This is a genomic window from Pseudomonas putida, assembly GCF_028682455.1.
In the GTDB taxonomy this organism is placed as follows: Bacteria; Pseudomonadota; Gammaproteobacteria; order Pseudomonadales; family Pseudomonadaceae; genus Aquipseudomonas; species Aquipseudomonas putida_AA.
This window is the reverse complement of sequence record NZ_JANHLD010000002.1, coordinates 113605-171275: the sequence shown is the minus strand read 5'-3', so window position 1 is coordinate 171275 and position 57671 is coordinate 113605. Positions and strand designations below refer to the sequence as shown.

Annotated in this window: 49 protein-coding genes (2 of these 49 only partly in view); 21 read left to right on the top strand and 28 right to left on the bottom strand. The window is 63.3% G+C overall.

Going from position 1 to position 57671, the window contains the following annotated elements:
- A protein-coding gene (locus NPS58_RS11560; protein WP_274115486.1) for a hypothetical protein crosses the window boundary here: on the top strand, positions 1-1815 show its 3' portion. 129 nt of this gene lie to the left of the window's left edge; only the last 1815 of its 1944 coding nucleotides appear in the window; the start codon falls outside the window, past its left edge; the stop codon is at positions 1813-1815.
- 64 nt (positions 1816-1879) lie between these two features.
- On the opposite strand, the gene NPS58_RS11555 is transcribed toward NPS58_RS11560, so the two are convergent.
- The 3 genes from NPS58_RS11555 to NPS58_RS11545 all read right to left on the bottom strand — a co-directional run bounded on the left by NPS58_RS11555 (position 1880) and on the right by NPS58_RS11545 (position 6979).
- Positions 1880-2698 (bottom strand): alpha/beta hydrolase family protein, encoded by an 819-nt coding sequence (locus NPS58_RS11555; RefSeq protein WP_274115485.1) that lies wholly within the window; start codon positions 2696-2698, stop codon positions 1880-1882.
- 112 nt (positions 2699-2810) lie between these two features.
- Positions 2811-5885, bottom strand: a complete 3075-nt coding sequence (locus tag NPS58_RS11550; protein ID WP_274115484.1) for a MexW/MexI family multidrug efflux RND transporter permease subunit — start codon at positions 5883-5885, stop codon at positions 2811-2813.
- Positions 5882-6979, bottom strand: coding sequence for an efflux RND transporter periplasmic adaptor subunit (locus NPS58_RS11545; RefSeq protein ID WP_425313066.1), 1098 nt, complete (start codon positions 6977-6979; stop codon positions 5882-5884). Before NPS58_RS11545 ends, NPS58_RS11550 begins: the two co-directional genes overlap by 4 nt.
- A gap of 124 nt (positions 6980-7103) precedes the next feature.
- Between NPS58_RS11545 and soxR the strand changes: the two genes are divergently transcribed.
- Positions 7104-7574, top strand: coding sequence for a redox-sensitive transcriptional activator SoxR (gene soxR / locus NPS58_RS11540; protein ID WP_274115483.1), 471 nt, complete (start codon positions 7104-7106; stop codon positions 7572-7574).
- On the opposite strand, the gene NPS58_RS11535 is transcribed toward soxR, so the two are convergent.
- Positions 7567-8148, bottom strand: coding sequence for a LysE family translocator (locus NPS58_RS11535; protein ID WP_274115482.1), 582 nt, complete (start codon positions 8146-8148; stop codon positions 7567-7569). The genes soxR and NPS58_RS11535 overlap by 8 nt on opposite strands.
- Positions 8149-8318: 170 nt before the next feature.
- Here NPS58_RS11535 and NPS58_RS11530 point away from each other — a divergent pair, with 170 nt between their 5' ends.
- A complete protein-coding gene (locus NPS58_RS11530) occupies positions 8319-8747 on the top strand; it encodes an Lrp/AsnC family transcriptional regulator (protein WP_274115481.1) in 429 nt (142 codons plus the stop codon).
- 73 nt (positions 8748-8820) lie between these two features.
- Entirely contained in the window at positions 8821-9312 is a 492-nt protein-coding gene (locus NPS58_RS11525) for a GNAT family N-acetyltransferase (RefSeq protein WP_274115480.1), read from the top strand.
- A 47-nt stretch (positions 9313-9359) separates the two neighbouring features.
- On the opposite strand, the gene NPS58_RS11520 is transcribed toward NPS58_RS11525, so the two are convergent.
- The 8 genes from NPS58_RS11520 to NPS58_RS11485 all read right to left on the bottom strand — a co-directional run bounded on the left by NPS58_RS11520 (position 9360) and on the right by NPS58_RS11485 (position 18823).
- Positions 9360-10175, bottom strand: a complete 816-nt coding sequence (locus NPS58_RS11520; RefSeq protein WP_274115479.1) for a helix-turn-helix transcriptional regulator — start codon at positions 10173-10175, stop codon at positions 9360-9362.
- 53 nt (positions 10176-10228) lie between these two features.
- Positions 10229-11647, bottom strand: coding sequence for an aminotransferase (locus NPS58_RS11515; protein ID WP_274115478.1), 1419 nt, complete (start codon positions 11645-11647; stop codon positions 10229-10231).
- A 36-nt stretch (positions 11648-11683) separates the two neighbouring features.
- On the bottom strand, positions 11684-12787 hold the full coding sequence (locus tag NPS58_RS11510) for a polyamine ABC transporter substrate-binding protein (RefSeq protein WP_274115477.1): 1104 nt from the start codon (positions 12785-12787) through the stop codon (positions 11684-11686).
- A 240-nt stretch (positions 12788-13027) separates the two neighbouring features.
- Positions 13028-13732: an NAD(P)H-dependent oxidoreductase gene (locus NPS58_RS11505; protein WP_274115476.1), complete on the bottom strand. Its 705-nt coding sequence runs from the start codon at positions 13730-13732 to the stop codon at positions 13028-13030.
- A 9-nt stretch (positions 13733-13741) separates the two neighbouring features.
- Positions 13742-15376 (bottom strand): ABC transporter ATP-binding protein, encoded by a 1635-nt coding sequence (locus tag NPS58_RS11500; protein ID WP_274115475.1) that lies wholly within the window; start codon positions 15374-15376, stop codon positions 13742-13744.
- Between the two features lie 2 nt (positions 15377-15378).
- The gene (locus NPS58_RS11495; protein ID WP_274115474.1) at positions 15379-16206 is read right to left on the bottom strand and encodes an ABC transporter permease; all 828 of its coding nucleotides are present in this window, start codon (positions 16204-16206) and stop codon (positions 15379-15381) included.
- A gap of 3 nt (positions 16207-16209) precedes the next feature.
- Positions 16210-17169, bottom strand: coding sequence for an ABC transporter permease (locus NPS58_RS11490; protein ID WP_274116526.1), 960 nt, complete (start codon positions 17167-17169; stop codon positions 16210-16212).
- A gap of 52 nt (positions 17170-17221) precedes the next feature.
- Positions 17222-18823, bottom strand: coding sequence for an ABC transporter substrate-binding protein (locus NPS58_RS11485; protein ID WP_274115473.1), 1602 nt, complete (start codon positions 18821-18823; stop codon positions 17222-17224).
- Positions 18824-19010: 187 nt separating this feature from the next.
- Between NPS58_RS11485 and NPS58_RS11480 the strand changes: the two genes are divergently transcribed.
- The gene (locus NPS58_RS11480; protein WP_274115472.1) at positions 19011-19451 is read left to right on the top strand and encodes an RrF2 family transcriptional regulator; all 441 of its coding nucleotides are present in this window, start codon (positions 19011-19013) and stop codon (positions 19449-19451) included.
- A gap of 124 nt (positions 19452-19575) precedes the next feature.
- Here NPS58_RS11480 and NPS58_RS11475 read toward each other — a convergent pair whose 3' ends face one another.
- The 11 genes from NPS58_RS11475 to NPS58_RS11425 form a co-directional block, all read right to left on the bottom strand.
- Positions 19576-20991 (bottom strand): aldehyde dehydrogenase family protein, encoded by a 1416-nt coding sequence (locus tag NPS58_RS11475; RefSeq protein WP_274115471.1) that lies wholly within the window; start codon positions 20989-20991, stop codon positions 19576-19578.
- A complete protein-coding gene (locus NPS58_RS11470) occupies positions 20984-22174 on the bottom strand; it encodes a pyridoxal phosphate-dependent aminotransferase (RefSeq protein WP_274115470.1) in 1191 nt (396 codons plus the stop codon). Before NPS58_RS11470 ends, NPS58_RS11475 begins: the two co-directional genes overlap by 8 nt.
- A gap of 28 nt (positions 22175-22202) precedes the next feature.
- A complete protein-coding gene (locus NPS58_RS11465; protein WP_274116525.1) occupies positions 22203-23810 on the bottom strand; it encodes a 5-guanidino-2-oxopentanoate decarboxylase in 1608 nt (535 codons plus the stop codon).
- A gap of 10 nt (positions 23811-23820) precedes the next feature.
- Entirely contained in the window at positions 23821-25920 is a 2100-nt protein-coding gene (locus NPS58_RS11460) for an acetate--CoA ligase family protein (protein WP_274115469.1), read from the bottom strand.
- Between the two features lie 18 nt (positions 25921-25938).
- Positions 25939-27099, bottom strand: coding sequence for an acyl-CoA dehydrogenase family protein (locus NPS58_RS11455; protein WP_274115468.1), 1161 nt, complete (start codon positions 27097-27099; stop codon positions 25939-25941).
- A gap of 36 nt (positions 27100-27135) precedes the next feature.
- Positions 27136-27927, bottom strand: a complete 792-nt coding sequence (locus NPS58_RS11450; protein ID WP_274115467.1) for an enoyl-CoA hydratase/isomerase family protein — start codon at positions 27925-27927, stop codon at positions 27136-27138.
- Positions 27928-28228: 301 nt separating this feature from the next.
- Positions 28229-29641, bottom strand: a complete 1413-nt coding sequence (locus NPS58_RS11445) for an amino acid permease (protein WP_274115466.1) — start codon at positions 29639-29641, stop codon at positions 28229-28231.
- Between the two features lie 125 nt (positions 29642-29766).
- Positions 29767-32019 (bottom strand): ATP-binding protein, encoded by a 2253-nt coding sequence (locus tag NPS58_RS11440; RefSeq protein ID WP_274115465.1) that lies wholly within the window; start codon positions 32017-32019, stop codon positions 29767-29769.
- Entirely contained in the window at positions 32016-32780 is a 765-nt protein-coding gene (locus NPS58_RS11435; RefSeq protein ID WP_274115464.1) for a substrate-binding periplasmic protein, read from the bottom strand. The genes NPS58_RS11440 and NPS58_RS11435 overlap by 4 nt, the downstream gene beginning before the upstream one ends.
- The gene (locus tag NPS58_RS11430) at positions 32777-33493 is read right to left on the bottom strand and encodes a response regulator (protein ID WP_274115463.1); all 717 of its coding nucleotides are present in this window, start codon (positions 33491-33493) and stop codon (positions 32777-32779) included. Before NPS58_RS11430 ends, NPS58_RS11435 begins: the two co-directional genes overlap by 4 nt.
- 76 nt (positions 33494-33569) lie before the next feature.
- Positions 33570-34217, bottom strand: a complete 648-nt coding sequence (locus tag NPS58_RS11425; RefSeq protein WP_274115462.1) for a TetR family transcriptional regulator C-terminal domain-containing protein — start codon at positions 34215-34217, stop codon at positions 33570-33572.
- 216 nt (positions 34218-34433) lie between these two features.
- On the opposite strand from NPS58_RS11425, the gene NPS58_RS11420 reads away from it, so the two are divergent.
- The 9 genes from NPS58_RS11420 (at position 34434) to NPS58_RS11380 (ending at position 46704) form a co-directional block, all read left to right on the top strand.
- Entirely contained in the window at positions 34434-34730 is a 297-nt protein-coding gene (locus NPS58_RS11420) for a DUF4189 domain-containing protein (protein ID WP_274115461.1), read from the top strand.
- Between the two features lie 128 nt (positions 34731-34858).
- Complete coding sequence (mexE, locus tag NPS58_RS11415) at positions 34859-36100, top strand: multidrug efflux RND transporter periplasmic adaptor subunit MexE (RefSeq protein WP_274115460.1); 1242 nt, start codon at positions 34859-34861, stop codon at positions 36098-36100.
- A 12-nt stretch (positions 36101-36112) separates the two neighbouring features.
- Positions 36113-39292: an efflux RND transporter permease subunit gene (locus NPS58_RS11410; RefSeq protein WP_274115459.1), complete on the top strand. Its 3180-nt coding sequence runs from the start codon at positions 36113-36115 to the stop codon at positions 39290-39292.
- Positions 39289-40713 (top strand): efflux transporter outer membrane subunit, encoded by a 1425-nt coding sequence (locus NPS58_RS11405; RefSeq protein ID WP_274115458.1) that lies wholly within the window; start codon positions 39289-39291, stop codon positions 40711-40713. Before NPS58_RS11410 ends, NPS58_RS11405 begins: the two co-directional genes overlap by 4 nt.
- 233 nt (positions 40714-40946) lie before the next feature.
- Positions 40947-42002 (top strand): tetratricopeptide repeat protein, encoded by a 1056-nt coding sequence (locus NPS58_RS11400; protein ID WP_274115457.1) that lies wholly within the window; start codon positions 40947-40949, stop codon positions 42000-42002.
- Between the two features lie 121 nt (positions 42003-42123).
- Positions 42124-43761, top strand: coding sequence for an ATP-binding protein (locus tag NPS58_RS11395; protein WP_274115456.1), 1638 nt, complete (start codon positions 42124-42126; stop codon positions 43759-43761).
- Positions 43758-44540, top strand: coding sequence for an endonuclease/exonuclease/phosphatase family protein (locus NPS58_RS11390; RefSeq protein WP_274115455.1), 783 nt, complete (start codon positions 43758-43760; stop codon positions 44538-44540). Before NPS58_RS11395 ends, NPS58_RS11390 begins: the two co-directional genes overlap by 4 nt.
- Entirely contained in the window at positions 44537-45748 is a 1212-nt protein-coding gene (gene clsB / locus NPS58_RS11385; protein WP_274115454.1) for a cardiolipin synthase ClsB, read from the top strand. Before NPS58_RS11390 ends, clsB begins: the two co-directional genes overlap by 4 nt.
- Entirely contained in the window at positions 45745-46704 is a 960-nt protein-coding gene (locus NPS58_RS11380; protein WP_274115453.1) for a lysylphosphatidylglycerol synthase domain-containing protein, read from the top strand. The genes clsB and NPS58_RS11380 overlap by 4 nt, the downstream gene beginning before the upstream one ends.
- 22 nt (positions 46705-46726) lie before the next feature.
- Here the strand turns inward: NPS58_RS11380 and NPS58_RS11375 are convergent, their stop codons facing one another.
- A complete protein-coding gene (locus NPS58_RS11375; protein WP_274115452.1) occupies positions 46727-47185 on the bottom strand; it encodes a nucleoside deaminase in 459 nt (152 codons plus the stop codon).
- 150 nt (positions 47186-47335) lie between these two features.
- Here NPS58_RS11375 and NPS58_RS11370 point away from each other — a divergent pair, with 150 nt between their 5' ends.
- Both NPS58_RS11370 and NPS58_RS11365 read left to right on the top strand, forming a co-directional pair.
- Entirely contained in the window at positions 47336-48040 is a 705-nt protein-coding gene (locus NPS58_RS11370; protein ID WP_274115451.1) for a type 1 glutamine amidotransferase domain-containing protein, read from the top strand.
- A gap of 112 nt (positions 48041-48152) precedes the next feature.
- Complete coding sequence (locus NPS58_RS11365; protein ID WP_274115450.1) at positions 48153-48953, top strand: CSS-motif domain-containing protein; 801 nt, start codon at positions 48153-48155, stop codon at positions 48951-48953.
- Positions 48954-49012: 59 nt separating this feature from the next.
- On the opposite strand, the gene hppD is transcribed toward NPS58_RS11365, so the two are convergent.
- Positions 49013-50089, bottom strand: coding sequence for a 4-hydroxyphenylpyruvate dioxygenase (hppD, locus tag NPS58_RS11360; RefSeq protein WP_274115449.1), 1077 nt, complete (start codon positions 50087-50089; stop codon positions 49013-49015).
- A gap of 310 nt (positions 50090-50399) precedes the next feature.
- Here hppD and NPS58_RS11355 point away from each other — a divergent pair, with 310 nt between their 5' ends.
- The gene (locus tag NPS58_RS11355) at positions 50400-51959 is read left to right on the top strand and encodes an EAL domain-containing protein (protein ID WP_274115448.1); all 1560 of its coding nucleotides are present in this window, start codon (positions 50400-50402) and stop codon (positions 51957-51959) included.
- A gap of 63 nt (positions 51960-52022) precedes the next feature.
- The gene (gene rarD, locus NPS58_RS11350; RefSeq protein WP_274115447.1) at positions 52023-52910 is read left to right on the top strand and encodes an EamA family transporter RarD; all 888 of its coding nucleotides are present in this window, start codon (positions 52023-52025) and stop codon (positions 52908-52910) included.
- Here the strand turns inward: rarD and NPS58_RS11345 are convergent.
- Positions 52873-54444, bottom strand: a complete 1572-nt coding sequence (locus NPS58_RS11345) for a TerC family protein (RefSeq protein ID WP_274115446.1) — start codon at positions 54442-54444, stop codon at positions 52873-52875. The two genes, rarD and NPS58_RS11345, sit on opposite strands and share 38 nt — an antisense overlap.
- 279 nt (positions 54445-54723) lie before the next feature.
- Here NPS58_RS11345 and NPS58_RS11340 point away from each other — a divergent pair, with 279 nt between their 5' ends.
- Positions 54724-55311, top strand: coding sequence for a LysE family translocator (locus NPS58_RS11340; RefSeq protein WP_274115445.1), 588 nt, complete (start codon positions 54724-54726; stop codon positions 55309-55311).
- Here the strand turns inward: NPS58_RS11340 and NPS58_RS11335 are convergent.
- Entirely contained in the window at positions 55308-56093 is a 786-nt protein-coding gene (locus tag NPS58_RS11335) for an AraC family transcriptional regulator (protein WP_274115444.1), read from the bottom strand. The two genes, NPS58_RS11340 and NPS58_RS11335, sit on opposite strands and share 4 nt — an antisense overlap.
- The gene (locus tag NPS58_RS11330) at positions 56093-56638 is read right to left on the bottom strand and encodes a helix-turn-helix domain-containing protein (protein ID WP_274115443.1); all 546 of its coding nucleotides are present in this window, start codon (positions 56636-56638) and stop codon (positions 56093-56095) included. The genes NPS58_RS11335 and NPS58_RS11330 overlap by 1 nt, the downstream gene beginning before the upstream one ends.
- 158 nt (positions 56639-56796) lie before the next feature.
- On the opposite strand from NPS58_RS11330, the gene NPS58_RS11325 reads away from it, so the two are divergent.
- Together NPS58_RS11325 and NPS58_RS11320 are read left to right on the top strand one after the other, a co-directional pair.
- Positions 56797-57579: an aldolase gene (locus tag NPS58_RS11325; RefSeq protein WP_274115442.1), complete on the top strand. Its 783-nt coding sequence runs from the start codon at positions 56797-56799 to the stop codon at positions 57577-57579.
- Between the two features lie 43 nt (positions 57580-57622).
- Positions 57623-57671: the beginning of a dihydrodipicolinate synthase family protein gene (locus NPS58_RS11320; protein WP_274115441.1), read on the top strand. The gene runs 836 nt beyond the window's last position; the window shows 49 of its 885 coding nt (coding positions 1-49); the start codon lies at positions 57623-57625; the stop codon falls past the right edge of the window.

The following is a 57671-nucleotide window of genomic DNA, read 5'->3' as shown; positions in this document are numbered from 1 at the left end:
AATCTGTATTCCGACCAGGTCCGGTTCAATGCCAGTGGCGGTCACGGCTTTGCAGCAGAGCAAGGCAATCACCTCATCGACAGAATCAACCTGAAGAAAGCCAGAATCATCGGCGACGACAACGCCTTGAACGGCGCCGACCGAATCATCGATGGCGTAAAAATCCAATCCAAATACTGTGCGACCGGTGGGCGGTGTATCTCCAGCTGCTATGACAAGGCTGGAAACTTTCGCTACCTCCACAATGGCAAGGCCATGCAGATCGAAGTGCCGTCTGACAAATACGAAGATGCACTCAAATCTGTCAGGGCGCGTATCGAAGCTGGAAAGATCCCTGGATACACCGATCCGAATGACGCAGACAAGGTTGTTCGCAAGGGGCATCTCACCTACAAACAGGCCGTTAACATCGCCAAATTTGGAACCGTCGAAAGCATCACCTTCGATGCGGTGAATGGCATCAAAGTCGGAGTTGCGGCAGGCTCACTGTCCGCTGCAGTAGCGTTCGCCCAAGGCATCTGGTCAGGACAGCCTCCTGCTGTCGCCCTGAAAAACGCCGCGTGGGCTGGCCTGAAAGTGGGTGGCAGCGCACTTGCTATCAGCGTGATTTCCAGCCAGCTGGGGCGAACTGCCTTCGAGCAGGCGTTTCGCGAAATGAGCAAGGCATTCGTTGAAAAACTGAGCCCAAGATTGGTGTCCGCCCTGGTCAAGTCCATGACGGGGAAAATGCTTACCGGCGCTGCCGCGACCAACACGCTGGCCAAGCTGCTGCGCGGCAATATGGTCAGTCTGGTGGTATCAACTGTTGTGCTATCGACAGGCGATATCATACGAGCCTGTCGAGGACGTATTTCCAAACTGCAGTTCGCCAAGAATGTAACCAGCACTGCCAGTAGCGTCGGAGGTGGATACGCCGGCTTCACTAGCGGCGCACTGGCCGGAACTGCCTGCTTTCCGGGCCCAGGCACGCTTATTGGCGGTATCGTCGGGGCCATCGGTGGCAGTTTGGCCGCAGGCTACTTGACCAGTTCGGTGATGGACAACCTGATCACCGACGACGCAGTAGCCCTTCAAGCCTTGTTTGAAATGCAGTTAGTGAAGGTTGCCAAAGACTACTTGCTGTTGAGTGATGAAATCGAAGACATCGTCAGCCTGCTGGATGAAGATGGGCTGCCCGACTTCTTCATGCAGGCACACGCCATGGGCGATGCAGGCCGAGCCGAGTTCATGAGCCAGCGGCTTGAGGGTTATGCCCAGGTAGCCTTGAAGTTGCGTGCGACAATTGGAGCACCGTCGGACGATGAGCTGATACAGCAACAAGCCCGGATCATCGGTGAACTGAGTGCCGCAGAATACAATGGCGAACTGCCAATGAGTTCGGACACAGCCGAACTGACCGCCACCTTCGCAGAGGTATTTACAGATTTTTTGAAGGTAGAAGGCGTCAAGTCCGAATCGATCATTTGGGGCGAAGAACTCGTCACCACCAGAGGCTTGAAAAAGCTTGGCAACGCGCTTAATTCGTTTGGCCGAATTGAAGATGGGGCACCGATAGATGCCGTCATCGCCGTTATCGATACAACCAAACTGGGCACTGCAACCGATGGAATCATCCTGACCAACGAGTCCATGTGGATCAAGCCGTTGTTCAGCGACGCCTACAAAGTCGACTATCACGCACTACCGTCGACTACACGAGTTGGCGATGAACACCTGGAAATCAATGACTGCGTGCCCATTTGCTTGTCATCCAAGGAGCTTCGGACTGATATGCGCAGGATTTTGCGCCTGATCAAAGGGCATTTCCGACTTTAGTATTCCTCCAATCCAGTTGGTGAAAAAGCTTTCCACACAGCCCCGGCAAGAGAACCACCATCATTCAACCATTAGGCAAGTACGCATCCAAAAACCCCACCACCCTCTCTCTATACTCATCAGGGTTTGCTGCAAACACGTGAGTATGAGCACCTTTGGGTGCTTGCCAAAAGAAGGCGCTGGTTTTCTTATCCAGCGCTTCCCATAGCAGTTTCCCATCCTTTACGGGAGTGAACTCATCCTCATCGCTATAGATCAGCAGGGTTGCAGGGCTGCCTACCAGGTTTTGTGCAGCGTTCGTTGGGCGTAACCCAAGCTCACCAGCGGGATAGACAAGCCTGGATAGCTGTATGCCGAGTTTAGGGATCGGGTAGCGCGACCAGAAGTGTAGAAGTGTCGGGAATGCAGACTCGAGTACGGCTGCCTTGAAGGGGTGCGTCGGCTGTGCCATGGCGCACACTGACATGGCAGCGCCCATGGATGAGCCAAACACCGCAATTGGCAAGCCAGGATACTGACGCTCCAGTGTTTGCCCTGCTGCCAGCACATCCAGCGGGAAGTCCATGGTGGTAGACGTGCTTTCGCCGAAGCCATTCAAGTCGAGCACCATAATATGGTAGCCGGCCTCACGTAACAGTTCAGCGTGCCCATATTTCATCCAGAACCCCTTGGCGATAGTGCCCATGGGGTGGACCATCAATACGGCGCCTTTGGCGGTGGGGGTGTGTGCAGCCGCCAATAAAGCCGAGAGGCGTGCACCGGACTGACTTGCAATGTTGAAGCGCGCCCATTGTGTTTGATCAACCGACTCTGGCCATCGCCACGGTTTTGAGAACCGACCAAAGAACGGTTTTTTAAACAACTTATAAAATGTATTTTTCACGCGCAAATCCTTTTTAAGTGCAAACACCAAGGTTATTGACAGGTCCTTCTGTGTGGCACATTAGGACTCCGGCGCATTGGCCGAACAATCGCCATAACTGACTTTCGAGAAGCTATAGCTGCCACTGCGCTTGGCTCAGTTGTTGTTTGCGCGAGCTATTCACACGATGATCGCGTGCCAGCCAGCAATAGACTGTAGGGAGCACGAACAAGGTGAACACTGTACCCACCAACATGCCGCAGACAATAACCACACCCAGGCCAAAGCGGCTGTTGGCACCGGCACCACTGGCAAACAACAATGGTGCGACGCCGAAGGTCATCGCCGCCGTGGTCATCAGCACCGGACGCAGCCGAATTTGCGCCGCACGGATGATCGCCGCGGTCCGATCGAGGTTCTCCCGCACCTGGATTTCGTTGGCGAATTCCACCATCAAGATGCCGTGCTTGCTGATCAGGCCGATCAAGGTGACCAGTCCGATCTGCGTATAGATGTTGAGCGTGGCCCAGCCCAGTACCAATGGCAGCAGCGCGCCACAGATGGACAACGGCACGGTGACCAGGATGATCAACGGATCGACCAGGCTTTCGTACTGGGCGGCGAGTACCAGGTAGATCACCACCATCGCGGCGAGAAACGCCAACACCAGCGCATTACCCTCCTGTACATATTGGCGCGACTCCGATAGCCAGTCGTGGCTGAACCCAGGTGGCAGCTGCTCGGCAAGCGCTTGCAGAAACGCCACGGCCTGCCCCTGTGAAACTCCGGGCGCGGGAATGGCCTGCAGGGTGCTGGCGTTCTGTTGGTCGAACTGCAACAGCCGGTTTGGTGCTACAGCCATGTTCAGACTGACCACGGTAGACAACGGGATGAGTTCGCCGGTATCGGTGCGTACATATTGCCGGGCCAGTGCCTCAGGCGTCAGGCGCTGATCGCGGGTACTTTGCGGAATCACATCATAGGAGCGCCCATACAAGGCGAAGCGGTTGATGTACTGCTCCCCCACCAGTACCGCCAGGGCATCGCCGATGTCTTGCATGCCAATGCCCAGGCTCGCGGCCTTGGCGCGGTCGACACTGACGTTGAGTACCGGGTTGTTGTAGTCCAGGTCACTGTCGACGACGGCGAACAGGCCACTGCTGCGGGCCTGCTGCTTTAGGGTTTCCATGGCCTGGTAGAGCACCGGGTAGTCCTGCGCGCTGCGCAGAACCATCTGCACCGGCAAACCACCACTGGAACCCGGTAGCGACGCCACCTGGAAGGCAAAGATGCTACTGCCCTCGACATCGCCCACGGCTTGCTGCAACTCGGCCTGGACCTGATCGGCCGAGCGCTCGCGCGCCTCCCACAAGCTGAGGTTGATACCGCCAAAACTCGCCGCCGGCCCATCGGTGCCATTGATGATCCAGGTATCGGTGGTTTCCGGCAGACGCTTCATGACCTGGTCGAGCTTGCTGGCAAAACGCTCCACGTAGTCGAGGTTGGCGTACTGGGGTGACTTGATCGCCGTGAGTACCGCTGCCTGATCCTCCGGCGGCGCCAGCTCGCGTTTGGGCAGCAGGTACAGCCACGGCAGGCTCAGACAGACCAGTAGCACTACCGCAGCACTGATCCAGCGCCGTGACAATGAACGGGCCAGCCCCCTCCCGTAAGCGGCCGACAAGGCTGCGAACACCCTCGCTGCCCACCGGCCCAGGCGCCCTTCCTGTTGCCCGCTCTGTAGCAGCAGCGAGCTCATCACCGGCGACAGGGTCAGCGCGATAACGCCTGACACGATCACCGCCCCTGCCAGGGTAAGGGCAAACTCGCGGAACAATGTGCCCGTCAGGCCGCCGATCAAGCCGATGGGAGCATACACGGCCGCGAGCGTCAGCGTCATGGCGATCACCGGCCCGGCGATCTCGCGGGCCCCCACCAACGCTGCAGCCACGGGTGACAGTCCCGCTTCGATGTGGCGGTGTACGTTCTCCACCACCACAATGGCATCGTCCACCACCAGGCCGATGGCCAGCACCATCGCCAACAGCGTCAGCAAGTTGATACTGAAGCCAAAGAGCAGCATCAGTCCGGTTGCACCCAGCAACGACAGCGGGATCGCCAGCACCGGGATCGCCACGCTACGCACAGACCCCAGGCACAGCCAGATCACCAGAACGACGATCAGCACCGCCTCCAGCAGCGTCGTCATCACCTCTTCGATCGAGGCCTCGATAAAACGCGCGGTCTCATAGGCCAAGGCCACCTTCACCCCGGGTGGCAGGGTTTGCTGGATCTGCGGCAGCAGTTGCCGGATGCCGTCGACAATTACCAACGGGTTGCCAGCAGGCGTGGGATACAACCCAAGGTGCACCGCCGGCTCACCGTTCATCGAAGCACTGGTGCGGGTTGCCGAGGCACCTAGCTCGACGGTCCCGATATCGCGCAGACGCACCAGCGCAGTGCCATCGTTGCGAACAACCATCTCACGGAAGGTCTCGACGCTCGCCAGGTCGGTGTCGATGCTGATGTCGGCCAGCACGTACTGCCCGTGCACCTGGCCGGGGGTAGCCTGATAGTTGTTGCGGCGCACAGCTTGCGCGACATCGGCTGCGGTAACGCCCCGCCCGGCCATTCGGTCGCTGTCCAGCCACAGGCGCATCGCCAGGTTCTGGCCGCCAAAGCGCTGTACCTTGGCGACGCCTTCGATGCCGGCGAACTGCGGCTCCACCACGCGCGACAGGTAGTCGCTCAACTCGGGAATAGACAATGTCTCACTGGCAAACCCGACATAGGCGACAGCGGTGGAGTCGCCTGCAGACAGCTCGACCACCGGGTCGTAGGCATCGTCGGGCAACCGATAGCGCACCTGGTTGACCTTGGCCATAGCCTCGGTCAAAGCCTGGGTCGAATCGCGGTTCAGGGCCATGCGCAGGGTCACAAGGCTGCGCCCTTGTACCGACGATGACGACAGGTAGTCGATACCTTCGACCGAAGAAACCGCCTGGGTGATCGGTTGGGTCACAAAGCCCTGCATCAGTTCGGCAGAGGCGCCGGGGTACTCGGTACTGATGGTGATGGTCGAGCTTTCCAGCAGCGGATACTGACGCACCGGCAGTTTGCCCAGGGCGAACAGGCCCATGAGCACGATAAGGCTGCTGACCACCAAGGCGAGCACCGGTCGGCGAACGAAGATGTCAGTGAACTTCACGAGGCGCGACTCCCGGCCGTAGCCTGCAGGCTGTCCTCGTCTGCCACTTCGACTGGCATTCCATCACTGAGTTTGAGTTGGCCCGAAACCACCACCTGGTCGCCTGCCTTCAACCCCGAGGTGATCTCCACCTGCCCCTTCCAGCGCTCCCCCGTGGTGACCTGGATGCGACTGACCGTCAGGCTGTTGTTCTTGTCCGCGATCGCCAGGAATACGGTTTGCCCATAGGCGGTGTAGGTCACCGCGGTTTCCGGCACCGCCATGACCATCGTCGGCACCGCTGCGGCCAGTCTCACGCTGGCGTACATGCCGGCCTGCAGCTCGCCACCCGGGTTGGCAAGCGATGCTTGGACCTCGACCGAACGCGACTTGCCGATCATGGGGTCGATGGCATTGACCTGGGCAACCAGGGCTCGATGGGGCAAGGCGTCGACACTCAACTCAACGGCCTGGCCGATGCGAAGATCAGCGGCAGCCTTTTCATGCAGCGTGAAATTCACATGCAGGTGACTGGCGTCTACCAGGCTGACGACCGCCTCGCCTGCCTGCACATACTGGCCTTGATGCACACGGCGAATGCCGGCTTTTCCTGTAAAGGGCGCACGGATGGCCTTTTGCGCAATCAGCGCGTCGATCTTCTGCAGCTCACCCTTGGCGATCTCGAGCGCCGCGGTGGCGTTGTCGAGCACTTCCTGGGAGACGGCATTTTTCGCCCGCAGCTTTTGCGAGCGTTGAAACAACGTCCGGGCATTCACCAGCACAGCCTGCAAGCGCAAGCGCTCCGCTTGCTCGGGCGCATCATTGAGCTGTACCAGCAACTGCCCTGCCTTGACCGCCTGGCCAGACTTGAAGGCGATTTGAGTGATGCGCCCCGGCGTTTCTGCCGCCACGTGCACTTGGTGGGTCGCCTCCAGCTCTCCTGCTGCGAAAGCCTCGCGTGGCGCCTCCGTGCGCATGACTGTGGCCAGCGCCACTTTAGTCAAGGGCCATGCCGTCATTGCCCGGGCTGAAGAGTCCCTTGCGGGCTGCGCGATGACGATGGCCAATACCCCCAGCACCACGACACCCGCGCTCAACAACATCCGTTTGCCCATGCTCTGGCTCCATTCGATTGTGGTGTGCCCACCGCACGGTGGGTTGCGCTCCGGCGGTGGAAATCTGTTGCAGGAAAGTTCGGGCGAGACTATAAAACCCCAACTTAACTTGAGGTCAACAGGCGTGGCAGTTGAACAGAATCTTGATGGCCTGCGGTCGCTCTCGGTTGGCGAAGTTGCCAGGCGCAGCGGTGTTGCGGTCTCTACCCTGCACTTCTACGAATCGAAAGGATTGATCGCCAGCACGCGCAGTGCCGGGAACCAACGACGATATCCCGCCCTGGTACTGCGCAGCATCGCCATCATCAAAGTGGCGCAGCGCACCGGCATCCCGCTCGAGGAGATCAAGCGCGCGCTGGGCCGCTACCCCCCGAACAGCAAACTGAGTGCTGCACAATGGCGCGAAATGTCATCGGCCTGGCGAGAAAGTCTCAATGCCAGGATCAGAACACTGGAGGCCTTGCGCGACAGCCTCGACAACTGCATCGGTTGCGGTTGCCTGTCGCTGGAGGATTGCCCGCTGCGCAACCCCGGCGACGCCTTGGGCAAGGACGGACCGGGGCCGAGAATCCTCGAAGATGCCGGTATTACCTGATGGGTCCTGCAGCGGCTTGATACAGAAGCAGTGCTGCAAAGGCCATGAGCAAGAACGCCGACGCATAGTCAATGCCTCTCAGCCATGTCGGCGGCAGCCGCTTTACCAGGAGTGAACAGACGCCAGCGAGCACCGCCCACCAAAGTGCAGAGCCAAGGAACACCCCGGCGACCAGCCACAGACCAGAGCTGCTGACCGCCTGGCCGACACCCAGTCCGGCAAAAAGCGTTACAAAGCCCAGAATGGTCATCGGGTTGGATAACGTCAGCACACAGGTCGTCGAGTACATACCCCAAACGCTCCGCGCACTGGATGAAGCAGCGGTGATACCGGCTTTTTTCCGTATCGTCTTCCAAGCCAGATAGGCACAGAAAACTGCCCCTGGCATGCTGAGGTAACCGCTGTCGTCAATGACACTGAGTACTCCAGCAAGTCCAAACAGCGCCGCTACAGCAAAAAGGGCGTCAGCGGTCGCCGCGCCCATGCCGGTGAAAAACCCTGCTCGGAATCCACCTTTCAAGGTGTTCTGGATACTGAGCAGTCCTATCGGACCGACCGGAGCGGCAATGGCCAAGCCGAGTAACATTCCTTTGAGTAGCATGGCGGGGTTCTCGATGGGTGGGATAAGCTAGTTTCAATGGCTTGCCACCTTGCGAACCATGTCGATTCGACGTTTTTACAGGCATCTTTCTTAACGATTCACTCTTTTTGAAGACCCCCATGAGCGAACGATCCTTGGACCGCATGGACAAGCGTCTATTGACCGAACTGCAGACCGACGCCCGGCTGAGTTTTGCCGAGTTGGGGCGACGTGCAGGCTTGTCGACACCCGCCACTGCCGAACGGGTACGCAAACTGGAAGAGCGCGGCGTGTTGCGCGGCTATCGAGCGGAAATCGACAGCCACGCAATTGGCTATCCCGTCACCGCCTTCATCCGCCTGCATGTTCCGGCGCAAAGCTATGCCAAGGTGCTTGCAGTGCTGGAGAACCTGCCAGAGGTACGCGAAGCTCACCATGTAACCGGTGATGCGTCATTCGTACTCAAGGTGGTTGCGCAATCATTGATGGCGCTCGAAACCTTGATTGCATCGTTTGATGCGTTTGGCAGTACGGAAACTTCAGTGGTGCTTTCGACGCGGCTGGCCGTTCGTGGGTTGCCTATTGAGGTGTGAGGGAGCGAGCGTAGCGCCGTGCGTGATGGACTGCCATGGGCCCGCTCCCGCAGGTCCCATGCAAAGGATAAACATGACACTGGAATTCAAGCGTCTCACCGAAATCGGGCTGGCAGACATCGTATCGCTCAACAACAACCCCAGTGTGTTGCGACAAATGCCGCTGGGCGGCGCACATTTCGATGACGTTACAGCCCTGGAATGGGTCAATCAAAAAGATGCCCAGTGGGAGCAGTACGGGTATGGTCCATGGGCATTTCTGATCGACCAGCAATTCGCTGGCTGGGGCGGCCTGCAGTACGAGGACGGCGATGCAGACCTGGCGTTAGTGCTTCATCCCACCTTCTGGGGGAGTGGGAGGGCCATTTATGAAGAGATCGTTGAACGTGCCTTCACCGAGATGGGGTTCTCTTCCATCACGATCCTGCTCCCGCCCACCAGGACAAGGATCAAAGGAATCTTCAGGCTGGGGTTTCAGGCAGACGGCGAAGTCGATATTGAGGGTGTCCGTTTTTTGCGCTTTCGCCTTTACGCTCCCGGCATTGCAGTTGACTCAAACTGCTGAGGCCAGCCTTTGGCAACTGACCGCTCTGGGTCGACCGCGATTGCCCTTCAAATCCGCCGCAACCAGCCAATGAACTGGGCAAACAACTCCGATTGCGAATTGATCTCCAGCTTCAGGTACAGGTTCTTGCGGTGCATCCGCACCGTCTCCGGCGAGATCCCCAGTTCATGGGCAGTGGACTTCACCGAATGGCCCTGCAACACCATCTGCGCCACTTCCCGCTCGCGCTCGGTCAGTACCCCGCAGCCAAAGCTGTCGAACGCCGCCTGTACATTCCCCTTGCCTTCCGGCTCCTGCGCCAGGCCGTGCCGGGCATAGCGCTTGAGCAGCTCGCGAACCATCGGCTCCACTGCCTGCAACAGGTGCAGTTGCTGCACCCCCAGGCGCGCGCCGCTGCACCCCTGGAACAGGCTCAGGGAAATTTTGCTGTCATTGCCCAGGTCGACGATGAAGTAGCTGTCCTCGCTGCACCCGGTCCCCAGGTAATAAGTCTTGTAGTAGTCGCTGTCGAAAAAATCGTCCGGGGCGATGTCTTCCAGGTGGTAGAAACCCTGCGCCAACCCCTTCTGCACAGCCAGGCAGAACGGATCGAGCAAGTAGCCCGCGGCGAAATAGCGCTCCAGCACCGCCTCGTGGTAGCGGTCCGGTATGCCCTGCTGATACAGCAGCTGCGGCGGGCAGCCCTTGCGTTCGAGGCTGATCAGCATCGACTCGGCGCCCACCAGTTGGCTGAGCGCCGCCGCCAGCCAGGCCAGCGCGTCCGGGCCCTCGCTATGCTCGACAGCCTGTTGCAGCGCGCCGTGCCATTGCTGCAAGGCATGAAACGGCAGGTTTATTGTGGTGTTTTCAAGTGCTCGGCTCATGCCCCGCAGTCTACCGGCCGGGGCACGGGCGCGCACCTTTGCGTGCAGGTCGCTCATTGGCCGTGATACAACCCCTGCTCGCTCAGCTCCCGCGCCGCATCGAGGATGCAGCTGCGCAGGGTGTCGACGATCTGGTCCACCTGGGCATGGGTGATGATCAGCGGCGGCGACATCACGTTCAGGTGCATGATCGGGCGCACCAGCAGCCCTTTGTCCTGGGCCCGCCGGTGGATGCGCTCACCGATGTTCACCTCGTCCGGGAATAGCGCCTTGGTCCGCTTGTTGGCCACGAACTCGACGCAGGCCATAAGCCTCATGCAGCGCACCTGGCCCACCAGCGGCAACTCCGCCAGGGTTTGCAGGCGCTGCTCCAGGTAGCTGCCGACATCATTCACATGGGCCAGCAGGTTTTCCCGCTCGATGATCTCGATGTTCTTCAGCGCCGCCACGCAGCACACCGGATGCCCGCTGTAGGTGAAGCCGTGGGTGAAGCAACGGCTCTTGCCCGGTTCGGCGATCACCTTCCAGATACGTTCGGAGAAGATGCAGGCGCCCAGCGGCAGGTAGGCAGAAGTGAGGCCCTTGGCGGTGGTAATGATGTCCGGGGTGACGCCGAACAGCGCCTCGGAGGCGAAGAAGGTACCCAGCCGACCGAACGAGGTCACCACCTCGTCGGCGACGAAGAGGATGTCGTAGGTCTGGCACACCTGCCACATGCGCTGGAAATAACCTTCTGGCGGAATGATCACCCCGCCCGAGCCCATGATCGGCTCGGCGAAGAAGGCCGCGACGTTGTCCGCGCCCAGGGAGAGAATCTTGTCCTCGAATTCGGCCACCAGGAAGTCGAGGAACTCGGCTTCGTCCAGGTCGTGCGCCGCCCGGTAGAAGTTGGGGTTGGAGACGTGGTGGATCAGGTCGTTGGCGTAGTCGAACTCCGGCACCCGGTCGGCGGCCTTGTTGCCGATCGACATGGTCAGGCAGGTAGAGCCGTGATAGGCGTTGTAGCGGGCGATCACGTGCTTCTTGTGGGGTTTCCCACGGCAGTTCTGGTAGTACTGGATCAGCCGGTAGGCGGTGTCCACTGCAGTGGAGCCGCCGGTGGTGAGGAACACGTGGTTGAGGTCGCCAGGAGCGAGGCGGGCGAGCTTCTCGCACAGTTCGATGGCCTTGGGGTTGGCCATGTCCGAGAACGGATTGGAATAGGCCAGTTGGCGGACCTGGTCGGCGATGGCCAGGGCCATTTCCTCGCGGCCCAGGCCGATGTTGGTGCACCACATGCCGCCGACGGCATCGAGGAAGCGATTGCCCTGGGTATCTTGGATGTACGCGCCTTCGCCGGCCTCGATGTTCAGTGCACCCTGCTCGGCGTGCTCGTCGAACATGTGGTAGCCGTGCATGTAGTGGGCCTTGTCGGCCTTGACCAGTTGATCGTCGAGCGCAGTGGTGGCTAATGTGCGAGTCGGGGTAGCCATGAGCGGTTCCTTATCGGATCGGTTCGGTGAAAGGTGTCAGATGCCGGTCTTGACCGTGCTCCAGACCCGGGTGATGGCGCGCATGGCCTGGGGGTCCTGGGACTGCTGGGTGAACAGCCGCTCACGGGTGTGGTCGTCGGGGTAGATCGCCGGGTCGTTACGGATGTCGGCCTGCACCAATGGCGTGGCGGCGGCGTTGCTGTTGGCGTAGTGGATGTAGTTGGTCACCTCGGCCATGGTCTTGGGCTGCAGCAAGTACTCGATGAAGCGGTGGGCGTTGGCCACGTGGGGGGCGTCGGCAGGCAGGTAAAGGCTGTCGAACCAGATCAGCGAGCCTTCCTTGGGAATGAAGAACGCCAGGTTGATGTCTTTTTTCGCTTCCACGGCGCGGGCCTGGGCGGTGGCGTAGTCGCCGGACCAGGTCAGGGCCATGCATACGTCGCCGTTGGGCAGGCTGGTGAGGTAGTTCACCGAGTCGAATTTCTTGATGTAGGGGCGGATGCCCATGAGTACGTCCTGGGCGGCCTTGAGGTCTGCCGGCCTGGCGCTTTGCGGGTCCTTGCCGAGGTACTTGAGGGCCAGCGGGATGACTTCGCTGGGGGCGTCCATCACGGTCACGCCGCAATCGGCGAAGCGCGAGACGATCTTCGGGTCGAAAAGCATGGCGAGGGAGCCGATGGGCGCGTCGGGCATGCGCTGCTTGATCTTGTCGACGTTGTAGGTGATGCCGGAACTACCCCAGGTGTAGGGCGCCGAGTAGAGCATGCCGGGGTCGAAGGCTTGCATGTCCTGCAGTACCTGTGGGTCGAGGTTGGCCCAGCCAGGAAGCTTGGACTTGTCCAGCGGCTGGAACACCTTGGCCTTTATCAGCGGCGGGACCAGGGAGGCGTTGAGCATCACCAGGTCGTAGCCGGAGCGGCCGGTGAGGAGTTTGGTCTGGACCGTTTCGTAGCCGTCGAAGGTGTCGTAGATCACCTTGATGCCGGTTTGCTTTTCAAAATCGGCGAGGGTGTTTTCGCCGATGTAGTCGGTCCAGTTGTACAACCTGAGCGTGTTGCCGGTGTCCGCCTCGGTGGCCAGGGCGGCCGTGGCGGTACAGGACAACAACACACTGCAAATCACCTTCAATGCCTTGCGCATAGCAACTCCATCGTGTGATCAGGATCGGCTCGGGCGAGCTGATGGAGCTACTATCGAGGGATTGGGAGGTGGGGGCCATACCCCGAATGGGTGTGTATGGGAGCCAGGGTTACGACCGTTGCGCGGTCGCAATTCAGGCAACACCGAAGGTGTTGGCTGCACTGGCCATCGCGGGGCAAGTCCGTTCCTACAGGTGGGAGCTGGCCCGCCCGCGATGTGGCCGGTGTGCGGCAGAGGCGATCAGCGCGCCAGCGGGTACAGCGCCTCATCGAACTGGTCCAGCCGCGGGAATGCCAGCGGCAGATCATCCGACAACTGTTCCAGCCGCTGCTGATAACTGCGCAGGAACTCCTTGCGTGCCTCATCGGTGATATACGGCACATGCCACGCCACAAACGGCTCCAGCACCTCGAAGCCGACATACGCCAAGGTCCCGCGCAGAATCGGGCGCAGCATGTCCTCCAGTGGTCCATGGATCGCCCCTTCCCCGAACATGTGCTCGCGCCCGCCAAGGGTCACGGTCACCAGCGCCCGCTTCCCGGCCAACCCGCCCTGGTCGTAGAAACGCTTGCCGCCGTAGCACACCCCCGACACCAGCACCCGGTCGATCCAGCCCTTGAGCATCGCCGGCGCCGAGAACCAGAAGATCGGGAAGTTCAGCACCAGCAGGTCCGCCCACAGCAGCTTGTCCAGCTCCTGCTGGATATCCGGCGCGATGGACCCGCTCTTCACCCCCAGCCGCTGCTCCAGCGCATAGACCAGATACTCCGGGTTCTCCCGGTGGCTGAAGTCATCAGCACTGGCCACCGGGTTCCAGCCCATCGCATACAGGTCACTCACCTGCACCTCATGGCCCTGGGCACGGAAGGTTTGCACCGCCTGGTCTCGCAGCGCGGCAGTGAAGGAGTGAGGCTCGGGATGAGCGTGAACGATCAGGACTTTCATGGGCAATCCTCAAACAGTTGCCAAGGGAGAAGTGGAGTTGCGTGTCGCCAGCAAGCGGTCGAGCCAGTCCGGGTCCATCTCCGGCTCGCAGGAGAACAGCAACCCGGTGTAGTCACGGTACGGCGGCCGGAAGATCGCCTCGCGGCTGCCATGGTCGACCACCCGCCCACGCTGCATCACCAGCACTTCGTCGGCGATGGCGCGCACAGTAGCCACGTCGTGGGTGATGAACAGGTAGGCCACGCCCAACTCGCGCTGGATGCGGTCGAGCAGTTTCAGCACGCCCTCGGCCACCAGCTGGTCGAGCGCCGAGGTCACTTCGTCGCAGATGATCAGTTGTGGCTCGGCCGCCAACGCGCGGGCGATGCAGACCCGCTGCTTTTGCCCGCCGGACAGTTCGCGCGGCAGGCGATCCATGTACTTGGCCGGCTCCAGGTCGATCATCCGCAGCAGCTCGGCGACGCGCTCGCGCAGCGCCTTGCCCTTAAGGCCCAGGTAGAAACCAAGCGGCCGGCCAATGATGTCGACGATGCGCTGGCGTGGGTTGAGCGCCGTGTCGGGGATCTGGTAGATCATCTGGATACGCCGCAGCTGCTCTTTGCTGCGCTGGCGATAGTCGGCTGGCAACGACTCGCCGTCATACAGCACCTGGCCCGAGGTGGGTTGCAGCAAGCCGCTGATCAACCGCGCCGTGGTGCTCTTGCCGCTCCCCGACTCGCCGATCACCGCCAGGGTCTGGCCGCGATACAGCTTCAGCGAGACATCGTGCAGCACCGGCTGATGGCCATAGCGGGCATCGGCATTGCGCACTTCCAGCAGCGGCTTCTCATGGCTCGGGCAAGCCTTGGCCGAGGTATGGAAGTTGCGCACCGCCCACAGCGACTGGGTGTATGCCTGCTGCGGCGCGCTGAGCATGGTACGGGTCTGCGCCTCCTCCACCAGGCTACCGTGGCGCAGCACCATGATCCGGTCGGCCATCTGCGCCACCACCGCCAGGTCATGGCTGATGTAGAGTGCGGCACTGCCGAAGGTCTTCACCGCATCGCGGATCGCCGCCAGCACTTCGATCTGGGTGGTGACGTCCAGCGCCGTGGTCGGTTCGTCGAAGATGATCAGGTCCGGATGGCAGGCCATGGCCATCGCCGTCATCACCCGCTGCAACTGGCCGCCGGACAGCTGGTGCGGATACCGCTGGCCGATGTGCTCGGGGTCCGGCAAGCGCAGGATGCGGTACAGCTCCACTGCCTCGGCTTCGGCCCTGGCGCGGTCGATGCCGCCGTTGATCACCGCCGTTTCCACGTGCTGGTCGATCAGCCGGTGCGCGGGGTTGAACGAAGCTGCCGCGCTCTGGGCGACGTAGGCGATGCGCAGGCCGCGCAGCTTGCGCAGGGTCTGGGCGCTGGATTCGAGCAGCGCGATGCCATCGAAGCACACGCTGCCACCGGTAATCCGGCAGCCGTCACGCACATAGCCCATGGCGGCCAGGCCCAGAGTCGACTTACCGGCCCCGGATTCGCCGATCAACCCCAGCACTTCACCCCGCTTGAGGGTCAGGTCGATGCCCTTGATCAGCGGGTGCCAGGCATTTTCATAGTGGCCTTCGATGTGCAGGCCACGGATTTCCAGCAAGGTATCGTTACTCATGCTCAGCACTCCTTCAGGCCACTGGACAGGTGCAGCACCCAGTCGACGACAAAGTTCACACTCACCGTGATCAACGCCACCGCCAGGGCCGGAAGCAGCGGGCTGATATCACCGAAGGTGATCAGCACCGCGTTGTCGCGCACCATGCTGCCCCAGTCGGCGGTCGGCGGCTGTATGCCCAGGCCCAGGAACGACAAGGCGCTGATGAACAGGAAGACGAAGCAGAACCGCAGGCCGAACTCGGCGATCAACGGCGCCGCGGCATTGGGCAGCACTTCCCGGCTGACCAGCCACCACAGCCCTTCCCCGCGCAACCGCGCGGCCTCGACGAAGTCCTGCACCACCACGTTCATCGCCACCGCCCGCGACAGGCGGAAGACCCGCGTGGCATCGAGCAGCGCGATCACCAGCACCAGCGACGTGGCCGTGGTCCCGACCACGCTGAGGATCAGCAAGGCGAAGATCAGCTGCGGAATGGCCATCAGGATGTCCACCACCCGCGACAGGCCCTGGTCGATCCAGCCACCCTTGATCGCCGCGACCAGCCCGCACAGGCCGCCCAGCAGGAACGCCAGGCTGGTGGTCAGGAAGGCGATGCCCAGGGTGTTGCGGGCGCCGTACAACAGGCGGCTGAACATGTCGCGCCCGAGGTTATCGGTGCCCAGCAGGAACTCCGGGCTCCAGGGAGCGAAGCCCTCGCCCACCACCTGGGTTTCGCCGTACGGCGCCAGCAGCGGCGCGAACAGCGCCACCACGATATAGGCAACGATCACCAGCAGGCCGAACTTGGCGCTCAAGGGCGCGCGCAGCAGAGGTGTGATCAGGTTCATGGTCTACCCCTTCGGATGCATCAGGCGTGGGTTGCTGGCGATCGACAACACGTCGGCGCCGGTATTGAGCAGGATGTAGGTGCCGGCGAAGATCAGGCTGCAGGCCTGCACCACCGGGATGTCGCGCTTGGCCACCGAGTCCACCAGCAACTGGCCCAGGCCCGGGTAGACGAACACCACCTCCACCACCACCACGCCGACCACCAGGTACGCCAGGTTCAGCGCCACCACGTTGACGATCGGCGCCAGCGCATTGGGCAAGGCATGCCTGAAGATGATCCGCGCAGGCGACACGCCCTTGAGTCGGGCCATCTCGATGTAGGGGCTGGCCAGCAGGTTGATCAGCGAGGCGCGGGTCATGCGCATCATCTGCGCGATCACCACCAGGCTCAGGGTCGCCACCGGCAGCACCGAGACCTCCAGCACTTCACCCAGCGAAGCGCCCGGCGCCAGGCTGGAGATGCCCGGCAACCATTCGAGCTTCACCGCGAACACCAGGATCAGGATGTAGGCGACAAAGAACTCGGGGAACGACACGGCGCTCAGCGCACCGGTGTTCAGCAGCCGGTCGAACCAGCTGTTGCGGTACAACGCCGCGAGCATGCCCAGCAGTAACGCCGTCGGCACCGAGAACAGCGCCGCCAGCAGGGCCAGGCTGAAGGTATTGCCCAACCGCGAGCCGACCAGCTCGACGATCGGCCGCTGGTTGGCCAGGGACACGCCAAGGTCACCGTGCAGCAGGCGCCACGTCCATTGGACGAAACGCTGCAGTGGCGACAGGTCCAGCCCCAACTGGGCGCGGAATGCCGCCACGGTTTCCGGGGTGGCCGACTGGCCGAGCATGGCCTGGGCGATGTCGCCCGGCAGCATGCCCACTGCCAGGAAGATCACCACCGAGACCGCAAACAGCGACAGCAGGCCCAGGGCCAGCCGCTGCACAAGCAGTTTGCCAAGATTGTTCACCATACAACTCCTCGACTGGATACGGGGTTCAGCCTTGCGAAACGCTATCGATTCAGGCTTGCCACCAGCGCTCGATTACCCGCAGGCCATCCAGCTCGCCATAAGGCGCGGTGAGCGGACCATGGGCCACGCGGCTGGAACGGGCGGCGACGGAGCTGGCGAACAGCGGCACGATCGCCCCGCCGTCGTCGCGGCACAGCGCCTGCATTTCGTTGTACATCTCGCGGCGCAGCGGCTCGTTCATTTCGCCACGGGCGGCGTTGAGCAGTTGGTTGAAGCGCGGGTTGTCCCAATGGGTCTCGTTCCACGCCGCGCCCTTGGCATAACCGATGCTGAACATGCGGTCGGCGGTGAGGCTGGAGTACCAGAACGAAGTGGTGAAGGGCTGTTTCATCCAGACGTTGGAGAAGAACCCATCGGCAGGTTCACGAACCACGTCGATATCGATCCCTGCCTGGCGCGCCTGCTCCTTGAACAGCACCGAGGCATCCACCGCACCGCTGTAGGCGGCATCGGAGGCCTGCAGGCGCACCTTGAGGCTGTCCATGCCGGCCTGGCGCAGGTAGAAGCGCGCCTTGTCCGGGTCGAAGGCGCGCTGCTCGAGGGCCGGGTTGATGAAGCGGTTGGCCGGTTGCAGCGGGTGGTCATTGCCGACCTGGCCGTAACCGTAGAGCACCGACGCCAGCAGGGTCTCGCGGTTGATCGCATGCTTGAGGGCCATGCGCACGTTGTTGTCGCGAAACTGCTGGCTGTCGCAAAGCATCGGGAAGGTGTAGTGCTGGGCGCCCTTGGTTTCCTCGATCACCAGCTTCGGGTTGCGCTTGAGCAGGGCCACGGTCTTGAGGTCGACCTTGTTGATCACGTCGACCTTGCCGGTCACCAGGGCGTTGACCCGCGCGGCGCCGTCGGCGATGGCGATCAGTTCGGCGCTGGCAAAATGTGCCCTGCCCGGTTTCCAGTAGTCGGGGCTGCGCTCCAGGTCCATGCGCACGCCCGGCTCGAAGCCCTTGATGCGGTAGCCGCCGGTGCCAATGCCGGCCTGCCAGTCGGCCAGGCCGTCCTTGGCCGGCATGATCACCAGGTGGTAGTCGGCGACCACATAGGCGAAGTCGGCGTTGCCCGAATGCAGCTCGAACACTACGGTGTCGGGAGCGCTGGCGTGCACCTTGGCGACATCGCCCAGGACGGTCTTGGCGGCGGAGGTGGATTTCTCGCCCAGGTGGTGTTGGATCGAGGCGACCACGTCATCGGCAGTGAGGGATTTGCCGTTGTGGAAGGTCACGCCCTGGCGCAGGGTGAAGGTCCACACCTTCGCGTCCGGGCTCGATTCCCAGCGCTCGGCCAGCTCGGGGATGGCGGTGCCGTCCACGGCAATTTCGGTGAGCGTGTTGTACACCGCCGAAAAGCCGATGAAGGTGAAGGTGTCGACCCAGGAGCCCGGGTCCTTGGAGTCGGTGGTGCTGCCCCCGGCCAGGCCCAGGCGCAAGGTACCGCCCGGCTTTGGCGTGGCCTGGGCAGCGTAGCCGCCCATCGGCAGGCCGAGGGAAAACGCCCCGACGATGGCCGCAGCGCCAGCGCTGTATTTCAGGAAATCCCGACGCGGCAGGCCGCCGTCGAGAATGGCTTGAGGACTGTTCTTGTTGTTATCGCTCATGGCATGTGCCCCTGTTGAACCGCAAGGAATTGTTGTTCGGTCAAAGCGGATTGCGTAGAAGCTGTTTATAATTTGTAATTGTTACCGTAACAAATACATTAGCGACAGAACAAGCGCTTTTCCAGGGCCCGATGACGGGCTTTTCCATGGTGTAACATTCGTGTTTTCGCAGGGAGCCATTTTCGCCATGAGCCAGTCGACCCGACTCATCACTGCTTCGTACATTCTCTCGTTCGTGGCCGCCAATGCGCCGCAGAAGCTGCGTACCGAGACCATCGCCAAGTGGGTGAAGGTGCACCCTACCCGCGTGCGCGGGCTGGTGTCGCAGATGGTCAAGGCCAGGATACTGACCTCCTACCGCGGCGCCCAGGGAGGCGTGACGCTAGCCCGGGCGCCGCAGGAGATCACTCTGCGCGAGGTGTACGACGCGGTGCAGGAGAGCTCGCTGATCGCCGAGAAGATCGACAACCCCTTTGCCGGGCTGGAGGATCACTGCAAGGTGTACGAGGTGTTCACCCGGCTGTTCGCGATGCTGGAGCAGAACATGCGGCTGGACCTGGGGGCGATCACGGCAGATCAGTTGTTCGTGGCGTTCGATAGCCCAAAGGACCTCGCTGAACGCGCCTGAACCCGCCGCAATACCCTGTGGGAGCAGGCTTGTCTGCGAATGAGGCGACTCGGTGGATGGCACCGGCATCGCCGGTGTTCGCGGGCAAGCCCGCTCCCACAACGTTCCCGCCAAACAAAAGTGCCTACAGCTGGATTGCCTTCACTTCGACGAACTCGCCCAACCCCTCCTCACCCCACTCGCGCCCATTCCCCGACTGCTTGTAGCCTCCGAACGGCGCCTGGTAGTTGAATGCCCCGCCATTGACGAAGCACTGTCCTGCCCGCAGCTGACGCCCCAGTTGCAACGCCTTCTCGCGGCTGCCGGCCCACACCGCGCTGGACAGCCCGAACGGTGAATCATTGGCCAACGCAATCCCCTCGGCCTCATCGGCATAAGGAATCAGGCACAACACCGGCCCGAAGATTTCCTCCTGGGCGATGCGCATCCGGTTGTCCACGTCGGCGAATAGCGTCGGCGGCACATAGAACCCGCGCTCGAAGCCTGGCGCTGTCTCTCCACCACACAACAGCCGCGCCCCTTCCTCCTGGCCGATACGGATGTAGTCCCGCACCGTGCGCCGCTGCCCCGCCGAACACATCGGTCCGAGGAAGCTGCGCGGATCCTGCGGATCACCCATCACCAAGCCGCGGGCCTCGTCCTCGGCGATCTGCAGCGCCTCGGTATAGCGCGATACCGGCAACAGCATGCGGGTCAACGCCGTACAGGTCTGCCCCGAGTTGATCATCACGTCCTGCACGCCATGGCGCACCGCTGCCTCGAGGTCCGCATCGGCAGTGATCAGCAACGGCGACTTGCCGCCCAGCTCCAGGCACACCCGCTTCACCGATGGCGCCGCCGCCTGGGAAACCCGCACACCCGCACCGGTGGAACCGGTGAACGACACCATGTCGACCTGCGGGTGTCGCGCCAGTGCCTCACCCACCTTCGACCCCGGCCCGCTGACCAGGTTGAACACCCCGGCCGGCAGGCCGATGGCCTCGATCATTTCCGCCAGCAGGAACGCATGAAGCGGGGTTTCCTGGCTCGGCTTGACCACCACCGTACATCCGGCGGCCAAGGCAGGCGCCAGCTTGCCGATCAGTTGATGCAGCGGATAATTCCACGGGTTGATGAACGCACATACGCCCACCGCCTCGCGGTATACCAGCGAGTTGCCGACCTCACGCACCTCGTCCATCAGCCCAGCCAGCTCGACGTACTGCTCGAGCCCGACAATCGGCCCATCGACCTGCACCGGCCGGCACCACTGCACCGGCATGCCCAGCTCGTGGGTGATCACGGCGGCCATCTCGTCGGCGCGCGTCTTCATCTGGTCGGCCAGTGCGCGAATGAAGCCGGCGCGCACGCTGGATGGCGTCCTCGACCAATCGACGAATGCCCTGCGCGCAGCGTCGACCGCCCGGTCCACATCCGCTTCGTTACCCAGCGGCACCTTGCCGGCCACCGCCTCGCTCGCCGGGTCGATCACCTCGGCCATGCCCTGCCCCACCGGCTGCTGCCAGCGGCCATCGATGAACAAGCGGCTGTATTCACGCATTGCGCTGGGCCTCCATCAGTTCGCTGGCGCACAGGGCAATGCGTCGGCAGGCCTCGCGCAATGGCTCGGCACCGAGCACCAGGCCCAGGCGGATATGCCCGGCCGCACTCGGGCCGAAGGCTTCACCCGCCAGCGCCGACACCCCATGCAGATCGAGCAGGCGATCGGAGAATGCCTGTGCGCTGAGCCCGGTCTCGCGGATATCGACCATCACGAACATCCCGCCATCGGGCTTGAGCGCGCGCACGCCAGGGCAACCTGCCAGGCTCGCGCAGACCAGGTCACGGCGCTGGCGGTAGGCGTCGCGCATTGCTTCGAGCTCTGGCAGTTGCTGTTCCAGCGCCGCCACCGCAGCGTCCTGGATGAAGTCCGGCGAGCCGTACAACATGCACAGTGCGAGGTTTTCCAGATGCCCCGCCAGTGCCGGCGAGCCCACCACCCAGCCGACCCGCCAGCCGGTCATGGCATGGGACTTGGACAGGCTGTTCAGTGTCGCCGTGCGCTCGGCCATTCCCGGCAGGCTGCCGGGGCTGATGTGCTCGCCCTCGAACAGCAGCTCGCTGTACACCTCGTCGCTGATCAGCCACAGATCATGGGCGATACACAGCTCGGCCAGGGCCTCCCAAGTGCTGCGCGGCAGGCTGGCGCCGGAGGGGTTGTGCGGGCTGTTCAGCGCCAACGCGCGGGTGCGCGGGGTGATGCGCGCGGCGACGTCTTCAGGCTGAACGCGAAAACCGTGCTCCGGGCGCACCGGCACCGGCACCACCGTGGCACCACAGGCACCGAACACCGCTTCGTAGGTGACATACATCGGCTCGGCGACAATCACCTCGTCCCCCGGTTCAAGCACGCATTGCGCCACGCAGAACAGTGCGCACTGCGCCCCGGCCAGCACCGTCACCTGGTCGGCCGTCACCGCCTGGCCGCTGCGTTGCTGGTGCCGACGGGCGATCGCCTCGCGCAGGCTGCGCTTGCCGCGCACGTCGGCGTAATGGGTGTTGCCGGCCTGCAGGCTGTCGATGGCCGCCTGGACGATCGGCGCCGGGGTGTCGAAGTCCGGGTCACCGACACTAAGCAGTAGCACGTCGCGGCCCTGCTCGAGCATGGCCAGGGCGCGGTAGTGAATCTCCCAGGCGGCGGCGCCGTCACCGGCGATCCGTTGGGTCAAAGAAGAAAAACGCATGGCTAGTATCCTGTTATGCGGGATGGGCTCAGCGCGCGCAGGCGTGCTTGAGCTCGATCAGGGTCACGCCGTTGCGGGCGAAGCCGCTGCGCAGGTCCCGTTGCAGTTCGTCCAGGCTCTGCGGCTCGACCACCGTGCAGCCGAACGCGCGGGCCAGGCCGACGAAGTCGGGATTGCGCGGCAATACGCCGATGGGCTCGATGTCCAGGTCGAGCATGTCGTCGCGGATCTGCCCCAGCGCATCGTTGTTCCACAGCAGCACCACCAGCGGGCGGTCCAGTTCCTCGACCGCGGTGGCCAGTTCCTGCGCCGTGTACAGGAACCCCCCATCGCCCACCAGCACCAGGCCCGGACGGTCGGTACTGGCGAACATCCCGCCGATTCCCGCCGGCAGGCCATAGCCGAGGGTGCCGTAGCCGGTCGGGTGCAGCCAGCTGCGTGGCGCCCGGCTGTTGAAGACGTAGTTGCCGGTGTAGGCCAACTGGGTCATGTCGGTGCTGATGAAGGCATTGTCCGGCAGTTCGGCGGCGACCCGGTCCAGAATGGACTGGTGGATCGACTGCAATGGGCCGTGGCAGTCCTTGACGGCGCTGCGCAAGCGCGCCACCGAAGCGCTGGCCTGGGTGGCATCGCGCACGCTATCGGGCAGGTGTTCGAGCAGCGCCGCCAGGGTCTGCCGGGCATCGCCGTGCAACGCTACCGCGCAGGGGTAGAAGTCATTGAACTTGCGCGGGTCGATGTCTACCCGCAGCAACTCGCCATTGAGTGGCAGGCGCTCGCGCCAGAAGTCGGTGTCGGCCATCTCGGTGCCCACCGCCAGCACCACGTCGGCTTCGGCGATCAGCTCCCAGCCGGGTGCGACGCACAGGCTGGAGCCGGCGTTCAGCGGCGAATCCAGGGGCGCCAGGCCCTTGCCGGCGACGCTGGTGAAGAACGGCGCGGCCAGGCGCGTGCTCAGTTGTTGCAGCTCGGCAGCGGCCTGCAAGGCACCCCCGCCGGCGATGATCATCGGGCGCTTCGCTGCCGCCAGCTTGCTGGCTGCCTGCTCCAGGCTGTCGAGGTTGGCGGGGCCGCGACCGGGTCGACGCACTACCTCGTTGCACCAGTCCCGCGCCACCGGTGCCGCCAGCACATCAAGCGGCACCGAGATATGCACTGGGCGCGGGCGCTCGCTGTCGAACACCGCATAGGCACGGGCGATCAGTTCCGGCAGGTCCTCGGCCTTCAAGGCCACGGCCGAGAAGGCAGTGATCGGCGCAGTCATGGCGCGCTGGTCCTGGGTCTCGTGCAGGCAGCCCCAGCCTTTGCCCAGGCTCGCGGTGTGGTTGACGCTGGAGATCACCAGCATCGGGATCGAGTCGGCGTAGGCCTGGCCGATGGCGGTGGCCGCGTTGGTCACGCCGGGGCCTGTGATGATGAAGCACACCCCCGGCTTGCCACTGACCCGCGCATAGCCGTCGGCCATGAAGCCGGCGCCCTGCTCGTGGCGGGTGAGCACGTGGCGGATGCCGCTGCCGGGCAGGCCGCGGTACAGCTCCAGGGTGTGCACGCCGGGAATGCCGAACACGGTATCGACGCCGTAGTTGGCCAGCAGGCGCACCAGCGCCTGTCCTGCGGTCAGTGTGTGGTTGGTCATGTTCATGTCTTTACTCCTGGCCGAGGCGAATCAAGGCATCGACCGCGGTGGTGCCACTGGCACCGACCATCAATGGGTTCACATCCAGCTCCAGCAGTTGGCTGGCGTTCTCGCAGGCATAGTCGGCCACCGCCCGGATGGCGGCGACCAGCGCGTCCAGGTCCGCCGCCGGCTTGCCCCGGAAACCTTGCAGCAGGGCTGCACTGCGCAGGCCGAGCACGGCATTGCGGATCGCTCCGTCGGTGGTCGGCAGCAGCAGGCTCTTGCTGTCCTTGAGCAACTCGACAAGGATGCCGCCCGCGCCGATCACCAGCGCCAGGCCGAAGTCCGGCTCGCGCTTGATGCCCACGATCAGCTCGGCCAGTGGCGTGCCAGCCATGGGTTCGAGCAACACCTGATCGAAAGGAACGCCGGGCGCGTAAGCAGCAATGCGTGTGCGCATCTGCTCCAGAGCGCGGCCCAGGGCCGCTTCGTCGCCAAGGTTCAGCGCAACGGCGCCGGCCTCGGTCTTGTGCGGCAACTGCGCACTGACCGCCTTGAGCACCAGCGGGAAACCGACCTTGCGGGCATCGTCCGGCGCATGTTGCGGGCTGCTCAGCAGGCCATTCGGAATCGGCAGGCCGAAGCCCCGCAGGGCCTGCTTCGACGCCCACTCGTTGAGCAGATGGCTGTCACCCGAAAGCGCCTGCGGGCACAGCGGTACCAGCGCCGACTCGCCCAGCGCCAGCAACGCCTGGCGCTTTTGCGCGTACCGGGCAACCCGGCCCCACGCCGCCAGACCATCCTCCACCCCTTGCAGCGCGGGTACACCCGCTGCATGCAAGCGTTCGCGGGCACTGGCGGGCAGCAGTTCGGGGAAGGCCGAGGTGACGAAGCCAGCCTTGCCATGGCGCTTGAGCGCCGCACAGTACAGCTCCAGCAGCAGGTCGCATTCCTTGCGTTCGCCGGTGAACTCGGCGGGGTAGTCCAACACCAGCATCGCCGCGTCGGCGTCGCTGCGCAGGGCGCTGTCGAGCATGCGCTGCTTGGCTGGGCCGTCGCCCCAGATCGCAGTGGTGAAATCCAGCGGGTTGACCAGGTTGGCATAGGCCGGCAGCACCTGGGCCAGTTCATCGACCTGGCTGCTGTCGAGGGACGGCAGGCGCAGGTGATTGCTTTCGCAGTAGTCGGCGATCAGCCCGGCGTCACCGCCCGAACACGCCAGCGCGATCAGGCTGTCCCCCTTGGGCAGGTTGCCGCAGGCGGCGGCCTTGAGGGTTTCAACGAAGCTCACCGGGCCGCTGACGCGAATCACGCCCAGGCGCTCGAACAGGCTGTCGTACAGGGCATCGGAGCCGGACAGCGAGCTGGTATGACTCAGCGCAAGCTCCGCGCCGATCTGCGACACACCGGTTTTCAGCGCGATGATCGGGATGCCCTTCTCCAGCGCCTTGTGGGCGGCGCGGGCGAAGCCCGGCACGTTTTTCAGGCCTTCCAGGTGCAGGCCGATAGCGGTGACGCGCGGCTCGTCGAGCAGCACGTCCATCAGTTCGGCGATGCCCAGTTGCGCCTGGTTGCCGACCGAAGCCATGTAGGCCACCGGCAGCGAGCGGTCGCTCATCGACAGGTTGTAGGCAAAGTTGCCGCTCTGGGTCAGCACCGCCACGCCCTTCTCTACCGCCTTGCCGCCATGGGCCACCGGCCACAGCGCGGCGCTGTGCAGGTAGTCGAGCAAGCCGTAGCAGTTGGGCCCTAGCAGCGCCATGTCGCCGGCGGCGACGAGCAACTGCTGTTGCAGCGCCTGGCCCTCGGCACCGCTTTCGGCAAAGCCCGAGGCATAGCAGATCGCCCCCCCCGCGCCTTTTGCGGCGAGTTCGGCGACACAGGTCAGGGTCAGTTCGCGGTTGGTGGCGATGAATACCGCGTCCGGTGCGCAAGGCAGCTCGGCCACACTGCGCACGCAAGGGACGCCGTCGATACTGTCCTGCTGCGGGTTCACCAGCCACATCTGCCCCTGGTAGCCGCCGTCGGCGCAGCGCTTGAGCGCCCGGGCCATGCTGCGGCCGCCGACGAAGGCCAGGTGCCGGGGGGCCAGCAGGCGTTTGAGGTTGTCACGAATGGCTTGCGACATGGCGATTCTCCGGTCCGGTCAGCGCAGCAGTGGGCGCAGCAGTTCGCGGGAGATGATGTGCCGCTGGATCTCCGAAGTGCCTTCCCAGATCCGCTCGATCCGCGCGTTGCGCCAGATCCGCTCGACCGGCCCCTCATCCATCAGGCCCATGCCGCCGTAGACCTGCACGGCTTCGTCGGCGACCTTGCCGAGCACTTCGCTGGCAAACAGCTTGGCCATGCCGGCCTCGCCGTCGGTCATAGTGCCCTGGTCCATCTTCCAGGCGGTGTGCAGGGTCAGCAGCTCGGCGGCGCGAATCTGCGTGACCATATCGGCGAGCTTGAACGACACGCCCTGGTAGGTGCCGATCGGCTGGCCGAACTGCTTGCGGTCGGCCGCCCATTGCAGCGACACGTCCAGCGCGCGCTGGGCCTGGCCGACGCAGTTGGCGGCGACCATGACCCGCCCGGCGGTCAGCCAGGCGTTGGCCACCTCCCAGCCCTTGCCGACTTCGCCGAGCACCTTGGAAGCCGGCACCTTGCAGTCGTCGAAGAACATCTCGAAGGTGTGGTAGCCACGGTTGCTCACGCATTTGGGGCCACGGCGGATAGTCATGCCCGGGGTGCCACGGTCGACCAGGAAGGCAGTGACGGCGTTGCGCTTGCGGCCGTTGTGTTCGTAGGTGTCGGTAACGGCGAAGACGATGGCGAAGTCGGCGTGCCCGGCATGGCTGATGAAGTGCTTGCTGCCGTTGATGACGAAGTTATCGCCCTCGCGCACGGCGCGGGTCTTTATCGAGTTGGCGTCGGAACCGGCGCCAGGTTCAGTGAGGGCGAAGCAATCGACTTTCTCGCCCTGGATGCACGGCAGCAGGTAGTCGTCGATCTGCTGGCCGGTGCAGGCCATGAGGATCTTCGAAGGCCGCGCGACGAACACGTGCAGTGCCCAGGAGACTTTCGACAGTTCGCGCTCGATCAGGGCCTGGGACAGGTAGTCGAGACCGCCACCACCGACTTCCTCGGGCATGTTGAACGCGTAGAAACCGGCGGCGATGGCTTTGCCGCGGATCTGCGCGGCGAGTTCCGGGGAGACTTCGTCGGCGCGGTCGACGGCGTCTTCATGGGGCAGCAGCTCCTTGACGACGAAGCTGCGTACGGCATCCACCAACATTTCTTGTTCTTGGGTCAGTTGGAAATTCATGGCCTGTTCCTGGGTAACCGGGGAAAGAGAGAGTGCTTATTTGCCGGTGAAGCGTGGCGGACGTTTTTCCGTGGCCGCACGCAAGGCTTCGGCGCCGTCCTCGCTGCGCCCGCAGAGCAGGCCGGCGGCGAGCTCTGCGGTGAGTTGTTCGGCGAGGCTGCGCGAGGCGCCATCGCGGATCAGGCGCTTGGTCTGGGCGAAGGCGAACGTCGGCCCCTGGGCCAGGCGCGTAGCCAGTTCGGCGGTGGCGGTTGGCAGTTGGTCGTCGGCGACCACCTCCCCGACCAGGCCTGCGGCCAGGGCACGTTCGGCGCCCCAGAGTTCGTCGAGAAACAACAGGCGCTTGGCCTGCTCGCTGCCGATCAGCCGTGGCAGGTGCCAGCTGGCGCCGGCGTCCGGCGAGTAGGCCATGCTGGTGTAGCCGGCCTTGAAGCGGGCCGACTGGGCGGCCACGCGCAGGTCGCAGCACAGGGACAGGTCCATCCCGGCGCCGACGGCGGTGCCGTTGATCGCGGCGATGGTGGGTTTCTCAAGGCTGTGCAGGCAGTGCATCAGGGCATGGGCGGTTTCGGTCCAGCCGTAGCTTTCCAACGCGCCACGGGCTTCGGCCTCGGCCCATTCAGCGAGATCGGCGCCGGCGCAGAAGCTGCGGCCACTGCCGGTCAGGACCACCACGCGCACGGCTGGATCGGTGTTGTACGCCTCGAGAGTGGCGTGCAGTTTCTTCAGGGTCGGGATGTCCAGCGCGTTGCGCTGTTCCGGACGATTCAGGGTGATCCAGGCAATGCCGGCTTCAACCTGTGTGAGTAGGGACGACGAAGTGGTCATGACGGGCCTCGCATTATTGTGATTGGTGTGAGAGGTGCGACGTGAGGCTCATGCTAAACGAGTGTTCAGTAAGGAGGCAATTGGCGAAAACTTACGCTGTAACAGCCCCCTAATTGCCTATCTATTTGTTTTATATGGATTTATTTGAAGATCCAGGTGTTCTCCAGGCGGTGCTGTTACAACTTCGTACAACTGTGCAAACGATCGCCAGGAGCGGGCCTTGCCCCGCGATATCGGTGTGTCAGTAACATCGCCTCGCGGGGCAAGCCCGGCCCTACCGAGCTGGCCGCGTTCAGTCAGCTCATGCAGTCGGTGTTTCCGGCTCCAGTCCAAGCCCCTGGCGCTTGCGCTGCACCAGGAAGTACGCCGCGTAGCACAGCGCTATGAACCCGAAGCCCCAGTACAACGAAGGCCGCTGGGTCTCATCCATCGCCAGGAACACGAACAGCGAACTGCACAGGGTGATGCACAGCAACGGCACCAGCGGGTATAGCGGCGCCCGATACTTGAGGTCGCTCAGCTTGCCGCCGTCACGCAGGAACTGCTGGCGGAAGCGGTACTGCGCCAGGGCAATCACGATCCAGGTCACCGTTCCCGACATCCCGCTCACTGCCATCAGCACCATGAACAGGGTGTCCGCGGCGACAAAGCTGGTCATCAGCGATACCAGCGCAAAGCACAGGGTGATGAACAATGCACGCAGCGGCACGCCGCGGCTGCTCAGCGGCGACAGACTCTTGGGCGCCATGCCGGTCTTGGACATTGCCCAGAGGATGCGGGTGGAGGCATAGAGGCCGGAGTTGCCCACCGAGAGAATCGCGGTAAGGATCACGAAGTTCATCAGGTCCGCGGCATAGGGTATGCCGACCATGTCGAACACCTGCACGAACGGGCTTTCCATCAGCCCGGCCTGCTGCCACGGCACGATCGCCGAGAGCACCACGATCGCCAGCACATAGAAGATCAGCACACGGAACACCACGTTGCGCACGGCTCGCGGGATGCTCTTCTCCGGCTGATCGGTCTCGCCAGCCGCCACGCCCATGATCTCGCAGCCCTGGAAGGCATAGACCACGGTCATCATCACGGCGAACACCGCCGACAGGCCATTGGGGAACAGCGAATCGCCGATCAGGTTGCTCATCATCGGTGCCGGTGCCCCGCTGGTCAGCGGGATGGCGCCGAAGATCACCAGCACGCCGACGATGATGAAGCCGAGGATCGCCGCCACTTTGATGCCGGAGAACCAGTATTCAGCCTCACCGAACGCACGGGTCGCCAGCGCGTTGATCCCGAACAGCACGGCGACGAACAGCGCCGACCAGTACCAGATCGGCACCTCCGGAAACCAGCGCACCATCAACATGCCGGCGGCGGTGAACTCCAGGCCCACGGTAGTGGCCCAGCTCATCCAGTACACCCAGCCGATCATGAAGCCGGTGGCCGGTCCGATGAATTTCGTCGCATGGGCCTGGAACGACCCGGACACCGGCATCTGCACCGACAGCTCACCCAGGCAGACCATCACCAGGTACATCAGGAACCCGGCCACCAGATAGGCCAGGATCGCGCCAACCGGCCCGCCCTGGTTGATGGTCACCCCCGAGCCCATGAACAGCCCGGTGCCAATTACGCCACCGAGCGAAAGCATGAATATGTGTCGGCTTTTCAATGCCCGTGTGAGGTGGATACCTTCAGCTTTACGGCCTTTCATTATTATTATCTCCAATAAGCATCGACGACCGCGTGTACAGCGGTTGCCCCGATTATTGGAAAGCGATGTAAGGCCCGGTTGATCGTAAAGATCAAACATGTAAAAAATCGTAAGAACTTTGTCGCTCAGGATGCCAGCAGTTCCGCCAGGCTGTTTTCGGCACGCTGCAGGTGCTCGCCCAACAACCCGGCCATGGCCCGCACGCCAGGCGTGTCGCGTGCCAGGGCACTCTCCTCGAGCCGGCGCAAGGTCGCTGCCAGGCCACACAACCCCATGGAATCGCTGCTGCCGGCCAGTCGATGGGCCAGGTGAGCCACCTCGGTGCAGTCCCCCACCTCGACCGCCTCGAGCAAGGGCTGGCGGTGCTGCGCCAGCGCGTCACGCAATCCGCCCAGCAGGCCCTGCAGTTTCTGCTCGCCCAGCAGCGTGCGGTGAGTGTCAAGCAACTCGTGGTCAAGCCAGTTGGACGTTGCCGGGTGTTGCTCCTGGCCCTGCCCGGCCAGGGCCTGGCGCAGGCTGGCGAGCTTCAGCGGCTTGCCCAGCACGCCCTGCATGCCGGCTTCCAGGTAGGTACGCACCAGCCCTGGCTGGACACTGGCGGTCAGCGCCAGGATGCGTGTCGTGCGGTTGGGCGAGTCGCTGGCGCGCACCTGCCGGCACAGCTCCACGCCACTGCTGCCGGGCAGGTGCACATCCAGCAGGAGCAGGTCGAAACGCCGCTGTTCGCACAGCTGCAGCCCCTGTTCGGCATCCTCGGCCAGCCACACCGTGTGTCCGTCACGTTCCAGCAGCCCGCGCACCACTTCACGATTCAAGGCGACGTCTTCCACTACCAGGATGTGCAGCCGCGCCGCCCCGGTAACCACATTCACCGCTGCCTGGGGAGCCTGCGTCGTCTCGAGCGCCAGCTCGAACCAGAAGCAACTGCCCTCACCCTCGCGGCTGCGCACGCCAATCTGCCCGCCCATCTGCTCCACCAGGTGCTTGCTGATCGCCAACCCCAGCCCGGTGCCGCCATAGCGCCGCGCGACCGACTCACTGGCCTGCACGAAGCGTCCGAAAATCTTCGGCTGCATCGCCTCGCAGATGCCGATGCCATTGTCGGTGACGCTCAAGCGCAGGTGCTGACTAGCGGACGCCTGGCGCACCACCTCCACCGCCACCAGGATCTCGCCGCCTTCGGTGAACTTGATCGCGTTGGCCAGCAGGTTGCTCAGCACCTGGCGCAGGTACTGCTCCGCGCCGTGCTGGTATGCGGCCAACTGCGGGTCGATGCGACAGCGCACCACGCTGTGGTTGGCCAGCGCCCGGGGCTCGAGCAGGGTCAGGACCTCGTCGCACAGCTGGCGCAGGGAAAAACCAACCGCCTCGGGATGGCTTTCGCCCTCCTCGAGGCGAGCGAAATACAGCACTTCATTGAGGATGCCGAGCAGCCCCTCGCCCGCCTTGTACAATGCCTCCAGGCGTTTACGATCCTCGGCCGCGAGCCCCGCGCCGCGCAGCAGTTCTGCCATGCCGAGGATACCGTTGAGCGGCGTGCGCAGCTCATGGCTCATGGTGGCCAGGAAGCGCGACTTGGCGAGGTTCGCCGCCTCCGCATCGTCCTTGGCGCGCATCAGGCTCGCGGTGCGGCGCTCGACCTGTTTCTGCAGCTCATCGCGCTTGTCCTGCAAGGCCAGGCGGTCGCTCTCGCGGCGCTCGATGTCGCTGAGGATCGCCCGGCGCATGTCATCCAGCGCCAGCGCCACGCTATCGATTTCGTCCGTGTGCGGCGAGCGGCGCTTGTTCAGGCGCAACGGCTCGTGCCACTGCCCTGCACCGATGCGCCGGGCGAAGTCGGCCATGACCTGGAGATGACGGGTCACCAGGCGATAGAACAGCCCGGACAACGCCAGCGCCAGCCCGCAGAGGAACACGCTCATCCACAACAGGCTGGTCAGGCCCGTGGCGAACAGCCGCCGGTGCACCGCGCCAAGGTCGATGCTCACCTCCAGTTCGCCCAGGTGGCGCAAGGGCCCGGAAGGTGGCTGGTAGTCCAGGGGGAAACGCTCGACCCGCAGCGGGCCCTGCGGCGCCGGATCGCCCTGCTGCAGGGTGAAGTCGGTGCTGTTCAGACGCACCAGCGCCACATCGGAAAAGTCCACCAGGCCGCGCAACTGCACGTTCAACTGCTCCTGGTTGAGGTCCCAAAGGCTGCGCTCCAGGCTGGCAAGGTAACCCGCACGGATCAGCGCCATGCGCGCATCGATGTCGCGCATCTCGCGGCGGTACTCGAAATACAGCTGCACGCTGCTGGCCAGCACCGTGAAGCACAGGCTGAACAGCAGGATGAACAACAGCAGCCGACGCAGCAGGCCACCCGGTTGCAGGCGGGTCATGGCAGGTTGACCATATCGCGGTAGGTGACCTCGCTTTCATGCAGCCAGCGCTCCAACAAGCCGGCGTCGGTCATCTTCTGCAGTTGTTCGTCGATCTCGTTCATGCGCTCGCTCAACGGCGAGCGACGCGACACCGCCACGCGCAGGTAGTCGACGCTGAGCGAGGGTGGCAGCGCGACGATGTCCCCCGCGCCGGGCAGGTGCTCGACGAACAGCTGGCCGGTGCGGCGTTCCTGGATCACGAAGTCGATGCGCCCGCGAATCAGCTTGCCGAAGTTCTGCCCGCTGTCCGAAACCCATTCGATGTTCTGGTGCTGCGCCACGAAGCGATCGAACTCCGGGCCATAGCTTTCGCCGAACAGCAGCCCGCCGCGGTACGGGGCCAGGTCTTCGAGCGTCTCGAACTTCAGCGGGCGCTGGCGGTTGGCGAATACCGCTACCTCCTCGCGCAGCACCGGCACCTGCGAGAAGCGCATGGACTGGGCACGCTGCTCCGAGGAGTAGGCCAGCACCACATCCACCCGGCCTTCGGCGGCGTCGAGCAGGCAGCGTTGCCAATTGCCCAGGACGATCATCTCGACCTGGTAGCCCAGCCGTCCAAACAGCTCGCGGACCACCGTCGGCGCCAACCCGCGCGGCTGCTTGCCATCGCTCCAGGAGACAGGTGGGTAGACCGGGTAATCGCAGTAGCGGATTGTTCCTGCTGCCTGCAGCGCGCCGCTGGCCAGAAGCAACAGCAGGCTGAGCAGGTACTTGCTCACGCGGCCACGCTGGCGGTGAAAAGGTAGCCGGCGCCGTGGATGGTGATAATCAGCTCAGGTTCGGCCGGGTCGTCGTGCAGCTTTCGCCGCAAGCGGCCGACCAGCACGTCGATGGAGCGGTCGTTGGGCACCCACTCGCGGTTGCGGATCTGGTCCATCAGTTGGTCGCGGCTCAGGGTATGGCCGCTGTTGCGCAGGAATACGCTGAGCAGCTGGAACTCGCCGTGGGTCAGCAGGGTTTCAGCCCCTTGCGGATCGATCAGGCGGCGGCGGTCGCAGTCCAGCGACCAATCACCGAACTGCTTGAGGGTGGAATTGGCCTGCGTGGTTGTCCGGGTACCCTGGGCGTGACGCACGCGACGGATCAGGTTCTTTGCGCGGGACACCAGTTCACGGGGGTTGAGCGGTTTGCTCACATAGTCGTCGGCGCCGCATTCCAGGCCGACGATGCGGTCGATTTCGTCATTGCGCCCGGTGATCAGGATGATCCCGACTTCCGAGCGCACCCGCAGCTCGCGGGTAAGGGTCAGGCCGTCCTTGCCCGGCAGGCGGATGTCCAGCATCACCAGCTCCACCGGCTGCTCGGCCAGCAGCGCTTCGGCCTGTTCCGCGGTCGCGGCGCAGTGGACGATATAGCCTTCCTGGGACAGGTAGGCCTGGAGCAAGTCACGAATCAGCGGATCGTCGTCGACGATCAGTACTCGAGAGATCATTGCGTGTGGTCCTGAGGCGCCCGAAGGCGTGTTTCTTATTAGAGTTGGCCAAGACTAGCGATTGCTGAACGGTCGATCAACAGCCCTCGGTGTTGCTGGTGAAACGTTGCCGACCGCCGGCCTGCAGGCCGTCGACCCAGGCTTCGCAGATCTGCACGCCCTGCGCCGGCGTGAAGGTACCCGGGTTCAGGCCTGACTCCAGCCACAGGCCGTCCAGCAGGGCGCTGAGGCTGATGGCGGCGAGGTCGGCGTCGAACTGCTCCCAGCTCTCCTCCAGTGCCAATTCATGAAGCAGGGTGCGCAGTTCGCGGCGGTATTCGCCGTAGGAGTGGTCGTGGGCCTGGTTGATCGCCTCGGCGGTCTTCACCGCGCCCCAGAACGCCAGCCAGGCATCGAGCAGTTGCGGGTCGAGTAGCTCGGCGCTGAACGAGCCGCGGAAGAACGCCGACAGGCGTTCGCGGGCATTGGGCGCGACCTGGGCCATGGCCTCGCGCAGCAGCTGCATGACCCGGCCAGTGACAGCCATGTAGGCTTCGGCCACCAGCTCGTCCTTGCCGGAATAGTGGTGGCTGATCAGGCCCACCGAGACACCGGCTTCGGCCGATATCTTGCGGATCGAGGCACCCTGGAAGCCATGGCGCTTCAGGCAGGCCAGCGTGGCCTCGACCAGATTGGCCTTGCGCAGTTCGGGGAGCATGCGGCTGAAGCGGGCTTCCTGGGTCATCTGTCGTTCTCACGGTGTCGAGAGCCGGGGTGTTGGCAAGGCCGGCTCCCACAGGGATAAGTATCACAGGGAATAGCGCAGTTGAACGACTGTATAGCAAGATCATGTCGGCGACAAACCTCAAGCCCTCCTTCAAACGCCGGACCGGCCGTGTGCCGGGTGAGCTAAGATCACTGACACAGGCAAACATCCGACATCGCCCGTACGGGAGCCCGCATGACCACCCATCCAGCCTTCAGCGGCGCGTCCCTGCTGATCCCCTCCTTGCTCGCCATCAGCCTGGCGCTGTCGGCAGGCTGCTCGAGCAAATCACCCAAGGCCCGCTACCTGGCCGCCAACGCAGGCTCGGCCTGCTACGCCAAAGCCGTGCCCACCACTGGCGAAGGCGGCCTGGCCTGGGGCAACACCCTGCCCATTGCCCGGCAAAAATCGCTGAACAACTGCATCCGTTATGCCGGCCGCTCCGGTGGCACACCGCGCACCTGCAAGGTGGTGTTGGCCGAGTGCAAGTAGGGGCGTAAAGCCCGTGACGACCGATTCATATCATTCACAGTGATAGTTACCTTCGCCCCGTTCGATTCGTCGTTAATAGTTACAAATCGCAGAATCCGCCCATTCTCAATAAATTGGCGGATTACCCCATGGAACAGTCACTCAAACCTTTGCGATACCCCCTGGCTCTATTGGCAGTACTGGTGATGAGTGCCTGTGGTCGCACCCCGGAGGCCGTTCAGGCCCCGGCGGCGGCTAAGGTCAGCGTAGCCAGGGTGCTCGAGCAACCGATCAATGAATGGGACGAGTTCACCGGTCGCCTGGAGGCACCCGAGACGGTAGAAGTCCGCCCACGGGTCTCCGGCCAGGTCGATCTGGTCGCCTTTACCGAAGGCGCCCAGGTCAAGAAAGGCGACCTGCTGTTCCAGATCGACCCGCGCCCGTTCCAGGCCGAGGTCCGTCGCCTTGAAGCCCAATTGCAGCAAGCGCGTGCCACCGCCAGCCGCAGCGAAAACGAAGCACGCCGCGGTGAGCGTTTGCGCACCAGCAATGCCATTTCCGCAGAGCTTGCCGAGTCGCGCACCAGCGCGGCCGCCGAAGCCCGCGCCGGTGTCGCCGCCATCCAGGCGCAACTGGACCTCGCGCGCCTCAACCTGAGCTTCACCCGCGTCACCGCGCCGATCAGCGGCCGGGTCAGCCGCGCCCAGTTCACCGCCGGCAACATCGTCACCGCCGACGTCACCCCGCTGACCAGCGTGGTGTCCACCGACAAGGTCTATGCCTACTTCGACGCCGACGAGCGCGTGTACCTCAAGTACACCCAACTGGCCCGCGACGGCCAGCGCGGCCAGAGCACCCCGGTGTACCTGGGCCTGTCCAACGAAACCGGCAACCCGCACCTGGGCCAGATGAACTTCGTCGACAACCAGGTCAACCCCAAGACCGGCACCATCCGTGGCCGCGCCGTGTTCGACAACAGCGACGGCCAGTTCACTCCGGGCCTGTATGCGCGCCTGAAGCTGGTGGGCAGCGCCACCTATTCCGCCGTGCTGATCAACGACGAAGCCGTGGGCACCGATCTTGGCAAGAAGTTCGTGCTGGTGATGGACAAGGACAACACGGCCGCCTACCGCGCCGTCGAACTGGGCCCCAAGCTTGAAGGCCTGCGGATCGTGCGCAGCGGCCTGAACAAGGAGGACCGCATTGTGGTCAAGGGCCTGCAGCGTGTACGCCCAGGCTCGCCAGTCGACCCGCAGGACACCCCGATGGCCAGCGAAGCGACCATTGCCGCCCTCGCCCAGCAACGCCAGGCGCTGGAAGCCAACAACCCGGGCAAGTCCGCCGCCCCTGCCAACGTCAAGCTCGCCAGTGCCTCGGCACCGCGCGGTTAAGGAATCGGTCCGATGAATTTTTCCAAGTTCTTTATTACCCGGCCGATCTTCGCCGCGGTGCTGTCGCTGCTGATCCTGATTGCCGGCAGCATCTCGCTGTTCCAGCTGCCGATCAGCGAATACCCGGAAGTGGTGCCGCCTACCGTCGTGGTGCGGGCGAACTTCCCCGGCGCCAACCCGAAGGTGATCGGCGAAACCGTCGCGGCGCCGCTGGAGCAGGCCATCACCGGCGTGGAGAACATGCTGTACATGTCCTCCCAGTCTACCGCCGACGGCAAGCTGACCCTGACCATCACCTTCGCGCTGGGCACCGACCTGGACAACGCCCAGGTGCAGGTGCAGAACCGCGTGACCCGGACCCAGCCCAAGCTGCCCGAGGAAGTTACCCGGATCGGTATCACCGTCGACAAGGCCTCGCCCGACCTGACCATGGTCGTGCACCTGACCTCGCCCGATAACCGCTACGACATGCTCTACCTGTCCAACTACGCCATCCTCAATATCAAGGACGAGCTGGCACGCCTGGGCGGTGTCGGCGATGTGCAACTGTTCGGCATGGGCGACTACTCCCTGCGGGTCTGGCTGGACCCGAACAAGACCGCTTCGCGCAACCTCACCGCCAGCGACGTGGTCGCCGCCATTCGCGAGCAGAACCGCCAGGTGGCCGCCGGCCAGCTCGGCGCCCCGCCCGCCCCTGGCAGCACCAGCTTCCAGTTGTCGGTGAACACCCAGGGCCGTCTGGTCAGTGAAGAAGAATTCGAGAACATCATCATCCGCTCCGGCGCCGATGGTGAAATCACCCGCCTCAAGGACATCGCCCGGGTCGAGCTGGGTTCCAGCCAGTACGCCCTGCGCTCGCTGCTTAACAATCAACCGGCCGTGGCCATCCCGATCTTCCAGCGCCCGGGCTCCAACGCCATCGAGATCTCCGATGAAGTGCGCTCGAAAATGGCCGAACTGAAGAAGGACTTCCCCGAAGGCATGGACTACAGCATCGTCTATGACCCCACCGTGTTCGTGCGCGGCTCCATCGAGGCAGTGGTCCATACCCTGTTCGAGGCCCTGGTGCTGGTGGTGCTGGTGGTGATCCTGTTCCTGCAGACCTGGCGCGCCTCGATCATTCCGCTGGTGGCCGTACCGGTCTCGCTGATCGGCACCTTCGCGGTGATGCACCTGTTCGGCTTCTCGCTCAACGCGCTGTCGCTGTTCGGCCTGGTGCTGGCCATCGGTATCGTGGTGGACGATGCCATCGTGGTGGTGGAAAACGTCGAGCGTAATATCGGCCTGGGGCTCAAGCCCCTGGAAGCCACGCAAAAGGCCATGGGCGAAGTGACCGGGCCGATCATCGCCACGGCCCTGGTGCTGTGCGCCGTGTTCGTGCCGGCAGCGTTCATCTCCGGCCTCACCGGGCAGTTCTACAAGCAGTTCGCTCTGACCATCGCTATTTCGACGGTGATCTCGGCCTTCAACTCGCTGACCTTGTCGCCTGCGCTGGCCGCCGTGCTGCTGCGCGAACATCACGCGCCCAAGGACCGCTTCTCCCGAGTGCTGGAGCGCATGTTCGGTGGCTGGCTGTTCGGCCCCTTCAACCGCTTTTTCGATCGTGCCAGCCACAGCTATGTCGGCGCCGTGGGCCGGGTCACTCGCAGCAGCGGCATCGCCCTGTTCGTGTATGGCGGCCTGATCGTCATGACCTGGCTGGGCTTCTCCTCGACGCCGACCGGTTTCGTGCCTGCGCAAGACAAACAGTACCTGGTGGCCTTCGCCCAGTTGCCGGACGCGGCCAGCCTTGACCGCACGGAAGCAGTCATCAAGAAGATGAGCGAGATCGCCCTCAAGCAACCGGGCGTGGCCGATTCGGTGGCCTTCCCGGGCCTGTCGATCAACGGTTTCACCAACAGCCCCAACAGCGGCATCGTGTTCACCCCGCTCAAGCCGTTCGATGAGCGCAAGGACCCAAGCCAGTCGGCAGCCGCCATCGCCGCTGCGCTGAACGCACAGTTCGCCGATATCGAAGATGCCTATATCGCCATCTTCCCGCCGCCGCCGGTACAGGGGCTGGGCACCATCGGTGGCTTCCGCCTGCAGATCGAGGACCGGGGCAACCTGGGTTACGAAGCACTGTACAAGGAAGTCCAAAACATCATCGCCAAGAGTCACAACGTGCCGGAGCTGGCCGGGTTGTTCACCAGCTACCAGGTCAACGTGCCGCAGGTCGATGCTGCCATCGACCGGGAAAAGGCCAAGACCCACGGCGTGGCCATCAGCGATATCTTCGACACCCTGCAGATCTACCTGGGCTCGCTGTACGCCAACGACTTCAACCGTTTTGGCCGCACCTACCAGGTCAACGTCCAGGCCGAGCAGCAATTTCGCCTCGAAGCCGAGCAGATCGGCCAGTTGAAGGTGCGCAACAACCAGGGCGAGATGATCCCGCTGGCGACCTTCATCAAGGTCAGCGATACCTCCGGGCCTGACCGTGTCATGCACTACAACGGTTTCATCACCGCCGAGATCAACGGCGCCGCGGCCCCGGGCTACAGCTCCGGCCAGGCGGAACAGGCCATCGAGAAACTGCTCAAGGAAGAACTGCCCAACGGCATGACCTTCGAATGGACCGAGCTGACCTACCAGCAGATCCTGGCCGGCAACACCGCGCTGTTCGTGTTCCCGCTCTGCGTACTGCTGGCGTTCCTGGTGCTGGCCGCCCAGTACGAAAGCTGGAGCCTGCCACTGGCGGTGATCCTGATCGTGCCGATGACCCTGCTTTCGGCGATCACCGGGGTGATCCTGTCGGGGGGTGACAACAACATCTTCACCCAGATCGGCTTGATCGTACTGGTGGGGCTGGCGTGCAAGAACGCGATCCTGATCGTCGAGTTTGCCAAGGACAAACAGGCCGAGGGCCTCGACCCGCTGGCTGCGGTACTGGAAGCCTGCCGCCTGCGTCTGCGGCCGATCCTGATGACCTCGATTGCCTTCATCATGGGTGTGGTACCGCTGGTGTTCTCCTCCGGTGCCGGTGCCGAAATGCGTCACGCCATGGGTGTGGCCGTGTTCTCCGGGATGATCGGGGTGACCTTCTTCGGCCTGCTGCTGACGCCTGTATTCTTTGTACTGATCCGCCGTTATGTCGAACGCAGCCAGGCCCGCAAGGCGGGCCGTGTGCTGAAGCTGGAGAGCCACGCATGAAACACTTGAAACTGATGGCGCCCAGCCTGCTGGTACTGGCGCTGGCGGCCTGCGCCGTTGGCCCGGACTACAAGCGCCCGGATACCGCGGCGGCGCAACTGACCGCCGCCAACGAGCCAGCGGCCAGGACCGCCTACGACCGCAGCCGCTTTGAAAGCATCTGGTGGAAGCAGTTTGACGACCCGGTGCTCAACCAACTGGTGAGTCAGTCGCTGCAAGGCAACCGTGAATTGCGCGTGGCCTTTGCCCGCCTCAAGGCCGCCCGGGCGATTCGCGACGATGTCAGCAACGATGCCCTGCCCACCGTCACCAGCCGCGTCAGCAGTGACCTGGGCAAAGGCCAGATACCGGGCCAGACCGACGACCGGGTCAACAGCGAGCGCTACGACCTGGGCCTGGACATGGCCTGGGAACTGGACCTGTTCGGCCGCATCCAGCGCCAGCTGGAAGCCAGTGAAGCGCAGCAGGACGCGGCCCAGGCCGATCTGCAGCAGTTGCAGGTCAGCCTGATCGCCGAATTGGTAGATGCCTATGGCCAGCTACGCGGTGCGCAATTGCGCGAAAAAATCGCCCTGGCCAACCTCAAGACCCAGCAGGATTCACGCGGTATTACCGAGACCCTGCGCGACGCCGGGGTGGGTAACGATCTCGATGTGGTGCGCGCCGATGCACGCCTGGCCGAAGTGGAAGCCACCGTGCCGCAGTTGCAGGCCGAACAGGTGCGGGCACGCAATCGTATCGCTACCCTGTTGGGCCAGCGCCCGGACGCCCTGAGCATCGACCTGTCGCCTGCGCAGTTGCCGGCCATCGCCAAGGCGCTGCCGGTAGGTGACCCGGGCGAGCTGCTCAAGCGCCGCCCGGACATCCGCAGTGCCGAACGGCAACTGGCTGCGGCGACCGCCAACATCGGCGTGGCCACCGCCGACCTGTTCCCACGGGTCAGCCTGAGCGGGTTCCTCGGCTTTACCGCCGCCCGGGGCTCGCAGCTGGGATCTTCGGCAGCCCAGGCCTGGGCCCTGGGGCCGAGCATCACCTGGGCGGCCTTTGACCTGGGCAGTGTGCGGGCACGCCTGCGCGGCGCCAATGCCGATGCCGAGGGCGCGCTGGCCAACTACGAGCAACAGGTGTTGCTTGCCCTGGAAGAGTCCGAAAACGCCTTCAGCGACTACAGCAAGCGCCAGCAGCGACTGCTGGCCCTGTTGCGCCAGAGTGAAGCCAGCCGCAAGGCCGCCGACCTGGCCTCGATCCGCTACCGCGAAGGCACCGTGGACTACCTGGTGTTGCTCGATGCCGAGCGTGAACGCCTGAGCGCCGAGGATGCCCAGGCCCAGGGCGAGGTCGACCTGTACCGCGGCATCGTTGCCATCTACAAGGCCCTGGGTGGCGGCTGGCAGGCTGAAAGCGTCGCTGCGGCAAATTGATCCGACGACTCCTTTGGTTGGTTTCTGACCGGCCCTTTGCCCCGCCTGCATCCGCTCGCGGGGCTTTTTTGTGGGGGCAACTGTCTTGATCAGTCAGTTCTGTGGGAGCGGGCTTGCCCCGCGATAGCGACTCTTCTGTCACACGCTTCACGGCGCAAGCCCCACCGATTTGACGCAAGCCTCTGGGTGACACAAGCTGATACCTTTGTTCGCCGCGTGTCCCGGATCCATCCATGTCGAAACAACGCCGATTCACCCTTGTCAGCCTGGCTCTGCTCGTTGTACTGGGCCTTGGGGGATATTTCTGGCGTGACGACACCCCAGCGCCCGCCCCTGCGCTCAAGCACAGCTACACCAAGGCGCTGGCCATGGCCCACAACGGCCAGCCGGGCGCGGCCAGGGTGCTGTATCAACAACTGGGGCGCACAGACCTGTCGCCCATCCGCCGTGCCAGCCTATATGCCGAACTGCCCAACTACCCCTCGCCGCTGGCCCTGAAGCTGGCCAGCCGCGATTTGCAGGATGACGAGCCGATGGTGCGCCGCGCTGCCATCGCCAGTATCCAGGCGATGCTCCCCGGCGCCCAGCGCAGCCTGGTGCTTGGCCCCATGCTCGACGATGAAGATCAAAGCGTACGCTTTGCCGTGGTCGATGCCCTGCTGGGCCTGGGCCCGGACGAAATCGGCCTGTACTTCGGCCCGCTGCAACATACCCTGGAGCGCTACCAGCACGAACTGGCAGAAAAGACCGACGATGCCACCGCGCAGCTTCACCTGGCCCGGCTCTACCTTCATGAAAACAGCTATCAGGAGGCTGCCCGAGCGCTGGAGCGCACCTTGCAGCTGGACCCCGAAAACCTCGAGGCCCTGGCCATGCAGGTAGAGATGCTGGAGCGCCAGGAGCAGACCGACGCCTCGCGCCAGGTGCTGGCCAAGGCATTGCAGCAACGGCCGGACTCCGCCTTCCTGCAACACGAACTGGGCCGCTGGCTGCTGCGCCACGGCCAGGATGAATACGCCTTGCTGGCATTCGCCCGCGCCCTGGAACTTGAACCCGACAACAACGACTACCGCTACACCCTGGCCACCAGCCTGCACCAGCTCGACCAGGTGGATGCCGCGCAACGGCAGCTGGAGACCATCCTTGTCCACGACCCGGCCAACCGTAAAGCCCGGGTTCTGCTGATCGAGTACTGGAAAGAGACCGGTCAGTTGCAGAATGTGCAGATCCTGCTGGCCCAGCTCGAGCAGCTGAACCCCGACGACCCCCTGGTACAGCAAGGCCTGTAGGCTCTCCACGACCATCGGGCATTTTGGTTGAACCCCCGCATCGCCCCCGTGGTCCAGTGATAATGCAGCGACAATAACCGCAACCGCGGTAGTTGCCTGTGCCCTGTCAAAGGAGACCCTTGTGGCCGATTCAATGCCCTACGGCGAACGTGCGCTGATCCTGGCACCAGCCCAGCTGAGCCGATTGGCCTTCGACTTGCTCGACAACGCTGGCATCGAGGCGCTGGCCGCGCAAACCATGGACGAACTGGGCACTGCGCTGGGGCAAGGTGCGGGGTTGGCCATCGTCGCCGACACCTCCCTGGGTGGCACCACCCAATCGCCGCTGCACCGGTACATTGGCCAGCAGCCGGACTGGTCCGATCTGCCCGTGGTCCTGCTGACCGGGCAGAAGGATGCCCCCCACGCGCCCGCCCAGGCCAGCCACAGCGCCCTTGGCAACCTGTTCCTGCTGCCCTGCCCGTTCGACCCCGGCTCGTTGCTGGCGTTGACCCAGTCCTCGTTGCGCGCCCGGCGCCGCCAGTACCAGGCCCGCAGTCACGGGCTGGCGATGAGCAGCCTGCAGCGCCGGGTGGAAGAGCAGTTGCGCCAGCTGCGCGAAGACGAGCAGTACCTGCGCCATGCCCAGAAGATGGAGGCCATCGGCCAGTTGGCCGGCGGCGTCGCCCATGACTTCAACAACCTGCTGACGGGTATCGGCGGCAGCCTGGAGCTGATCGGCAAGCGCCTGCAGCAGGGCCGCTTCGAGGCGCTGCCCAAGCTGCTTGATCTGAGCCAACAGGCGGTGCGCCGTGCCGCCAGCATGACCCATAACCTGCTGGCGTTTTCCAGCCGGCAGTCGCTGGATGCCCACCCGGTGCAATTGCCGGACCTGCTGCATCGAGAGCGGCTCACACCACTGCTGGACTCCCACATTGCCCTGACGGTCGAGTACGAGCCCAACCTATGGCCCGCCCAGGTCGACCCGCTGCAACTACGAGAAGCCCTCAACAACCTGCTGCAAAACGCCCGCGATGCCATGCCCAATGGTGGCGGGTTGACGATCAAGGCCAGCAATCAACGCCTCGATGGCACCCAGTTTGGCGGTCACGCCCTGATGGCAGGTGACTATGTATGCCTGAGCATCGCCGACAACGGCTGCGGCATGCCGCAAAGTACCCTGGACCGCGCCTTCGATCCGTTCTACACCACCAAGCCCATCGGCCAGGGCACAGGCCTGGGGCTGTCCATGGTGTATGGCTTCAGCAAGCAGTCCCGGGGGCATGTTGCCCTGCACAGCCAGATCGGCCATGGCACCCGGGTCGACCTGTATTTGCCGCGCCCCGACGAAGCACAGCGTGAGGCGGCCCCGAGCGCGCCCGTCGCCTCGGTGGACACCGACTTGAATGGCACCGTGCTGGTCGTCGAAGACGATGCAACGGTACGCGTTCTGGTACAGCAGGCCCTCGAGGAGCAGGGCTATCCCTGCGTTGCCGTCGACACCGCCAATGCAGCCCTGGCGCTATTGCGCTCCGATACCGCAGTGATGTTGCTGGTCAGCGATGTCGGCCTGCCCGGCATGAACGGACGGCAACTGGCCGAGATCGCCCGCAAGTTGCGCCCAGGCCTAAGGGTGCTGTTCATCACCGGCTATGCGGAGAATGCCCTCGCCAGGGGCGGCTACCTGGACCCTGGAATGCAAATGATCAGCAAGCCCTTCGAGTTTTCCCAGTTGACTGCCAAGGTCGCGCAGATGCTGGGCAAGGTGACGCCCCCATGAGCAAGGCGCTTCCCGCAGGCTCGCTGGCCGCGGCACCCGCCGTGGACCATGTGCGGATACTGACGGTGAACGTGCACAAGGGGTTCAGTGCGCTCAACCGCCACTATGTGCTGCCCGAACTGCGCGAGGCCGTACGCAGCGAAGACGCCGACCTGGTCTTCCTCCAGGAAGTGCTCGGCAGCCATCGCCAGCATGGACGCCGACACCGCAATTGGTCGGATGTACCTCAATACGAGTTTCTCGCCGACAGCCTCTGGCCCGTGTTCGCCTACGGACGCAACGCGGTCTACCCCGATGGCGAGCACGGCAACGCCCTGCTGTCCAAGTACCCGATCCTGCACCACACCAACCTGGACGTGAGCATCAAAGGCAGCGAGCAGCGTGGCTTGCTGCACTCGGTGTTGACCCTGCCGGGAGGGAAGGAGCTGCATGCCATCTGTGTGCACCTGGGCCTGGACGAACGCCAGCGCCAGCAGCAGGTGCGCCTGTTGTGCCAACTGCTCGACAGCCTGCCCGCCACGGCGCCGGTCATCGTCGCAGGCGACTTCAACGATTGGCGCCGGCGCATCGATCAAACCCTGGCCGACAGCGGCCTGCACGAAGTCTTCACCCAGGCCTACGGGCGTCCGGCACGCAGCTTTCCGGCACGCTGGCCGTTGCTGTGCCTGGATCGAATCTACCTGCGCAATGCCCGTGCCCATGCCCCCAAGGTGATGGCCCGCAAGCCCTGGACGCATCTGTCCGACCATTTGCCGCTGGCAGTGGAGGTGCGCTGGTGAACGAGCAGTGGCGAACCGACAACCAGGTCCAGTTGCTGATCAATGGCGAGGACTACTTTCCCAGCGCCTTCGCCGCCATAGAACAGGCGCGCGAGGAGATCCTGCTGGAAACCTTCATCATTTTCGAAGACAAGGTCGGCCGCCAGTTGCAACAGTTGCTGATCGACGCGGCGCGCCGTGGCGTACGGGTACAGATGCTTGTGGACGGCTATGGCACCGCCGACCTGAGCCACGAGTACCTCAAGGCCTTGTACGATGCCGGCGTGCAACTGCTGGCATTCGACCCGCGCCCCAAGCGTCTGGGGATGCGCACCAACCTGTTCCGCCGCCTGCACCGCAAGATCCTGGTGATCGATGGCGAAGTCGGCTTCGTCGGCGGCATCAACTACAGCGCCGATCACCTCGCCGACTACGGCCCCATGGCCAAGCAGGACTATGCCGTGCAAGTACGCGGGCCGATCGTGGCCGACCTGCGCCAGGCCACCCTGACGTTGCTCGCCGAGCCCGCCCAGTTGCGGCGTCGCAGCCAGCGCTGGTGGCAGCGCGCCCTGCCCCTGGCCGCCGACAGCGACCAGGCCAGCATGACCTTGAGCATCCGCGACAACCTGGACCACCCCAACGACATCGAGCGCCATTACCTCAGGGCCATCGACGGCGCTCGAGAGCGGATTATCATTGCCAATGCCTATTTCTTCCCCGGCTATCGCCTGCTGCGAAACCTTCGCAACGCAGCCCGCCGCGGGGTCAAGGTCACCCTGGTGCTGCAAGGCATGCCGGACATGCCGCTGGTGCGCCTGTGCTCGCGCCTGCTCTACAACTACCTGTTGCGCGATGGCGTGCGGATCTTCGAATACTGCGAGCGGCCGCTGCACGGCAAGGTCGCCCTGGTCGACCGCCACTGGTCGACCGTGGGTTCGAGCAACCTCGACCCGTTGAGCTTGTCGTTGAACCTTGAGGCCAACCTGATGATTCGCGACCAGGCCCTCAACAAGCGATTGCACGAGCACCTGCAGGAGCTGTGCATCCACCGCTGCAGACCGGTGAGCCTGCAGCGCGTGTTGCGCGGCTATTGGTGGCGCGCACCGCTGATCTTCCTGAGCTTTCACTTCATCCGCCACTTCCCGGCCATGGTCGGCTGGCTGCCTGCACACGTATTGCGCCTCAAGGCCTTGCCAGCCGATCAGCAACCCGAAGGCAAGACCACATGAGCGCGCACAGCAAGCATTGGCAGCGGGCTCGAAAGGCCCTGACGGTTGCGTTTTTCATTTTGGTGCCGGTCCTGCTGTTTTCGTTGCTCAGGAACCTGGACTGGCAGGAAGTACGCCATGCCCTGGTCGCCTACCGCTGGCAGACCCTGGCCTTGGCAATCCTGGTCAGCGCCAGCAGTTTTGCCCTGTTCAGCAGCTTCGACCTGATCGGGCGGCGCTACACCGGCCATTCGCTACCGGCGCGCCAGGTGCTGCCACTGGCCTTCGTCTGCTACGCCTTCAATCTCAACCTCAGCGCCTGGGTCGGGGCCATTGCCTTGCGCTATCGCCTGTACTCACGGCTTGGCCTGCCCGTGGCCACCATCACCCGGATTCTCAGCCTGGGGCTCGTGACCAACTGGCTCGGCTATTTCATCCTCGCCGGCGGTTTGTTCGTCTGCGGTTTGCCGCGCTTGCCAGCGGGGCTTGAGATCGGCAGCAATGGCCTGCGGCTGATCGGTGTGCTGTTGCTGATGGTGGCGGCGGCCTATCTGCTGGCCTGCCGCTTTGCCCGGCGGCGCACCTGGCAACTGCGCGGCCACGAAATTACCTTGCCCTCGTTGCAGATGGCAGCACTGCAGGCGCTGATGGGCGCCTGCAACTGGGCACTGATGGCCCTGGTGGTCTACACCCTGCTGCCGGACAAGGTCGGTTACCCGACAATCCTGGCGGTGTTGTTGATCAGTAGTATCGCGGGGGTGATAACGCATATTCCGGCGGGGCTGGGGGTACTGGAAACGGTGTTCCTGACCCTGCTGCAGGGCAGTTACAGCAAGGGCACTCTGCTGGCAGCGCTGATCGGCTACCGGGCGGTGTACTTTCTTTTGCCGCTGATGGTGGCAGGGCTTGTCTATCTGCTGCTCGAACGCCTTGCCAGCCAGCGTACCCGAGGGGCACGGTCAGGCAGCACAGGCTGATCCGCGCCCAGGGTCGTTCGCCCTAGCGGCCGATATCTTCGTTCCAGAGCTCGGGCCGGGCGGCGATGAAGTCGCTCATCATGTCGATGCACGCCGCATTGTGCTGGACCTCGAGGCTCACCCCCCGAGACTTGAGCAGGTCTTCCTCGCCCATGAAGGTCTGGTGCTCGCCCACGATCACCCGCTTGATTCCGTACAGCAAAATGGCACCGCTGCACATCGCACACGGCGACAAGGTGGTGTACAGGGTCGATTCGGCATATACCGTGGCAGGTTGGCGACCGGCATTCTCCAGTGCGTCCATTTCGCCATGCAGGATCGCGCTGCCCGACTGCACCCGACGGTTGTGCCCGCGGCCGATGATCCGCCCCTGGTGCACGATCACCGAACCGATCGGAATGCCGCCCTCAGCCAGTCCCAGGCGGGCTTCGTCGATTGCCGCCTGCATGAATTCATCCGTTTGCGTTGCCGGGTTGCTCATAGTGGTTCAACTCTCGCGTTCATACATTGGACGGGTGAAGGCTAGCATAGCGCCTGGGCAATGGCGTCCAGGCCAGTCACTACTATGCTGTAGAGGTTTTCCTCGGTGATCCGGGTGTACCGGGTCCGATCCAGTGAAGGGAGCCTGGTGATGAGCAAGAAAATGCTGGTGGTCCTGACCAATACGGCGAAATACCCGACGCTCAAGCGCCCCACCGGGCTGTGGCTGGGTGAAGCCGTCCATTTCGTCGACAAGGTCGAAAAGGCCGGCTACAAGGTGGACTACGTCAGCCCCGCAGGCGGCTATGTGCCCATCGACCCGCACAGCCTGAGCATGGCCCAGGACATTGACTGGGCCTGGTACAACGACAAGGCCTTCATGAACCGCCTAGGCACCACCTTGAGCCCCGGCCAGGTCAAGGCGCAGGACTACGTGGCCATCTACTATGCCGGCGGCCATGGCGTGATCTGGGACTTTCCGGACAACACCGGCCTGCAGGACCTGGCCCGCAAGATCTTCGAGGCCGGCGGCGTGGTGGCGTCGGTATGCCATGGCGCCGTCGGGCTGCTCAATATCAAGCTCAGCGACAACACCTTGCTGGTCAAGGATCGCGAGGTGACCGGGTTTTCCAATGTCGAGGAGCAACTGGCCGAGCTCGACAAAGTGGTGCCCTACCTGACCGAAACCGAACTGGGTGCTCGCGGCGGCCTGTACCGCAAGGCAGAGGATCCCTGGCAGGCCTTCGCCATTGCCGACCAGAAGGAAGGCCGCCTGATCACGGGCCAGAACCCGGCCTCCGGCGGTGCGGTGGCAAACCTGGTGGTCAACGCGCTGGCAGGGGCCAAGCACATCTAACGACAACGTTGTGCTTACAAAGACTACATGGACCGACAATGGTGCCTACAGGCGGCCCATTGTCCGCGACTTATGCTCAGTGCTTACACTCTGGCATTGAGGCGAAACGTCCATGGTCCCCCATTCCTACGCCGGCCGCAGCCTGGTCGAGTTCCTCATCACCCTATTGATCGGCCTCGCCCCTGTTGCCTGCGGCTTGCTGGTGCTTTCACTGCAAGTCGAGCGCAAACAGGAGGAAACCATCGAAGTGACCGCGCGCGAAGCGATCTACACCATCGATCACGTGATGAGTTCCTTGCACACCACGAGTAGCCAGGCACTGGTCCTGGCCCAAAAACCCTGCGATGCGGCGCTGCCGGAATTGCGCCAGATCGCAATCCGCCAGCCCAACGTCCGCTCGCTGATGCTGGTCAAGGAGAACCTGGCCTATTGCAGCACGTTGTTCGGGGATTTCCAGCGGATTATCGACCCGGGCAGCTTTCTCAACATGCGCCTGCGCGTAGACCCGAGCAGCGAGGCCACCCCCCATTCCGGCGTGCTGATCTATCGACTGCAGGAGTTCCCCTTCGGCGTGCTGGCGCTGGCCAACCTTCAAGTGCTGCAGCGCGAGCTGCTGGGGTTCCAGAACGAGGTGGTGCTGATCCTGCAATTCGGCCCGCAGTATGTCTGGGCCACCGGAAACGGCGCATTCGAACAGACGCCGGACCATGAAGAAGACACCTTGCAGGTGGTTTCCAAGCAGTACGGCTACACCGTGCATGCCGGCTACCCGGACAGCTATACCTGGGGCGCGATACAACAGGCGATAACGGCGACCCTGCCTTCGCTGCTGCTGGTCGGCATCTTGACCTCGGCCGTCGCCTACTGGGCCATGTTCAGGAGAAAGACAGCCCCTGCCCCCCGCCCCCACTGAGGGCAAGAAAAAAGGCCATTGAGGAAACCCTCAATGGCCTTTTCGTTTGCGGGTAACGATTACTCGGCGTTCAGCACACCGCGACGCACCTGGTCACGCTCGATCGACTCGAACAGCGCCTTGAAGTTGCCTTCGCCGAAGCCATCATCGCCCTTGCGCTGGATGAATTCGAAGAACACCGGCCCCATCAGGGTTTCGGAGAAGATCTGCAGCAACAAGCGTTTGTCGTCCGGCTGCGACGAGCCGTCGAGCAGAATGCCCCGGGCCTGCAGCTCGCCAACCGGCTCGCCGTGACCTGGCAGACGCCCTTCGAGCATTTCGTAGTAGGTTTCCGGCGGCGCAGTCATGAAGCGCATGCCCAGCTTTTTCAGCGCATCCCAGCTCTTGAGCAGGTCGTCGGAGAGGAACGCCACATGCTGGATGCCCTCGCCGTTGAACTGCATGAGGAACTCTTCGATCTGCCCGGCGCCCTTGGAGGACTCTTCATTGAGCGGGATACGGATCATGCCGTCCGGTGCGGTCATGGCCTTGGAGGTCAGGCCGGTGTACTCGCCCTTGATGTCGAAGTAGCGGATCTCACGGAAGTTGAACAGCTTCTCGTAGAACGCCGCCCAGTAGGCCATGCGCCCGCGGTATACGTTGTGGGTCAGGTGGTCGATGATCTTCAGGCCAGCGCCCACCGGATGACGGTCGACGCCTTCGATGAAATTGAAGTCGATATCGTAGATCGAGCTGCCTTCTTCGAAGCGGTCGATCAGGTACAGCGGCGCACCGCCGATGCCCTTGATCGCCGGCAAGCGCAGCTCCATCGGGCCGGTTTCGATTTCGACCGGCTGGGCACCGAGTTCCAGTGCGCGAGCGTAGGCCTGGTGGGCATTGCGAACGCGAAACGCCATACCGCATACCGACGGGCCATGCTCGGCGGCAAAGTAGGAGGCGATGCTTTTCGGTTCGTTGTTCAGGATCAGGTTGATACCGCCCTGACGGTACAGGTGTACGTCCTTGGAGCGGTGGGTCGCGACCTTGGTAAAGCCCATGATCTGGAAGATCGGCTCCAGGGCGCCAGGGGTCGGCGATGCGAACTCGATGAATTCAAAGCCCATCAGGCCCATCGGGTTTTCAAAGATGTCAGCCATTACTCGTTACCTCATCATCAAAGCGCTAAAAACAGTGATTACTTGCTATCGATGTCGAGCGAAGATGGCGGCGCGCAGGAGATGCCCCTCACACTGCGTGCGAGGTAGTCACCATAGATAAGCTTGAACCCAAGACACTTCATAGGGACCCATTCTCGGCGGGTTGATTCCTCAAGGCGCGAGGAACCTTATTATTGTATGCGTAAGGTGATTCTACAGTGCGTAATCTGATTTGTCGCACTTTAAGTTCAGGCGCGAGGCCGACGAACGGCTATCCTCTGCACTGGTCCGTTCTATCAGGTTAGTCGCCATGCCCCTTTCGGTACACCATCGCCCTCGCCGCCTCTGGCGCCTTGCACTGCCTTGGGTGGTGGGCGCACTGCCCCTGCTGTGTGGCGTGCTGATCATGCAATGGCAGGCAGGCCGGGAACTGCAGGCCCGAAGCGAAGAGAACGCGCGCCATGCAATGAACCAGGTCGAGCGCATTCTCGATGACATCTCTGGCGCGGCCACAGAGCTGCTGCCACTGGCCGGCCAGCCATGCCTGGCAGAAAAGCTCGCCCTGCGTGACCAGGTGACCCGACGCGCCTTTGTCCGCTCCACCAACCTTGAGTACAAGGGCGAGCTGTATTGCAGTTCGCTGTTCGGCCCCTTCACCGAGCAGGTCAACCCTGCCGATTACACCCAGGGCAAGCTCTGGTTGATGAGCGGCAACTCGGTCACCCCTGGGCATCCGCTGCTGGTCTACCGGGTCCAGGAGGGCGAGCGTGGCGCCATCAGCACGGTCGACGGCGAACACTTGCTCAATGTCCTGCGCCTGCTCGACCCCGACAGCCGCCTGGTGCTGCAGGTGGGCAGGTACTGGATGGACCGCAATGGCCAGGTGCAGGACAGTCTGGTACCCAAGGCCGACGTCGCCCCGGTCGAACTGTCATCGTCGCGCTACCCGTTCTCGATCCACAGTGGCTATGGCCCGGACAAAGTCGGCCGGGTGATGCGCAGCGAGTTCCCTGCCCTGCTCGCCTTGCTGGTGGTGCTCGGCGCCATTGCCGGGGTGACCTGCTATTGGCAACTGCGCCGCGCCGGCTCGTCGCGGGCAGAACTGCAGCGAGCCATGGAAGCCAATGAATTCGTGCCCTACTTCCAACCCGTGGTGCGCCGGGGAGACTACCGCTGGGCCGGCGTCGAGGTGTTGATGCGCTGGCAGCACCCACGCGAAGGCCTGGTGCGCCCCGACCTGTTCATCCCCTTCGCCGAACACAGTGGCCAGATCGTGCCCATGACCCGCCAGCTGATGCAGCGCACTGCCCAGGTACTGGCACCTCATGCCGAGCTCCTGGGTGAAGGCTTTCATATCGGTATCAACATCACTGCCGATCATTGCCAGGACCTGGCGCTGTTCGATGATTGCCAGCAGTTCCTTGCCGCCTTTCCCCAAGGTCAGGTGCGCCTCACCCTGGAGCTGACCGAACGCAAGCTGATCATCCCGACCGACATCACCCAGGAGCTGTTCGCCAAGCTCCATGAACTGGGGGTGATGATTGCCCTGGACGATTTCGGTACCGGCCAGTCAAGCCTGGCCTACCTGCGTCAGTTCCAGGTCGACTACCTCAAGATCGACCAGAGCTTCGTCGCCATGATCGGCGTGGACGCGCTGTCACTGCATATCCTCGACAGCATCATCGAGCTGTCGAGCAAGCTGGGCCTGGGGATTGTCGCAGAAGGGGTGGAGAACGAAGCACAGCGTGACTACCTGGCCCGCCACAACGTCGACTTCCAGCAAGGCTACCTGTTCGCCCGACCGATGTCGGTCACCGACTTGATCCCGGCACTCGAAGCGCACGTGCGACTGCACAACGTTGCCCCATGAGGCCGGGAGCTGAGACCATGGGCGGGCTGACCGCCCCTTTCTTTTCCTGCTACAGAGGCCCTCGTGTCCAAAGGCATTGTTTCATCGGTTGCGGCCTCGTGCCTGTTTGCCGTGATGTACTTCTATACCTCGCTGATGACGCCCCTGGACGGCGAGGAAGTGTTTGGCTGGCGTACCCTGCTGACCCTGCCCTGCCTGACCGTGTTCTTGCTGGTGAGCAAGGACTGGAAACTGGTGACGGACCTGCTGGCACGCATCCGCCACAACCCGCTGTTGCTGCTGGGTATGCTGGGCACCTCGTCGATGCTGGGAGTGCAGCTGTGGCTGTTTCTCTGGGCGCCGCTGCACGGTCGCAGCCTTGAAGTGTCGCTGGGGTATTTCCTGCTGCCGCTGACCATGGTGCTGACCGGCCGCCTGGTCTATGGCGAGCGCCTTTCCCACCTGCAGAAAATCGCCGTGGCCTGCGCCGCGACCGGGGTGGGCCACGAGCTGTACCAGCACGGCAGCTTCGCCTGGGAGATCCTCGTGGTCGCCATCGGCTATCCGCTGTATTTCATCCTTCGACGCAAATGCCGTACGGACCATCTGGGAGGGTTGTGGGCCGACATGTGCCTGCTGCTGCCGGCGGCGCTGTACTTCGTCATCCAGGGCCCGATGAGTGCCCAGGACCTGGCCGACCATCCGGCCCTGTATGGCCTGATTCCACTGCTGGGGGTGATCAGCGCCCTGGCGCTGATCTGCTACGTGCTCGCCAGCCGGTTGCTGGCTTTCAGCCTGTTCGGCCTGCTCAGCTATGTGGAACCGGTGCTGCTGGTGGGGGTAGCCCTGCTACTGGGCGAGACCATCGGTCCCGACCAGTGGCTGACCTACCTGCCGATCTGGCTGGCGGTACTGGTGCTGATCCTCGAAGGCGTCAAGCACCTGCTGCGCCAGCAACGACGTTCGGCCTGAGGCGCACCTCGCGCACCCGTCGATCCTCCACGGCGACCACCTCCAGCTGCCAGTCATTGCACTGCAGGTTGTCGCCCACCACCGGCAGGCGATCCAGCAAGCTCATCACCAGCCCTGCAACGGTCTGGTAATCCTCGGTGGGCTTGGCCACAAAGCCGATGCGCGCCTGGACCTGGCTGAGGTTCAGGGCGCCGCTCACCACATAGCCCTCGCCATCTTCGACAATGCCCGGCCCCTCGACTTCGCTGGCATCAGGCAACTCGCCGGCAATGGATTCAAGGATGTCGGTCATGGTCAGGATGCCGGTGAAATCACCGAATTCGTTGACCACGAACGCGATGTGAGTCGACTGGCTGCGCATCTGCTCCAGGGCATTGAGGATGCTGAAGCTCTCCAGCAGGTTCAACGGCGTGCGCACCAGGGTCTCGAGGTCGGGCTCGCTACCCGCCAGCAATTCCTTGAGCAGCTCCTTTTTATGCACGAAGCCCAGCGGTTCCTCGATGCGACCACCGCGAATCACCGGCAGACGCGAATAGGACGAATGCATCAGCGTTTTGCGGATGACCTCGGGCGGCTGCGCAAGGTCGACCACATCGACCTTGGCACGCACCGTCATCAGCGTCTTGATCGGCCGCTCGGCAAGGTTGAGCACGCCACTGATCATCACCCGCTCGCGGCGGTCGAACAGCACTTGCTCCTCGGCGCCCTCGACCAGATCGGCAATTTCTTCACCCACCTCATCGGCCTCGACACGGCGGCCACCGAGCAAGCGCATGACCGCATGGGCGGTGCGCTCACGCATCGGCCGGTGCTGCTGCATGCTGCGCTTGCGCCGGGCCCGGGCCAGCTGGTTGAAGCTTTCGAGCAGAATCGAGAAGCCAATGGCCGCATACAGATAGCCCTTGGGAATATGAAAGCCCAGGCCTTCGGCGGTCAGGCTGAAACCGATCATCAACAGGAAGCCCAGGCACAGCATGATCACCGTCGGGTGATTGTTGACGAAGCGGGTCAGCGGCTTGCTGGCAACGATCATGATGCCGATCGAGAAGATCACCGCGATCATCATGATCGACAGGTGCTCGACCATGCCGACGGCGGTAATGACCGCGTCCAGCGAGAACACCGCATCCAGCACCACGATCTGCGCAACGATGGGCCAGAACGCCGAATGGCGCGCGCTGCCGCCTGCCTGGGCCACATGCCCTTCAAGGCGCTCGTGCAACTCCATGGTGGCCTTGAACAGCAGGAACACACCACCGAACAGCATGATCAGGTCACGCCCGGAGAAACTCTTGTCGAACACCTCGAACAGCGGCGCGGTCAGCGTCACCATCCAGGAAATACTGGCCAGCAGGCCAAGGCGCATGATCAACGCCAGCGACAGGCCGATCACCCGCGCACGGTCGCGCTGATGGGGCGGCAGTTTGTCGGCGAGGATGGCGATGAACACCAGGTTGTCGATACCCAGTACCAGTTCGAGCACGATCAGCGTGGCAAGGCCCAGCCATGCCGTGGGGTCGGCTAGCCATTCCATGCGCAGGTACTCATCTGGGGAAACAGGGGGGAAGCGTCACAAGGACGGGAGAGAGGCCGGGACGGCCAGGTACTGGGGGGCTCCGAGAACGAAGTCATATCAACCTGAAATCAATTGGGGGGAGAATCCTATAATTTCAGCACGCTTTTCTCACAGCGTGAAAATGTTTCAAATTCTGTAGGGTATTTCCTGCCTCACCCTCCGATCAGGGTGATTTTCTTCAATACCTGCCGTTTTCGGCACATCAGAATCGGGCTACCCCATGACAAGGACACCCCAATGAGCCTGATGCTTTCCATGGCCGCCTTCGCGCTGGCCGCCTCCATCTCACCCGGCCCGGTCAACATTGTTGCCCTGGGCAGCGGCGCCCGGCACGGCCTGCGCGCCAGCCTCAGGCACGTCACCGGTGCCACCCTGGGCTTCAGCCTGCTGTTGCTGCTGATCGGCCTTGGCCTGCACCAACTGCTACGTTATTGGCCCGCCCTGACTCAGGTGCTCCACGCCGGTGGCGTGGCGTTCTTGCTGTACATGGCCTGGAAACTTGCCAGCGACGGGGGTGAATTGGGCAGTGGCGCGCACACCGAAGCGCCGTCGATGCTGGCCGGCGCCACCCTGCAATGGCTGAACCCCAAGGCCTGGCTGGCCTGCGTGGCCGGTGTCGGCGCATATGTCGGTGAAGGCGAAACCGGTTTGCTGTGGCAATTCACGGCGATCTACTTCGTCATCTGCTACCTGTCCATCGCCAGCTGGGCCTGGGCAGGCAGCGTGATCAGCCAGTACCTGGGCAACCCGCGCCGGGTCCGCGTGTTCAACCGCATCCTCGCCGGGCTGCTGGTGGCCAGCGCGCTGTACTTGTTGGTGGGCTAGTGGGCTGAGCGGTAATGACCGGGCGTTGCCGCCAGCAGGCGTTTGAACGCCCGTTGCAGGTGCGCCTGATCGGCAAACCCGGCCTCGAGCGCCACCTCGGCAATCAGCCGCCCGCGCCGCAACTGCGCACGGGCATACTGCACGCGCTGGTCCAGCAGGTAGGCGTGGGGTGTCAGGCCAAACTGCTGCTTGAAGGCCCGGATCAAGTAGGAAGTGGACAAGCCTGCGGCCGCGCCGATGTCTTCGAGACGTAAAGGTTGGGTGCAGTGTTCACGGATAAACGCGGCGGCAGCCAACAAGCGCGGATTACCCTGCCCCCGCCCTGCAGGACTGCTCCCGAAGCGCTGGATCAGCTCGCCGAAGAAAATACGCAGCGCAGCGTCCTTGCCAGGGGTGCTGCCTTGATCGTCCAGCAGTACCTCGAACAGTTGGCACAAGGCCCTGTACACGATGGGCGAATCGCTGCGGATCGCCTCAAAGGGCTGGAAACCCAAGGCCTGCAACCAGGACAGGTCGACATACAGCATCAGGTACGACCAAGGTTCGCCGTGGATGGGGTTGCAGGTGTGCACCACACCCGGGTTCATCATCACCACCGTGCCCGACGACACTTGCCGATGGCTTTGGCCGCTCACATAAGTGCTGCGCCCGGCAGTGATTGCGCCAATGGAAAAACTTTGGTGGGAGTGTGGCGAATAACAGACCTTGCGCCCGTCATCGACCCTGCGCGCCTCGACAAAAGGCAGTGCCGGGTCGCGCCAGAACCGCGAGGCGCTGCTCATTACTGTCCTTCGGCGTCGTGCACCACCACCAGCAACTGCGCCTGCACTTCGCCAAGCGAGCGCAGGCGGTGGGGGGTCTGGGCATTGAAGTACAGGGCATCACCGCGTTCGAGGATGACCCGCTCGTTCATGAAGTCCACCTCCACCTGGCCTTCATGAACGAACAGGAACTCCTCGCCAAGGTGTTCCTTGAAGGTCGAATCACTGAAGTCCCGCGGTGGGCTGATGATGAAGGGCAACAGGCTGCGGCTGCCGATATGGCTGGCCAGCACCGCATAACCCGGGCCCTGGGCGCTGCCCGACAGCGCCTGGCGCTCGCCGCTGCGCACCAGGCTGTAGCGCGACTGGCCCGGCGCATCCTCGGCGAACAGCTCTTCGACATTGACGCTGAGCGCGCGCGCCAGCTTCAGCGCGGCAGCAATAGAGGGGGTATTAAGGCCACGCTCGACCTTGGACAGGTAGCTCTTGGTCATGCCGGACTTCTCGGCCAGCACTTCCAGCGTAATCCCAAGTTTTTTTCTTAATAATTTCAATCGGATAGACATGCGACGCGATTTTCCAAGTTCCACGGGCAAGTTTTTTCTTGCTAATGACACATTGTGTCATTTAGCCTTGTTTGTGTCACCACGCTGAGTCGCCCGCCACCTTCCAAGTAATCGGGCAACCCAGCGCTGACATTTTTCCCACCACCGAGGATATCCCCATGGCCAAGACAATGGCATTGCCAAAGGACCAGCTGATCAAGCAGGCCCTTACACAAATGCAAGGCTCGCTTGCCGATAATACGTGGACTGTGCGCGAAAAGCTGGCCCTGACCTGCCGAATTCTCTTCGACAACGGCCACGATTCGGGCCTTGCCGGACAAATCAGCGCGCGGGGCCCGCAGCCCGGCACCTTCTATACCCAGCAACTGGGCCTGGGTTTCGATGAAATCACCGCCAGCAACCTGCTGCTGGTCAACGAAGACCTGGAAGTGCTTGAGGGCAGCGGCATGCCCAACCCGGCCAATCGCTTCCACAGCTGGGTGTACCGCGCACGCCCGGACGTGAACTGCATCATTCACACCCATCCCACGCACGTCGCCGCCCTGTCGATGCTCGAAGTGCCGCTGCAGGTCTCGCACATGGACCTGTGCCCGCTCTATGAAGATTGCGCGTTTCTCGAAGCCTGGCCGGGCGTGCCGGTGGGCAACGAAGAAGGCGAAATCATCAGCGCCGCCCTGGGCGACAAGCGCGCCATCCTGCTCTCGCATCACGGCCAGCTCTCCACGGGCGCCAGCATCGAGGAAGCCTGTGTCATCGCTCAGTTGATCGAGCGCGCCGCCAAGCTGCAACTGCTGGCCATGGCCGCAGGCGAGGTCAAGCCGATCGAGCCGGCACTGGGTCGCGAAGCCCATGACTGGATCTCCCGCCCAAAACGCCACAGCGCCGCCTTCAATTACTATGCGCGCCAGTGCCTGCGGGTGCATGCCGACTGCCTGAACTGATTGTTGCCTTTTCGCCCTATTTGCCTTACTTGCGGAGTTCATCATGTCCACGACTTTTCACGGCATCATCGGCTACACCATCACCCCGTTCA

Coding starts and splice junctions, on each gene's coding strand:
- NPS58_RS11545 (WP_425313066.1), bottom strand. CDS start 6,979: ATGGGCAAACGGATGTTGTTGAGCGCGGGTGTCGTGGTGCTGGGGGTA.
- NPS58_RS11530 (WP_274115481.1), top strand. CDS start 8,319: ATGGACAAGCGTCTATTGACCGAACTGCAGACCGACGCCCGGCTGAGT.
- NPS58_RS11525 (WP_274115480.1), top strand. CDS start 8,821: ATGACACTGGAATTCAAGCGTCTCACCGAAATCGGGCTGGCAGACATC.
- NPS58_RS11520 (WP_274115479.1), bottom strand. CDS start 10,175: ATGAGCCGAGCACTTGAAAACACCACAATAAACCTGCCGTTTCATGCC.
- NPS58_RS11515 (WP_274115478.1), bottom strand. CDS start 11,647: ATGGCTACCCCGACTCGCACATTAGCCACCACTGCGCTCGACGATCAA.
- NPS58_RS11510 (WP_274115477.1), bottom strand. CDS start 12,787: ATGCGCAAGGCATTGAAGGTGATTTGCAGTGTGTTGTTGTCCTGTACC.
- NPS58_RS11505 (WP_274115476.1), bottom strand. CDS start 13,732: ATGAAAGTCCTGATCGTTCACGCTCATCCCGAGCCTCACTCCTTCACT.
- NPS58_RS11500 (WP_274115475.1), bottom strand. CDS start 15,376: ATGAGTAACGATACCTTGCTGGAAATCCGTGGCCTGCACATCGAAGGC.
- NPS58_RS11495 (WP_274115474.1), bottom strand. CDS start 16,206: ATGAACCTGATCACACCTCTGCTGCGCGCGCCCTTGAGCGCCAAGTTC.
- NPS58_RS11485 (WP_274115473.1), bottom strand. CDS start 18,823: ATGAGCGATAACAACAAGAACAGTCCTCAAGCCATTCTCGACGGCGGC.
- NPS58_RS11480 (WP_274115472.1), top strand. CDS start 19,011: ATGAGCCAGTCGACCCGACTCATCACTGCTTCGTACATTCTCTCGTTC.
- NPS58_RS11475 (WP_274115471.1), bottom strand. CDS start 20,991: ATGCGTGAATACAGCCGCTTGTTCATCGATGGCCGCTGGCAGCAGCCG.
- NPS58_RS11470 (WP_274115470.1), bottom strand. CDS start 22,174: ATGCGTTTTTCTTCTTTGACCCAACGGATCGCCGGTGACGGCGCCGCC.
- NPS58_RS11465 (WP_274116525.1), bottom strand. CDS start 23,810: ATGACCAACCACACACTGACCGCAGGACAGGCGCTGGTGCGCCTGCTG.
- NPS58_RS11460 (WP_274115469.1), bottom strand. CDS start 25,920: ATGTCGCAAGCCATTCGTGACAACCTCAAACGCCTGCTGGCCCCCCGG.
- NPS58_RS11455 (WP_274115468.1), bottom strand. CDS start 27,099: ATGAATTTCCAACTGACCCAAGAACAAGAAATGTTGGTGGATGCCGTA.
- NPS58_RS11450 (WP_274115467.1), bottom strand. CDS start 27,927: ATGACCACTTCGTCGTCCCTACTCACACAGGTTGAAGCCGGCATTGCC.
- NPS58_RS11445 (WP_274115466.1), bottom strand. CDS start 29,641: ATGAAAGGCCGTAAAGCTGAAGGTATCCACCTCACACGGGCATTGAAA.
- NPS58_RS11440 (WP_274115465.1), bottom strand. CDS start 32,019: ATGACCCGCCTGCAACCGGGTGGCCTGCTGCGTCGGCTGCTGTTGTTC.
- NPS58_RS11430 (WP_274115463.1), bottom strand. CDS start 33,493: ATGATCTCTCGAGTACTGATCGTCGACGACGATCCGCTGATTCGTGAC.
- NPS58_RS11425 (WP_274115462.1), bottom strand. CDS start 34,217: ATGACCCAGGAAGCCCGCTTCAGCCGCATGCTCCCCGAACTGCGCAAG.
- NPS58_RS11420 (WP_274115461.1), top strand. CDS start 34,434: ATGACCACCCATCCAGCCTTCAGCGGCGCGTCCCTGCTGATCCCCTCC.
- mexE (WP_274115460.1), top strand. CDS start 34,859: ATGGAACAGTCACTCAAACCTTTGCGATACCCCCTGGCTCTATTGGCA.
- NPS58_RS11410 (WP_274115459.1), top strand. CDS start 36,113: ATGAATTTTTCCAAGTTCTTTATTACCCGGCCGATCTTCGCCGCGGTG.
- NPS58_RS11405 (WP_274115458.1), top strand. CDS start 39,289: ATGAAACACTTGAAACTGATGGCGCCCAGCCTGCTGGTACTGGCGCTG.
- NPS58_RS11400 (WP_274115457.1), top strand. CDS start 40,947: ATGTCGAAACAACGCCGATTCACCCTTGTCAGCCTGGCTCTGCTCGTT.
- NPS58_RS11390 (WP_274115455.1), top strand. CDS start 43,758: ATGAGCAAGGCGCTTCCCGCAGGCTCGCTGGCCGCGGCACCCGCCGTG.
- NPS58_RS11380 (WP_274115453.1), top strand. CDS start 45,745: ATGAGCGCGCACAGCAAGCATTGGCAGCGGGCTCGAAAGGCCCTGACG.
- NPS58_RS11375 (WP_274115452.1), bottom strand. CDS start 47,185: ATGAGCAACCCGGCAACGCAAACGGATGAATTCATGCAGGCGGCAATC.
- NPS58_RS11370 (WP_274115451.1), top strand. CDS start 47,336: ATGAGCAAGAAAATGCTGGTGGTCCTGACCAATACGGCGAAATACCCG.
- NPS58_RS11365 (WP_274115450.1), top strand. CDS start 48,153: ATGGTCCCCCATTCCTACGCCGGCCGCAGCCTGGTCGAGTTCCTCATC.
- hppD (WP_274115449.1), bottom strand. CDS start 50,089: ATGGCTGACATCTTTGAAAACCCGATGGGCCTGATGGGCTTTGAATTC.
- NPS58_RS11355 (WP_274115448.1), top strand. CDS start 50,400: ATGCCCCTTTCGGTACACCATCGCCCTCGCCGCCTCTGGCGCCTTGCA.
- NPS58_RS11345 (WP_274115446.1), bottom strand. CDS start 54,444: ATGGAATGGCTAGCCGACCCCACGGCATGGCTGGGCCTTGCCACGCTG.
- NPS58_RS11340 (WP_274115445.1), top strand. CDS start 54,724: ATGAGCCTGATGCTTTCCATGGCCGCCTTCGCGCTGGCCGCCTCCATC.
- NPS58_RS11335 (WP_274115444.1), bottom strand. CDS start 56,093: ATGAGCAGCGCCTCGCGGTTCTGGCGCGACCCGGCACTGCCTTTTGTC.
- NPS58_RS11330 (WP_274115443.1), bottom strand. CDS start 56,638: ATGTCTATCCGATTGAAATTATTAAGAAAAAAACTTGGGATTACGCTG.
- NPS58_RS11325 (WP_274115442.1), top strand. CDS start 56,797: ATGGCCAAGACAATGGCATTGCCAAAGGACCAGCTGATCAAGCAGGCC.